Here is a 55,702-nt window from a genome sequence, read left to right as displayed (position 1 = left end):
AGAAATCGGTTGGCACCTTGGTGATTGATGACCTCAACCCGGGAAAGCATTTATATCTATTTAGCACTGGAACCGGCTTAGCTCCATTTCTGAGTATTATTCGCGATCCAGATACCTATGAGCGGTTTGAGAAAATCGTTTTAGTTCATGGCGTGCGCGTAGTGAGTGAGCTTGCCTATCAGGACTACCTTACAAACGAATTGCCCAATGATGAGTTTTTGGGAGAGTTGGTACGTAATCAACTCATTTATTACCCCACAGTAACTCGTGAAGCCTATTCCCATACTGGCCGCTTAACTACCGCAATTGAATCCGGAAAACTGTTTACTGATATTGGATTGCCACCACTCGATCCTGCAGTGGATCGCGCCATGATCTGTGGCAGCCCTGCAATGCTGAAAGAAACCAGTGAGTTATTGGATCAACGGGGCTTTAAGGTCTCTCCATCCTCCGGAGAGCTGGGCGACTACGTCTTCGAGCGGGCTTTTGTCGAGAAGTAATCTAAAAAAGAAGCCCCTTGCGGGGCTTAAATTCAAAGGAAATAAATCAGCCTTCATTTAAGAGCAAGGCTGTCAATTTCACTATACAGATTTATCAGTAATTAAAAACCCTAGGTTAGGCCCTGTGATTTTGGTGATAAACCACTAGAATTCAGTGATCATGCGTATTGAAGATACCGATCCAGCCCGTCATAACGCCATTGAGTACCCCATGGAGGTAGGCGCACCGAAATTTGCGCCGGTTCCCATTCGCGAGGAAAAAGATAAGGCTATCAATATTGCTAGGGCGCATGCCAATCAAGAATATGAGCGCATCATGGAGCAAGCAGCCGTTTTGATGCGTCAAGCAAAAGCGCTACAAGCTCGCCTAGATGCAACTGAAATGGTTCATGCCGCCAAGTTTAGTTTTAGCCCAGTCTATGGCAAAAAATATTATTTGTATCAAGATGAGAGCGTCGGCTCTTATCGTTTGGTTCAAAACGCTCCCAGTGAATGGAGTTGCGGTATTCCAGCAGGCTGGTCTTTTTGCCAGGTGGTTCGTAAGTTAGGCGACAGTACCTGGGAAGTGGTGGAAGACTAAATCAACGAGGTGAGGATATGAAAAAGTCGGATAGCCGTTGTTGTGGATCCGGTGTTTGCATCATCAATGACGCTGGTGAGTGCTGGTGTGGCCAAAAATGGGATGGTGAAAAAATGGTTCATATGCCATTAAATCTTGATGAACCCCAAGACGAGGCCATGCAAGTCAAGCATGAAAGCAAAAACGATCAGGCCTAATTAGTTCCCTTGACGCTTTTTGTGCAGATAGACAATGGCCCGAAAGTGGGCATAGGCCATCACAACAGCTAAAACAGCGACGGAGTACTTGAGGGGAATCCGAAAGAGCATCTCTAAGAGTAGGGCAAAGAAAAATGCCCATGCCATCATGCTCAGATACGAGATGGCAATAAAAAAATCCCTTAATTTTGATCGATCCAAAAAGCGTGAATACACCATGCCGATGGGTATTAACGCAATCAATAGATACAAAACCATTCGCATTGCAGGCCACTCCTTTTGGGAAGAGTGTAAACAGTTTTGTCTTATGAGGAAATTTCGACCGGGGCTAAAGTGCTTACCTGTTGATTTGTCTCCGATGAATTTGGTATCAACGGGCAGTTTTGATGAGAGGCACAACCATGCTCAGCAGCGCAAACGGCGGCCGATTGCTTGGGGTCTAAACGGGCACCGGTTTGTTCACAAAATAATATAAGTCGCATTTTTACCTCGAGTTGATCTTAGTCTAGCAAGAGGTAGATCTGATAATTTGCGCTAGATCAAAAAATCAGTTGGTTTTGCCTGCCCAAAGGCGTCTTTCCCTCCAGGAACCGTCCGATTAGACCGCTCTCCTTGAACGATCTCTCTTTATTCGTGGGTACTATTCGAATTCCTAAATCACTCTTATACTTATTTGTCAAATATTGGAGGAGCCATGTTCTTAAAAACCATACTCAGTTGCCTTGCTGTCGGAATCACCATCATTGGATTATTAATGTTCTTTGATTCGCAAGATGCAACTGTATTTACCATCGGGATCATTAGTTATTTCCTGATCGCCTTATCGTCAAGCATCAAATGCAAATGCTTGAATTCACTTCGTTCGTAATTAACCCCCTAGGAAAGAATATGAAGATTAAATTGGCTATTGGTGTGAGTGCAGTCGTTTTGGGTTTAACGGCCTGTGGTGGCGGTCCTAAGGTCATGACCGAGCGTATGCCCGAGTCTGGATTTCTGCCAAATTACAACGTGCTGCAGGTGGTAGGTAATACGCCTAAAGATATACGGGCTTGGCGCTATATCAAGCCAGGCATTCAAGCATCGAGTTATACCGCGGTCATGATTGATCCTGTTTACTTAAATCAGACCGAGTACACCAAAGAAATTACCCCTGAGGTGATTGCACAAACCAAGAAAATTTTAGAAGAGGCGATGCGCCAAGCTGTTCAAAGACGCTCTGATATTAAGTTGGTCGATAAGCCTGGCCCTGGCGTGGCACGGGTAGCCGTTGGTATCACTGGTGCTGAGTTATCGGCTGATGGTCTTAAGCCTTGGAACTTTACCCCGATTGGATTGGCTGCGAATGCGGCTGCATTTGCAACGGGCAACAATTCAAAAACGCCTGCTTTGGTCGTTGAAAATCGCGTGACCGACAGCCAAACCAAAGAATTTATTGCGGGCGGTATGGTCGCTGTGCAGGGTGAGCCCTTCCGTCTGGGTTCAAGCTCCGTTGGCGCCTTTCAGGATATGACGCGGCGTATCGTAGTGTTTGCAATGGAGTCACCCTTAAAGCCGTTACCTGGCTCTGCGATGAAATAATTGAGACCTAGTTAGGAAACCATCCATGCGTCATTTTGTGATTCAGTGTCTGATGGTTTGTACCGGATTCTTATCCGGTGCAAGCCTTGCTCAATTACCGCCCAGTAAGACGCAAGGGGATACAACCTTTATTACTGGCGGCATTGGCAGTGATGAGTCTAGTGCCATGTTTGCGGCTGCTAAAAAGTGGTCACTACTTATTGAGATGTCGGAGATTGATGGAAGTGGCCGTGGCGTTTGGATTGCGGGTATTGATATTCGTGTGCAGAACGCCAAACAACAATCCATCCTAGAGACCGTATGCGATGGACCCTTAATGCTTCTCAATGCCCCGCCAGGACAATACACTATTGAGGCAAGTTATCAGGGCAAATTACTTAAGCGCAATGTGGTCCTCAAAGAAGGCGATCCACAAAAGCTGACCTTATTCTGGCGCCCTTAAGAAGTTCCTAAAATTGGGGGGAGGAGTTTAGTGAGAGCGGCGCGCTGACTCGTTGCTGATCCCGCCAGGGCAAAGCCGATGAGTTCAGATTGATCGTTATGAAAGAGCCCCTCAATCCCGCCGTCTAAATGCTTGATTGACCATGAGCCAGAGCTTCCTATCGGTGGAGGCGAAACAATCAAGGGCAATGCGGGCGTTTTAATCATTACCGGCATCGCTGGATAGACTAAAGATGCGTTTTGTCCAGCCAAAACCATGGTCAAGGTGCGAGCAGCTTGCATGATTGGCATTACGTACGGAAGAACCTGACCCTCAACTTCTGCGCAATCACCCAAGCTATAGATATTCTGGATGCTGGTTTCTAACTGACGATTTACAACAATCCCGCGATTAGTGGCGATGCCCGCTTCTTTGGCCAACTGAACCCTGGGGGCTAGCCCCAGTGCTGATAGCACCAGATCGGCACTGATTGATTGACCATTTCTTAATGAAATTTGTAGATGATCGCCATCGTGAGAAATCGATTGAATACTGGTTCCTAAATGCCAAAGGACACCAAGACTGGATAGCTGCTGCTCAAGTGCTTGCGCAATGGGTTTTGGCAATAGGCGACTCAAGACCTGGTCTGCAAGATCAATCACTTCAACCTGATAACCACCGAGTGCCAAATCGTTTGCAAATTCACAACCAATCAAACCCGCACCAAGAATCACTACTTTTTTCTTGCCATCAAGTTGCTTACGAAAGATGGCGTAATCATGTAAATCATTGACCGATTGAATCGCATCGCTAGCGTCCCCACCGATCGAAATGCGGATTTGATCAGCGCCAAGCGCTAGAACTAATTGGCTGTATTCAATATCAATTGATTGATCATCGCTAAGGACTACAGAAATCATTTGATGCTTCGGCTCAATCCTCTTAAGAGTTGCATGGGCATGCAAAGTGAGATTGAATTGCTCAGCCATTTTGGCTCCCGAGCTGGTGACAAGTTGCTTGGCAGATTTTTGACCAGCAATCGCAGTCGACAGCATTGGCTTGGAATAAAAATCACCCGACTCTTGGGTAATTACGGTAATGGGATGCTCTGAATTGAGCTTGCGGTATTCACGAATCAGGGTATAGGCTGCGAGGCCACTTCCGATAATAACAATTGGTTTAATCATGCGATCTAAAAATTTCTAATGTTCTGTAAAAGACAGTATTGTGAACCCAATCACATGACTGTCCAAGACTAGACATGCTTTATGGTGTGATGGCAAGCAATTCCTGAAAGGAATCAATGCTTGTAATGCCTTTGATCTGGGTCAGTTGGGGTGATTTGGGATCAATCACAAATGCTTTATCCACCAGCTTTAGCATATGGAGATCATTGAGATTATCCCCAATGGCCCAAACCTCTTTAAAGCTAGGCTTAGATTTCTTGGTCAGAAAGCGATTGGCGACATGGCTTTTGCACGCCAGCAATCGATCGCTAGACCCGTCGGGCAGAAAATCAGAATTAATGCGAAGTTGGCCCGTGCAGATATCATTTTGGAAGTGGAGGACATGTGCAATCGCAAAATCTGCAAAGATCCGACGCCTCATAATTTCAGCGGCAATAAAGTAGCTATCAGAAACAATCCCAACCATGAAGCCCTGGCGTTTCATCTCATTGACTAACTCAATGACCCCTGGACGAATCGGTAATCCCATTGCCACTTTTTCAAATTGATTGCGATGGGTGAACTTAAAAATCTCCGCTATTTTTTGACTACGGGTACCCGAATCATCTTGGGGGTTGTCTAATAAAGCGTTTAAGGTTTCGTGGGTATTGGTAAATTTGGCTAAATCGACAACAAATCGGTTGGGTGTAATCGTGCCATCCATATCCAGCAGTAGGACTTTGTCACGATTTTTTTGGCGCGAGATGATGAAATCAAAGGAAGCTGATGCTTGGCGTTGCATTTCATACATTTCACTAATTTGCTCAACGTGCAGACGCCCAGCCTCTTTCGAATAGAAATGAATGACTCTGGCCACTTCATTGGCCATATACGTTAGATCATGGAGTGGCTGACTCTCATGCTCTAAGGAGCCAATATCCACTTCTGCGATACGCGCACCTTTCTGGAATGCGCCCAATAAAAGTCCAATATCAACCCCGTAGCCATTTTCAAAGTGCAGGTTTTTGAGGAGACTTGCCTTGGCAGCAATGATTCCACCGAGGGGTTGGTTAATGTGGGCAAGTTCCGGAAAGAAAACTTTCAACATGGGTTTTGCCGTTAGTTCTGTTACCCGACCCCCACCTCGGCCAAATTTGGCTTTCACAAAATCGGCCCGATCTTTTTGCAATGGCTCAAGCATGGCTGCGACTAGGTTCTCATTGAGGTCTTTTAAGTCACCATCCAAATAAAGAATGTACTCATGCTGGGCAACCATTAGGCCATCATGCATGGACGCACCTTTGCCTAGCATGGAACTCCGTATTACTCGGGCTCCTGACTGCTTGGCTAGTTCAGCAGTTCGATCAATCGAACTATCGTCAACCACAATGACTTCTTTGGTCAACTTATCTTTAAGCGCAAAGGCAATCACCGAGGATATTTGCCTCTCTTCATTGAGCGCTGGAATGATGACACTCAATGAGATTGCTTGAGGTTTACTCGACTCTTTCTTGCGATCAGGCTGGATTAGTTTTGCTGGAAACAAACGTTCACTTTGAACGCGAAGATAATGCTTGAACCGTTTCCATAGCCGCATTAGGAAAATAAACATATTTTCTCCTGCTGATTTTTGGATGGTCAGTATACCGACATCTTCTGTCAATTTTGCTTGACACCCAAGCAAAACATGAGATGCATTGCTAAGTAAATGAATTTACTTAGATTTAAATTTCTTCCAAAGTTCTTTCAGAAAAATCCAAAGCGCAGGCAAGCCAGGAATAATGATCATTGCGAGCGCAACGATTGAGAAATTACTCTTCACCCACGGATGCTCGCCGATCAAAAAACCAAGGCCTGTTAGGCTGCAGACCCAGATGATGCCGCCAATAATGTTATAGAAAACAAATACGGGGTAGCGCATCTGAGCGACGCCGGCCACAAAGGGGGCAAACGTTCTGACAAATGGCAAAAATCGACCAATCACAATGGTGATGGGGCCGTACTTTTCATAAAAGGCATGTGCTTGATCAAAGGCTTTCTTATTAAACCAGCGTGAGTTTTCCCAAGAGAAGACTTTGTTGCCCACAAAACGCCCAACCGAGTAGTTCACGGCATCACCCAAAATGGCCGCACTGGTCAGTAAGACCATGAGTACCGGAAGACTTAGATCACCCGCTGCAGTGAGTGCGCCTGCGACAAAGAGCAAGGAGTCGCCGGGCAGAAAGGGCATGATGACAAGCCCAGTTTCAACAAAAATGATCGTAAAGAGCAGAACATAGATCCAGGTGCCCCATTGATTGGCAATGAGTGCCAAGTTCTTATCAAGATTGAGAAATAAATCGATGAGGTAAGAAAAGTCCAAGATTAGCCTTTAATGTATTGCTGGCATTGTAATGATATTGGCTGATGATGAAAAAGCTCTAGAATGCAGCTATGCAATACATATTTACTTTTATCCAAATCACTTTTGGTTTGTGGGTGGTCTTTAATCTTTACCAACTCGTGGTGAGTTTCTATCGATGGCGTAATGACCCGAATCCAGATTACACCTTTTTAATCTTTTTGCAGGAGCGTTTAGGGGCTCTAGGAAATACCTTTGTGCACACCTTTGTCTACACAATACTGGCGATCGGTGCTGGCTATTTAATCTACGAATTTATTGCAATGCTCATGGAGTAGTTTTGATATTTGGTAGTAGAGCATTTAAGTTTTCTCCGCTATACCGTGGTTTAAGACCAATTTCTTCAAAAGGTAGCAAATAACGATTGACCCAAAAGGTATCAAATCCAAACCAGTTGGCACCAATAATGTCCCAGGCATTACAGGATATAAATAACACCTGATCTTTTGCTACGGAGAAGTGCTTAAGAACCAATTGATAACTGGCAGGTGTAATTTTGAACTGCCGTGCTTCGTCAACTGAGATCACTGCATCAAAATATTCCTTGAGCTGACTATGGCCAAGGGCTGTCGATAGCATTTCGGTGTTGCCGTTTGATAGTACACAGGTTTTTAAACCCATTCTTTTTACTTCCCCAAGCACCTGCTTAGATTCTGTAAATGGATCTAAATGGGCGTATTGCTGAAGTAACTGGGCCTCATTTTCCCTCGTAAGATTGAGCTTGAGTTGCTTACAACTAAAACGCAATGCTGCAATGGTGATATCCCAAAACGACTGATAGTGTTGACTACCCTCTGCATTTGGATCTGCTAGGGAGATCAGGCGTGTGTATTCGAGCTGTTTATCCCGCCAGAGCTGCGATAAGGATTTTCCATGCCCCGGAAACAATTGCTCAGCACGCGCCGCAACCGCAAACACATCCAGCAGGGTTCCATAGGCATCAAACGCAATTAGTTGGTATTTCACGGGCGGAGTAGTTGACTAGAAATCAAGGTAAATAAGCGAATAATCTTATTGTATTGATTCAAGAGTACATCGTGTTCATAATGAAATGGTACCGATACATAACGTAAGCGAGGTATTCACTCAATGGAATCCACAGATCTACAAAAAGTGACTCCCATATCGTACAGCCTTGTACAAAACCTACGTCAGCAGTTAATGCGCGTACTACCTTTTTCAAAAATGGCAGAGCAGGACGTCGATTTCTTCTTGCGCCATTCTGTTGAATCGTACTTTGCTCCCGAAGAAATTATTCTTTCTCCAGCAGACGGTGTACCAAAGATGCTGTATCTCATTCGACAAGGGAGGGTATCGGGTCGCCGTTTGATTCCTGGTTTTGAAGAGACTGGATTTGAGCTGGACCCGGGCGATCTGTTGGCAGTTAGCGCATGTTATGGAGGGCTTCCAAGCACAGTGAAGTACGTGGCAATCGATGACTGTTTTTGCTTAGCCTTACCGATAGAGCGTATGCATGAGCTCGCTAAGCGATCCAAGCCCTTCAGTGACTTTTTAAATAACCGTATCTTGAAGCTCCTTGAGGAATCCAGAACGGCTTTGCGCAATAGTTTTGCTTCTCAAGCATTAACCGAACAGTCACTTGAAAGTCCAATGCGAGATCTAGCACTCAAGAGGCCGATTTCCGTTCGTCCCGACACCCCGTTGAAGGTTGCTTTGCAATTAATTCATGATAAAAAAGTGGGCTCTGTTTTGGTGGTGGATGAGGGCGGAACTATTGTCGGTATCTTGACCCGCTACGATATCTTGAGTCGGGTAACGCTTGCCCAAGTTTCCCTCGAAATACCGATATCTCAAGTCATGTCGCGTGATGTTAAAACTATATCCATTGACGATACTGCTGAGACCGCTGGCCTTACGATGTCGCGTTATCACATTCGTCACTTACCAGTGTTGCGCGGCAAGGAACTGGTTGGCATTATTTCGGAGCGTGATTTATTTTCTTTGCAGCGTTTATCACTCAACAATATCAGCAGTTCAATCCGGTCGGCCGAAGATGTGGATAGTTTAAAAGAATGCGCTAGCAATATACGTAAATTTGCGCGCAATCTTTTAGGTCAGGGTGTGCAAGCGCGTCAATTAACCGCCTTGATTAGTCACCTCAATGATGTATTAACGGCACAACTGATTGCTAACTTTGCCAAGCAACATGATTTGAGTATGGACCGATTTGCATGGATCTCGCTTGGTTCGGAGGGTCGAAGCGAACAAACGATTGCGACTGATCAAGATAACGCACTTATTTTGATGGATTCTGAGATTTCCCACAAAGCACGCTATCTTGCCTTTGCCAAAGACGTTAATCATGCTCTTGACGCGTGTGGTTACCCTTTATGTAAGGGCAATATCATGGCAAGCAACCCTGAGCTTTGCATTAGCCAACAGGAGTGGTTGCAACGCTTTGCACGTTGGATTGAACAAGGTAATCCAGAGGATCTTCTTAATGCCAGCATCTTCTTTGACTTTAGAGCGCTTGCTGGTAATGAGTCTTTGCTTGAGCCATTACGCAATTACGTTGTGAAGCACGCAGAGGCTACCCCACGATTTATTAAATTATTGGTTGAAAATTCTTTGCAGTGGAAAGTGCCATTTAATTGGTTTGGTAGTCTAGAAACCAAAGAACTTGATGGGAAGAAAACCATCGATATTAAGTTACAGGGCACAGCGATTATGGTTGACTGCGCCCGAATCTATTCATTGGCCCATGGTATTAGTGCCGTCAATACACGTGAGCGACTCGCTGCAATTGGCCGTGCATTAAAGCTCAATGAATCAGAGAGCATTGCATGGATTGCAGCCTTTGAGTATTTACAAACCTTACGCTTAGCTGCGCAAATTGATGGCCACGCGATCGGCGGCAATCCCAATGCAGTAGATGTAGAGCAATTAAATTCGGTTGATAAGACCATTCTGCGGGAGTCATTATCTGAAGTGCGCAATCTGCAACAGCGTTTAGAGCTTGATTATGTTCGCTAGTTTATTGGCGCGTTTTGGTTTTTCATCACCAGTGCCTGAACCCAATCGCTGGGTTGTACTCGATGTTGAAACCACTGGCCTTGATCCCCATCGCGATCGACTATTAGCGATTGCGGCGATTGCTGTCGAGGTGGGGCCAGGCTTTACTCGGCCCTCGATTATTTTGGGAGATAGTTACGAAGCCGTTCTCCGCCAAGAGTTTGCATCCGATAAGGACAATATATTGGTGCATCACATTGGCGCAGGGGCTCAAAAGCAAGGTAGACCAGCCGTTGAGGTGTTAGAGGAGTTTCGTCACTGGGTTGGTGATTCTCCCTTGTTAGCATTTCATGCGCCTTTTGATCACGCCATGATTAATCGTGCATATCAGCAACTTCACTTACCACCATTGAGTAATGATTGGATTGATATTGAGCCTTTAGCTGCTTTATCAGGATTAAAGCCAAAGGCACGTGCTTTAGACGATTGGCTGTCACACTTTGGAATTGAGTGCGCAGTTCGCCATCAAGCAGCGGCCGATACTTTGGCAACCTGTGAGTTACTGCTTTGCCTATGGAGCTCAATTACACGCGAGGCGAATAGCCTTAAAGCGCTCAAAACCCTGGCCAAGCACGGGGCTTGGATTCCTAGAACGTAAGCTTAGATTGACATACCTAGGGTAAGTACTAGATCCCAAGGGATTTATTTATCACGACCTAGGGTAAGCACCGATTTGGGTGTTTTTGCACCCCAACCATAATCCCCATTGGTTTTTTCACTAAGCTCTATAAGGCTTTCCGTGCTTTTATTTCTGAACATCGCTCAATTACTTTTATATATTGGCGGCCTAGCTCTCATTGGCCAAGGGTTGTTGTATGTTTTAACTGGAGTAAAGCGGGAAACCAATCTCTTTTATCAGCTATTCCAAATCGTGAATAAGCCATGGACAAGTGTGGCGCGTTTTATCTCGCCAAAGCAAATTGCGGACCATCAAATTCCGTTTGTTGCCTTCTGTATTGTCGCGGTCTTATACATTGCTGTGACCCTGGCCAAAATTGAGCATTGCGTCACGATTGGGGTTGAGCTATGTCAGTAAGCCACAATTTACGCTGGTATCTCTTTAAGTGGCGAGCCTCTGCATTCATCCTATTTGGCTTGCAGCAGCAAGCAATGATGGTGTTTGAAGAAATGCTGCGTGAATACCCAAATGATCCCTATGTACTCTCGAGCCTTGCTTATTTAAAAACTCAAGCAGGGGATAAAGAGGGCGCAATCGCTTTTTATAAAAGGGTTGTACAGCGCTCAGATGCCCCAGCCTACTCTTGGTACAACCTTGCTTACTTACAAGAAGAATTGGGTCAAGTGGAGGATGCCGAGTTCAGTTTTCGTAAAGCGCTCAAGCTAGACGAGAAGATGGATCTAGCCTGGTACGGATTAGGGCTAACCCTAATTCAGCAGCGTCGTTTTGATGAAGCCATCAAGGCTTTGAAGAAAAATACTCAGCTTCAGCCCATGAGTCCCTATGGTTGGTACCAATTAGCAAGGGTTTATGTGGATCGCCAAGAACCCGAAGAAGCAGTAAAAATCATCAGGCATTTAAAAGAATTTGAGCCGAAATTTGCTAAGCAGTTGGAGCGGGAGACTGGTCTAACTGCTTAGCACAATGAAGTAGAAGTACGAAGTTTGATGTAGATGTTTTTAATAACCTAAGGAGAAACTGTTATGCAATTAACAGAATCGCATAAACAATATTGGTCAAAGAACCTACGCATATCAGCTCTGCTGTTGGCGATTTGGTTTATTGTGACCTTTGTTGTTGGCTATAACGCGCGGGACTTAAATTTCAATTTCTTTGGTTGGCCCTTTAGTTTTTGGGTTGGAGCCCAAGGAGCATTGGTAATTTATGTGCTGATCATTGCTTACTACGCACACTACATGAATAATCTTGATAAAGAATATGACTGTGCTGAAGTGGAGGAAGATTAATCATGGCTGGAATGACACCTGGTGATGGTAGTGTTTTTGGCGGCGGCGGCAGTAATGCCGACTTTAAAAAGAAGCTAAACAAAGTCTATGGTTTTTATACCCTCGGCTTCCTTGCATTTGTAGTTATTCTTGGAATTGCTGAAGCAATGGGAATGGCTCGCGCCACCATTGGTTACGTTTTCCTTGGCGCAACCGTGTTGCTTTATGCCGGTATCGGCGTAATGAGTCGAACAAATGATGCTGCAGAATACTATGTAGCTGGTCGACGAGTGCCCGCGGTTTACAACGGTATGGCAACAGGCTCGGACTGGATGTCGGCAGCGTCGTTTATCGGTATGGCAGGTACTTTGTACCTCACTGGTTACGGCGGCTTAGCCTTCATTATGGGTTGGACTGGTGGCTACTGCTTAGTGGCATTGTTCTTGGCACCATACCTGCGTAAGTTCGGTCAATTTACGATCCCTGACTTTTTGGGCGCTCGTTATGACGGTAACTTACCTCGTTTCATTGGTATTTTGGCCGCGATTCTGGTCTCGTTCGTATACGTGGTTGCGCAGATTTACGGTGTTGGTTTGATTACCACCCGTTTGGCTGGCGTACCATTTGAGCTTGGTATTTTCTTAGGCTTGGCTGGTATTTTGGTTTGCTCGTTCTTGGGTGGTATGCGTGCCGTGACCTGGACACAGGTTGCACAGTACATCATCTTAATCATTGCTTACATGATTCCAGTGGTCTGGTTATCCATGAAGCAAACTAGCTTCCCAATTCCACAACTGATCTATGGTCAGCAATTGGAAAAAGTGACCGCTAAAGAAGCTGAGCTCATCAAGGATCCGAAAGAGCTGGAAGTTCGTGCAATTTTCAAAGCACGTGCTGATGCACTTGCTGAGAAATTAAAGGACGTTCCTGCCGCTTTGGCTGCTGACAAGGCTGCTGCGGAGAAGAAAGTGGCTGATCTGAAAGCAGCGAATGCGCCTGCCGAAGAAATTGCTGCTGCTGAAAAAGCGTTAGCTGCCGTTCCAAAAGATGCGGAAGCTGCTAAGAAAGCTTGGACAGCGCAACGCACCAGCGCAAATAATCGTTCGAACCCATTAGCGAATATGCCACGGCATGCACAGCAGTTTGCTGGTGATCCGAATGGTGATGAGAAGGCTCGCACCGCATTTGATACATCGCGTCGTAATTTCTTAGCGTTGATCTTCTGTTTGATGTTAGGTACTGCGGCATTGCCACACATCCTGATGCGCTTTTACACCACACCATCGGTGAAAGCTGCGCGTGAGTCTGTGACCTGGTCGCTGTTCTTCATTTTCTTGCTCTACTTCACTGCACCTGCCTTGGCAGTCTTGGTGAAATACGAGGTCTTCACGGTCTTGGTGGGAACGCCGTTTGATAAGCTACCAGCCTGGATTGCAGCGTGGTCGAAAGTTGACCCATCCTTGCTCTCCGTTGCTGATATCAATAAGGACGGTATCTTCCAATTGGCTGAGATGACCATTGGTGGTGACATCATCGTGTTGGCGACCCCAGAAATTGCGGGCTTACCATACGTGATCTCCGGAATGGTGGCAGCGGGTGGTTTAGCTGCTGCGCTTTCAACCGCTGACGGCTTGTTGTTGACCATTGCAAACGCTTTGTCCCATGACTTGTACTACAAGATGATCGATCCAAATGCTCCTGCTTCACGGCGCGTAGCGATTTCGAAAGCCTTGTTGTTGATCGTGGCCTTAGCGGCTGCCTATGTGGCTGCCCAAAAACCAGCAGACATTCTGTTCTTAGTAGGTGCGGCGTTCTCCTTTGCTGCAGCCTCATTCTTCCCAGCACTTACCTTGGGTATTTTCTGGAAGCGTGCAACTAAGGCAGGTGCTTGCGTTGGTATGGTGGCTGGTCTTGCAATTACCTTCTACTACATGGCAACCACACAACCATGGATGCGCGGAATTTTTGGCGTCACTTCCCCAGTTGAACTCTGGTGGGGTATTCAGCCAATCTCTGCCGGTCTCTTTGGTGTACCGGTTGGCTTTGCAGTGATTATCTTGGTGAGCTTGGTAACCCCAGCTCCACGTAAAGATATTCAGGACTTGGTTGATCACGTACGTTACCCAACGTTGCGTGGTGATACCATGAACACCACAGCAAACTAAGCTAGTTTGTTGGTTCTCGAAACCCGCTCTTCGGAGCGGGTTTTTTTATTCCTCTTTGTGAAAAATGGGGTTTGTGCAAGGGTCACAAAACTCCTCTATGCTTGGTGGCATGAAATGGACTCTTTACCCAACCCTCTGTCTTGTGCTTGCCCTTTTGGGGCCAAGCTGGGTATTTGCGAGTGCGTCAAGTACCAAATCCCCGGTTTATCGCTACATTGAGAGCGCTAGCCTCCAGGGTCAGGGCCGACTCACATTTTGGGGTTTTGACGTCTACGACGCCCGCTACTATGTGGCTGATCCCAAAGGCCAAAATGGCTTTGCCTTGGAAATTCATTACATTCGATCCTTTAAAGGTGCTGATTTAGCCAAGCGCACGATCGATGAAATGACCCGCTTAGGTGTTTCTGAAAAGCAGCGCACGATTTGGTTGCAAAGCCTCGAGAAACTCTTTCCAGATATTGCCTCGGGTGACACCTTAGTTGGCATTCATCTTCCCGATCGTGGTACTTTATTCCTGCACAATGGCAAACCAATTGGTGATATTCCTGGCGATGCATTTGCCAAAGCCTTTTTTGGAATCTGGCTTGATGAGCGCACCAGCGTACCGAAGTTACGTTCCGCACTGATTGCGACTCGTTGCCCTCCTGCTTTAATTGCTGCAAACTGCCCGAATCCTTAATTCTTCACTTGGTGCTCATTATGTTCACTAGACTCAAGCGTCTACTAACCATTTCTTTGATTTCTGTTCTAACTCTTGGTTTGGTTTCTTGTTCAAGCCCAAGTGTGCAGATGTATAGCAAAGAGGTCCCCAAGTTGGATTTGGCAAGCTACTTTGATGGCGAGATTGATGCCTACGGAATCTTTACCAATCGCAGTGGCGAGGTTGTTAAACGCTTTAAAGTCCTCATTAAAGCCAAATGGGAAGTCAAGGATGGCAAAAAGGTTGGTGTTTTGGATGAAGATTTTGTTTACTCCGATGGTACTAAGCAAAAGCGTATTTGGACGCTTACTGAGGTGGCCCCTGGCCGTTACAGTGGAACAGCCAGTGATGTGATTGGCGAAGCGGTGGGCGAGTTAGCGGGCAATGCGCTCAATTGGCGCTATACCTTGGCCCTGCCAGTGGACGGTAAAACCTATCACGTGCAATTTAATGATTGGATGTATTTGATGGACGATAAGGTGATGCTCAATAAAGCTGAAATGAGTAAGTTCGGGATTTATTTGGGTGAGGTCACCTTAGCTTTCTATAAGCGCTAGATTGAAGATTGTGAATCTAGCAATTACTCGGGGTACTTGGCGCAAGATCTGGAACTTTGTTTTGTTCCAGCTTGGTTGGTTTGCTTGCATCTTGGGTGCTGCTCACCATCAATTGGGTTTAGCACTCGCGATCGCACTCCTTTGTATCGGGGTTTATCTGTGGTTACATCGAAATGCCCGGAGTGAACACGAGCTACTGCTCAAAGTATTCATTTATGGCCTAATTGCTGACACGATTTTGGTTCAACTGGGCTGGATTCAGTTCGAATCCGATTTTCCATTTGCGGCAATTTCACCGGTTTGGATGTGGGCGCTATGGCTGGTCTTTGCCACCACCCTAAAAGAGTCGATGTCTTGGCTACAGGGAAAAAATAGCTTAGCCGCTGTATTGGGCGCAATTGCTGGGCCTCTATGCTATGAGGCGGGGGTACGCCTTGGGGCAGCAACTTGGCCAAACTCGGAGACACAGGTTTTTGCTCTGGTCTACTTGGCCGTTGTTTGGGCGATTGCGATGCCGGTATTTCTATACTTCGCTAAAGAAAAGTAATATTTATATATAAATCAAATACTTATAAGTAAATAAGTACTTACTTAACTGAATATAAAGCCAATCGTACCAATAAATCAGAAATGCCTACTTGCAAACAATACTGTTTTTATATACAGTAAGCGTACAGTATGAATTTCAGGAATTAAGCAAGCAAAACCGAACCGATATCTAGAAAAGGATGGCCATGGACGACAAGAAAAAATCAGCCTCATCAGAGTTTGCAGGGATGAGTGGCGAGAAGCAAAAAGCACTGACGGCTGCCTTGGCCCAAATTGAAAAGCAGTTTGGTAAAGGCTCGATCATGCGTCTTGGCGATGCAGAAATTAATCAGGATATTCAGGTGGTATCGAGTGGCTCCTTGGGGCTTGATATTGCTCTGGGCGTCGGCGGCTTGGCACGTGGGCGTGTGATTGAAATCTACGGCCCAGAGTCCTCTGGCAAAACTACATTAACACTGCATGCCGTAGCTGAAATGCAAAAGCTCGGCGGCACCTGCGCATTTATTGATGCCGAGCATGCATTGGATGTGCAATATGCCGCTAAGCTGGGCGTGGATGTCAACAATCTATTAATCTCTCAACCCGATACCGGTGAGCAGGCATTGGAAATTGCCGATGCGCTAGTACGCTCAGGTTCAATTGATTTAATTGTGATCGACTCGGTCGCAGCCTTAGTTCCAAAGGCTGAGATTGAAGGCGACATGGGAGATTCATTGCCAGGCCTGCAGGCACGACTGATGAGCCAAGCCTTGCGTAAGTTAACGGGCACGATCAAGCGCACCAATTCCATGGTGATATTCATTAACCAAATTCGGATGAAGATTGGTGTGATGTTCGGCTCCCCCGAAACTACCACTGGCGGTAATGCCCTTAAGTTCTATGCCTCAATGCGTCTTGATATTCGTAGAATCGGTAGCATTAAAAAGGGTGATGATGTGATCGGTAACGAGACCCGTGTGAAGGTTGTGAAGAACAAAGTATCCCCACCATTCCGCGAAGCGATCTTTGACATCATGTATGGCTCGGGCATTTCTCGTGAAGGTGAAATCATCGATATGGGCGTTGAGGCTGAGATCGTTGAAAAATCCGGTGCCTGGTATAGCTATAACGGCGATCGTATCGGTCAGGGTAAAGATAATGTGCGCGAGTTCTTAAAAGAGAATCCTGAGATTGCGAAGGAGATCGAAGCGAAGATTCGGCAAAAGCTCGGCGTTAAGAGTGGCGGCACTCTCATTAGTGAGACCCTAGACGATGAGGAGATCGAATCCGCGAGCGCTTAATGCCAGGATCAGATCACGCTTCTAAACAAAGCCCGAGTCTCAAAGCTCGGGCTTTGCGCCTTTTATCGCGACGCGAATATAGCCGTCATGAGTTGGCGCAAAAGTTAGCGCGTTTATCCAGTCAGGCAGATGACAGTCCACCGGCTGACCTTGAAGAGCAAATTACCCAGGTCTTGAATGACTTTGAGGCCCGGGGCTGGCTATCCGATGAACGGTATGCTCAGGCCCTCGTGCGACGGCGCAGTCAGCGCTACGGTTTGCGCCGTGTGGCTGATGAGTTGCAGCGGGCCGGCATAGAGCCCGGCATGATTGCAGAGCTAAGTCATGAGCTAAGCACCTCGGAATTTGAGCGTGCCCAGGCCTTGTGGGCTCGTAAGTTTGGTGAGATTTCCTTGGACCCAAAGGAGCGTGCCAAGCAGTATCGCTTCTTGGTTTCAAAAGGCTTTAATCCAGAGCTTGTCAGCCGATTGATCAGCGGTCGCACCCCCTCCAAATAGCCAATTTGGTGCAGTGAAAATGTTAGACTTATGGGTCTTTTGAGGGCGTATTAAGCCTTTTTTGCCTTGATTTGGGTCAATGACCCAAGGGCCCCATCAAGGAAAATAGCTTTTCACGCTGGCGTTGAAATTTAATCATTCCAGGAGCTGTTATGAAAATTCATGAGTACCAAGGCAAAGAGATTCTGCGCCAATTTAATGTACCGGTACCCAATGGTATTCCAGCGTTTAGCGTTGATGAGGCAATCGAAGCCGCGAAGAAGTTAGGCGGTCCAGTTTGGGTTGTGAAAGCACAAATTCATGCAGGTGGCCGTGGCAAAGGCGGTGGCGTGAAAGTCGCCAAGAGCATGGATGAAGTGAAGCAATACGCCAGCGCAATTTTGGGCATGCAATTAAAAACCCATCAGACTGGCCCCGAAGGACAAAAAGTACGTCGTTTATTGGTTGAAGACGGCGCTGATATTAAGAAAGAGTACTACCTCGGAATTTTGACCGACCGTGCTACGCAAAAAGTAGTCGTAATGGCCTCAAGCGAGGGCGGTATGGATATCGAAGAAGTTGCTGAAAAGACTCCTGAGAAAATTATTAAAGTATTTGTTGATCCATTAGTTGGTTTAACCGATGCGCAGTGCGATCAACTCAGTAAAGGCATTGGCGTTCCTGAGGGCTCACAAGCCCAAGCTCGTGAGGTATTTAAGAATCTTTATAAAACCTATTGGGATACCGACGCATCTTTGGTGGAAATTAATCCACTCATTCTGGAGGGCAATGGAAATATCAAGGCTCTTGATGCGAAATTTAACTTTGATTCAAATGCGCTCTATCGCCATCCTGAAATCGTGGCCTACCGTGATGTGGATGAAGAGGATCCTGCTGAAATTGAAGCATCTAAATTTGATCTTGCCTACATTTCCCTTGATGGCAATATTGGTTGTTTAGTCAACGGCGCAGGCTTGGCGATGGCAACGATGGACACCATTAAATTATTTGGTGGTCAGCCAGCGAACTTTTTAGATGTAGGCGGTGGCGCAACAGCAGAGAAAGTGACTGAAGCGTTCAAGATCATGCTCAAAAACAAGAGCGTGAAAGCCATTTTGGTTAATATTTTTGGCGGCATCATGCGTTGCGATGTGATTGCCGATGGCGTAGTGACTGCGTGTAAAGCAGTCAATTTATCTGTTCCTTTGGTGGTTCGGATGAAGGGTACCAACGAAGAGTTAGGCAAAAAGATTTTGGCTGACTCGGGATTACCCATCATCAGTGCTGATTCCATGGCTGAGGCGGCAACGAAAGTTGTTGCAGCTGTGCAAGGTAAGTAAGCGACCATCTAATTTGAGGAAATCACTATGTCAATCTTGATAAATAAAAACACACGCGTTATTACCCAAGGGATTACCGGCAAGACCGGACAGTTTCATACGGAGAAGTGCCAAGAATACGCGAACGGTAAGAACTGCTTTGTGGCTGGCGTCAATCCTAAAAAAGCTGGCGAATCGATTTTTGGGATTCCGATTTTTGGAACCGTGAAAGATGCAGCCAAAGAAACCGGTGCTACGGTTTCGGTGATCTATGTTCCACCTCCAGGCGCTGCTGCAGCGATTTGGGAAGCGGTTGAGGCCGATCTCGATTTGGTTATTTGCATCACTGAAGGAATTCCGGTGCGCGACATGCTTGAAGTTCGCAACAAGATGCTACAAAAAGAAGCCAAGGGCGGTAAGAAAACTTTGTTATTAGGCCCGAATTGCCCTGGTTTGATTACTCCTGAGGAAATCAAGATCGGCATCATGCCCGGTCACATTCACCGCAAAGGTCGCATTGGGGTTGTGAGTCGCTCTGGCACCCTAACGTATGAAGCCGTGGGGCAGTTATCTGCGATTGGGCTTGGCCAGTCAACCGCGGTTGGCATTGGCGGAGATCCCATCAATGGTTTGAAGCACATCGATGTGATGAAAATGTTTAATGAAGACCCTGAGACAGATGCGGTCATTATGATCGGTGAAATTGGCGGTCCAGACGAGGTTGAGGCGGCGCGTTGGTGCAAGACCAATATGAAAAAACCCGTTGTGGGATTCATTGCAGGCGTGACAGCGCCTCCAGGCAAGCGCATGGGTCATGCGGGCGCGTTGATTTCCGGTGGTGCTGATACCGCGGATGCCAAATTAGCAGTGATGGAAGAGTGTGGCTTTAAGGTCACCAAAAACCCTTCTGAGATGGCGACTTTACTAAAAGCAATGATTTAGTTTGTGAATTCAGTTGTAATGGCAGGCGATGTTGAAATGAAATGTTTGGGTAAGTAGTTATAACAATTAGAGGAAGACATGGAACTTTTAGCAATGATTGACTGGTCGGTCGTGATTCAAATCATCATCATCGACCTTTTATTAGGTGGTGATAATGCGGTCGTGATTGCATTGGCTTGCCGTAATTTACATCCAAATCAACGTAAGAAGGGCATCATTTACGGTACCGCTGGCGCGATTATTTTGCGCGTCATCTTAGTCGCGTTTGCAGTGACCTTGCTGCAAATCCCGTTCTTAAAACTCGTTGGCGGCGCATTACTCTTGTGGATCGGTTACAAGTTGATGGTTCAGCACGATGAGGAAGAGCACAATTTAGATGCCCCAGACAAACTGTTTGCTGCAATTAAGACCATCATCGTTGCTGATATCGTGATGAGCTTGGATAACGTATTGGCGATTGCTGGCGCCGCAGGACAAGTTGATGATGCATCCCATCAAATTGGTTATGTCGTGTTCGGCTTGATCGTTTCTGTGCCGATCATCATCGCTGGTAGTAAGGTGGTTCTGTTCTTGATTGATCGCTTCCCATTGATTGTGACAGCGGGTGCCGGCCTCTTGGGCTGGATTGCTGGCGGCATGATGGTGACCGATCCTGCCATTGTCAAGCAGTTTGGCGAGGGCATGGCCGGATACTCCACCATTGCTGGTATCACAGGTGCAGTTGCTGTGATGGCTTTTGGTGAGTTGATGAAGCGTCGTGCTAAAAGTAAATCCAAAGCTGCGTAAGCACTGATATTAAAATCAAGGATTACTGACAACCAATAAACCCCTCTGCGATGGATTTCTGTCCGAAGATAGAGGTCCATCAAGGAGGGGATTTTTTATGTATACACATCAAGAAGTAAAAGACGATCAACGGGGATTCACATTAATTGAAGTCATGGTCGTTGTGGCCATTATTGGCATCTTAGTTGCCGTTGCGGTGCCACAGTATCAGGATTACATAGCTCGTGGGCGAGTTGTCGAAGGATTAAATCTGGCATCTAGCGCCAAATTGGCAGTAACCGAGGCATACGCTAGCAAAGGACCAAGCCCAATGGATCGAGTGACCCAAGAGTCTTTTTCATTTACCGCAACGCGCAGCGTGAAAGAGATTGAGATCTTGCCAAGTGGGGCGATTGCCATTGATTACCAAACATCAGTAGCGCCTGATGGTAAAAATAGTTTGATTTTGATTCCGACCAATGAGCCAGATGTAGCCTCACCCCGAGCAATTGATCTCTCACAAAGTAATTTAGTGACTTGGTCGGGTGGCTGGTCCTGCCGATCGGAACAAACCAACTTACCCGCTAAGCTCTTGCCGGCAGAGTGCCGGGTGGGTAAGTAATCGTTTCGTTGGGGCGGGCGCTTAGCTCGCCTTCCAATCCCCCGATTTGCCGCCGCTCTTTTCAAGCAACTTAATATCGCTCATCACCATACCTCGGTCCACGGCTTTGCACATGTCATAGATTGTGAGTAGGGCGATTTGGGTGGCGGTGAGTGCTTCCATTTCAACACCAGTAGGCCCCGTAGTCTCGGCTCTGGCTTGACAATAAATTGTGTGGCTGGATTGATCGGATCGGAACTCAATGCTCACATGGGTGAGTGCAATTGGGTGGCAGAGGGGGATAAGATCAGCTGTTTTCTTGGCTGCCTGTATTCCGGCGATTCGGGCAATGCCAAGTACATCCCCCTTTTTATGACCACCCGACTCGATCAGTTCATAGGTGTTAGGATTCATTTGAATACAGCCAGTGGCAATGGCCACCCGGTGGGTAGATGCTTTATCGCCAACATCGACCATATGCGCTTGGCCACTGGAATCAAAATGCGTTAGTTTGTTCATACAAGAGGTTTTACCATATAGACATGGGGAAGCAAGTAAAACGAATCGTTGCTTTGTACTTGAGCGGGGTCTTAAGTGTCTCCTCCTTCGCCCAGCAGCCAGGGGTGTCAGTTACCCAAGACAACGCAGCCAAGGAGAACCTTGGGCGGGTGATTCAGTCACCGGAAGCGCGCTCAGCCAATTTACCCTCCCGAAATACTTTGCAATCGCAACCCGTCTTGGTGTTGCCCGATATGGGTGATCCTGGTGGGGATGCTCTAAGCCCCTTAGATGAACGCAAGATTGGTGAGCAGATCATGCGTGAGATTCGTAGGGATCGGGATTTTTCCAATGATTGGCCCATCTACGATTACCTCAACTCGATGGAGCGACGCCTCATGCAAGCTGCGCGACGCTTGCAACTGGGTGGAGCAAATGCCCAAGGCAGTGCCGCATACGACTATGAGGTATTTGCGGTAAAGGACCCATCGATTAATGCGTTTGCATTGCCCGGTGGATTTATCGGTTTTCATACGGGGCTCTTAATTACTGCGGAGACCGATTCAGAGGTTGCTTCGGTAATGGGTCACGAGATTGGCCATGTATTGCAACGTCACTTGGCGCGCTCTTTAGAGCGTCAAGGTACTAATTCCATCATCGCCTTGGCCGGCATTGTGCTGGGTGCGTTGGCAGCCGCTAGTAATCCTGGCGCTGCTGCCGGCCTAATCACGGGTGGCCAAGCACTTGCGATTCAAAATCAACTCTCGTATTCACGGGATGCAGAGCGCGAGGCCGATCGAATTGGTTTTCAGATCTTGCAAGCGAGTGGTTACGATGTGAATGGGGCACCCGCATTCTTTCAACGATTGCAAAAGGCTTATGGAATCATGGATAGTGGTGTACCTGGGTATTTACGTACCCATCCCTTAACCACCGATCGAATTGCCGATATGCAAGACCGGGCAAGGACGGTTGCACAAAATCGGGTACCCAGTGCGCTCGAGTTCTATCTCATTAAAGCCCGCGCTCGCATCGAGCAGAGTGGGAGTACCAGTGGCTTATTTGATCTGCGTAATTTATTTGAGAGTTTGAGTAAGCAGACTGCGCCAGAAAAGCAAATGGAAGGTTTCTATGGTTTAGCTTTGGTTGCCCAGCGTCAGGGACGCTTTGATCAAGCTGAAGGTTTTTTACAAAAAGCTCGCGCCGTGGCACAAAATGTCCTGGCACCAGGTTCGCCTGTGCAGCGTCAGAGTTTATCCTTTGATTACACGGCATCTGAGTTAGCGCTTGCGCGAGGTAGGCCCGAGGAGGCCTTGCAGTATGCCCAAAATGCGGCCAAGGCAGATCCGTTCTCATTCTCTGCGGCCGTGGCGACGGTCAATGCAGAACTGCGTTTGGGTCGAGCTAATGAGGCTATTGCTCTATTGCGAGCGAAGACTAAAGCACAGCCGAATGAGACCATCTGGTGGGATTTATTGGCGCGTGCGTATGACCAAGATAAAAAGATTGGTTTACGGCATTACGCACTTGCTGAGAAGTTCGCCACCGAAGGAGCTTGGCCATCGGCGATTGAGCAGCTCAAAATTGCACGTTCGGCCGCCGGCAATGATTTTTATCTGGGATCCGTGATTGATGCGCGATTGCGCGTGTTTCAGAATCAATACCGCGAAGAGCAAAGAGAGCAAAAAAAGAGTTAGTGCAGCTCGTGCTGATCGCTTGGAAACTCAAAGTCATCATCGTGAGAACGACTGGCATGTAAATGGGCAATGCGCCAGCCTTTGCCGTCTTGCATGAGGACCAAGGTGATATTGATCATGAAGTCGGCTTCAATTTGGTTATTCTTAAAATAAACCGCCTCGGTTGAATCAAATACTGCAGCGCTCACAGTAATGTGTTCAATGCAAGCGATCGGTTCTAAATAGAGAGGCCTGGCGAGCATGCGTTCCAGCCCCGCACGAATCTCTGCATGACCGCTTAAGCGATTACCTTCTGGTAGCACACAAGTAATTGAGTCGTCATCGAGCCATAAGGCAAGGGCTCCTTCGACGTCCCCTTGGCGCAAGGTCTCGCGCCAGGCGTCAATCACTGCATCGGGATTTTGAAAAAGTCGTGCAAAGCGCGGCATAAGTAATTTATTGAGCCTTTAATGGTGTAAGCATACTGTAGACGCGTTGCGAATCGATCTGATTTAAACAATTGAGATGCCCAAGAGGGCAAGTGCGTTGATAGCAGGGGCTGCAGTCTAATCCGAGCCAGATGACTTGGGCTTTTGGGGATAAGGGTGGCGTGTGCTTGGGATTGCTCGAACCAAAAATAGCAATTTGTGGAATCGAGAGAGCCGCGCCAATATGCATAAGACCCGAGTCGTTACTGATGAGGGATGTGCATTGTGCGATGAGTGCCATCGATTGGTCTAAGCGAATCGCGCCGCACCAATTGTGGATGCGATCAGATCGATTGGCAGCTTGCACAATCTCTTGACCAAGTACATGATCCGCTTGGCTTCCCAAAATAATAATCTTCGCGCCGGGGTTGCCTTCCAAAATTTGGTTCGCTAACTGCGCAAAGTGACTTGTTGGCCAGCGTTTTGCAGAGCCGTATTCGGCGCCAGGAGCAAATACATAAAGAGGTACGCCGCCGATCTCTTCGATCTTATTCTTTCCCCATTGGGCAAGAGTTGGATCAATACTTAATTTTGGTAATGGCAGATTTTGAAGATTGTTCGTTTGGTCTAGCGCGCCACCTAATAACTTTGCATAGTGCTCCATCATGGGCGTACGCGCTTGGCGTGATGGATTGGGCAATGAAACATTGATCAAGCCAAAGCGAAACTCACCTTGGTAGCCAATCCGTTTTGGGATGCCCGCGAGCCACGGGATCAGTGCTGACTTCGTGCTATTTGGTAGCACAAATGCCATCTCATAACCTTGTTTTTTGAGCTCACGCGCGGTTGATTGTCGTAGGCTCCACTGCAGAGCGCCGTGCTGAAAATCACGCTCAACGATTGTTTCAACTGTAGGACAGGCGCGATAGATAGGGCCTACCCATGGAGTGCACAGAATATCAATACTGGAATTAGGAAACTTAGTTTGAATGAGCGTGATGAGCGGCAAGGACATAACCGCATCCCCAATCCAATGTGGGGCGATAACGAGGATGCGTGGCATAGCGAAGCCCCGTTTGGAGCCAATATCAGTGGCCGTGGGGTTCGGTACCAGGAATCAAGTGATATTCAGTGCCGCAATAGGGACATTTCACCTGACCGGTAGCAAGAATATCCAGAAAAACACGTGGGTGATAGTTCCAGGCTGGAGTATCTTTGGTTGGACAATGCAGCGGCAAGTCATTGCCGTGAACCATGACCGCATTCAGTTCGTTTAAATCACTCATAGCAATCTAAATTTAGACAGTGGTTAACCAAGCACGGTAGCGATCATTGCGACCGTATACCGTATCGAAAAAGACATCCTGAATTTGTTTGGTGATCGGACCGCGTTTGCCATCGCCAATGGTTCGGTCATCCAGTTCACGAATTGGGGTTACTTCTGCTGCGGTGCCGGTAAAGAAGGCTTCATCGGCCGAATACACCTCATCACGGGTGATGCGTTTTTCTCGAACCTCAAATCCTAGATCTTTGGCAATACGAATAATCGAGTCTCGGGTAATGCCATCAAGACAGGACGCGAGATCAGGGGTGAAGACGATACCATTGCGTACCATGAACATGTTTTCGCCTGAACCCTCAGAGACATAGCCTTCGGTATCTAGTAGGAGGGCCTCATCGTAGCCATTGGCAGCCACTTCTTGATGCGCCAAGATGGAATTAATGTAGTACCCAGAGGCTTTTGCGCGAACTAAGGAGGAGTTTACGAAGTGGCGGGTAAAGGATGAGGTTTTGACCCGAATCCCTTTGTTAATGCCATCTTCGCCAAGGTAAGCGCCCCATTGCCATGCTGCAATTGCCGTATGTACTTTATTGCCGGTTGGCGAAATACCTAATTTTTCTGAGCCAATGAAAATAATGGGGCGGATATAGCACGAGGCCAACTTGTTATCGCGCACCACTTGAAGAATCGCTTGCGCAATTTGCTCTTCGCTGTAATCGATTTTCATCTGGAAAATCTTTAGGCCATTAAAGAGGCGCTTGACATGCTCGGCCAAGCGAAACACTGCCGTGCCATTTTCGGTCTTGTAGGCACGAATACCCTCAAAGATGCCCATGCCGTAGTGAAGGCTATGCGTTAGCACATGAATATTGGCATCCCGCCAGGGGACCATCTTGCCATCGAACCAAATAACTCCATCGCGGTCAGACATCGACATCATTAGCACCTTTATGTTGTGGTGGGCTTGCGGATTATTTATGCAATTTAGCCCTAAAGCCTTATTGTAGAGCAGAGGAATCGCCCGGTCTGACGCCCAATGAGCAAGGCTTTCTATAATCGGTTCATCTATGGATTTCGCACGCCTGACTGCTAAATTGCCTTACTTGGGCTGGAACCAGCAACAGCAATCGGCGTGGCGTGATGGACTGAAAACCATGTCACGCTCGGCTCTTGCCATCTTTAGTTGGGGGGTGGTGACCGGCTTGGCAATGGGTAAATCGGTCCTAAGCACTGAGCAGGCACTGGCGATGACTTTATTCGTCTTTGCGGGCTCCGCTCAGCTTGCCGCCCTTCCGCTGATTGGGGCCGGTTTTTCTGTCTTTACGATTCTGATTACTGCATTCATTGTGAACTTGCGTTTTGTGATTTTTAGCATTGGCGTGCAAGCCCACTTTTCGCATTTACCCGCATGGCGCAGAGCCATCTTGGGGTATTTCACAGCGGATTTTGGGTATTTGATGTACACCAGCCGTTTTCCCGAGGTGCAAGCGGTGACCGAGCGTAAAAAAGATTCGCATTACCGCACTCACTTTATGTATGGACTTGCCACCGGCAATTGGGGTATTTGGCAAGCTGGTTCAATTCTTGGCATTTTGGGCGCAAGTCAAATCCCAGATGATTGGGGCATGGAATTTGCTGGGACCTTGGCCTTAATTGCAGTGATTGTCCCAATGCTGGATCATCGAGCAGCCCGCTGGGCGGCGATTGTTGCTGCGATTGTCGCTATCCTGACCTATAGTTTGCCGCTCAAGCTGAATTTGACGGTTGCCATTTTGGCAGCGATCGTAGTTGGCGTCTTGGCCGACCGCTCACCTAAGGCAATGCGATGAGGCCGGATTCCTTAGGTGCTTTGGAGATCGCCTTGGTGATTGGGGGGATGGCCCTCGTGACCCTTCTAACTCGGGCTTTCTTTGTATTCTTGGGCGCGCGCGTTCAAGTGCCCGAGTTGGTTCTGCGAGCGATTCGATATGCACCCTTGGCTGCGATTGTGGGGATTGTTGCGCCTGAGCTGCTTTTACCCCCAGGAGCAGTCGAAATTAGCCAAATGGACTGGAAATCCCCCAATCTTTGGGGTGGATTAGCAGGTTTTGTGGTGTACTTCTGGACTCGACAGATGCTGCCAACCCTTATTTTGGGTATGACTGTGTTTAGTTTGGTGCGCTACTGGCTCTAAAATGGAACTCACACTTCAAATACTCTAATTTCTCCAAAATTAATAGTCTATGTCCACCACCTTGCTTCATGTAAAGCGCCTTAGTGATCTCGCAGCATCTGGTCAGCTCAAAGGTAAACGGGTATTTATCCGTGCTGATTTGAACGTCCCTCAAGATGAGGCTGGCAACATTACCGAAGATACGCGGATTCGGGCATCGATCCCAGCGATTCAGATGTGCCTGGATGGCGGAGCAGCGGTGATGGTGACCTCTCATTTGGGTCGGCCTAGCGAAGGAGTGTTTAAGGCCGAAGATAGTTTGGCACCAATTGCCCATCGCATTGCGGAGATCCTCAATCGCAAAGTTCCATTAATTAGTAATTGGGTTGATGGTGGTTTTGAACTGAACCCGGGCGATCTGGTTCTTTTGGAGAACTGTCGGGTCAATCTGGGCGAGAAAAAGAATGCCGATGAATTAGCCAAAAAAATGGCTGCCTTATGCGATGTCTATGTCAATGATGCATTTGGCACGGCGCATCGTGCTGAAGCCACGACGCATGGTATTGCCCGGTTTGCCAAGGTTGCGTGTGCTGGCCCCTTAATGGCTGCTGAGCTCGATGCTTTGAGTCGGGCCTTAGCAGAACCAAGAAGGCCACTCGTTGCTATTGTGGCGGGCTCCAAGGTATCAACCAAATTAACCATTCTGAAGTCGCTCGCCGAGAAAGTTGATGAATTAATTGTTGGTGGCGGGATTGCCAACACCTTTTTGTTGGCTAAAGGTATCAATATTGGTAAGTCACTGGCTGAGCCAGATTTAGTGAATGAAGCCAAAGAAATAATTACGCTCATGGAAAAGCGCGGGGCGCGCGTCCCCATTCCTGAGGACGTAGTGGTTGCCAACGAGTTATCACCTTTAGCCAGAGCCAATCGGGTGCCAGTCGACGAAGTGGCGCCAGACGACATGATTTTGGATGTTGGTCCTAAAACAGCTGCACAACTATCGATGATGTTGGCGCATGCCGGCACGATTGTTTGGAATGGCCCTTTAGGCGTTTTTGAAATCGATCAGTTTGGAGGCGGCACCAAAATGATTGCAGCAGCCATTGCCCACTCACCCGCATTCTCGATTGCGGGCGGTGGGGATACCTTAGCAGCTATTGCGAAGTACGGTATCGAGAATCAAGTCGACTACATTTCAACCGGAGGCGGGGCGTTCTTGGAGTTTCTTGAGGGCAAAACCCTGCCTGCATTTGCTGTGCTTGCAGAGCGCGCGAAGGAGTAATCATGCAACGAGCTACCAAAATTATTGCCACGCTGGGTCCGGCATCTGAGAAGCCCGAGGTCTTGCGCGATATGATTCGTGCGGGGCTCAATGTGGTTCGTCTTAATTTTTCACACGGAACTGTCGCTGACCATCGGGCGCGTTACGACCTGGTGCGTCAGATATCCAAAGAGCTCGATCGTGAAGTGGGCATCATGGCTGATTTGCAGGGCCCGAAGATTCGGGTGGGCAAGTTTGCTAATGGAAAAGTCATTCTTCAAGAGGGCGCCCGCTTCATCCTAGATGTCAACTGCGAGCTTGGCAATGAAGAACGGGTGGGACTGGATTACAAAAACTTACCGAATGATGTTCAAGCGGGCGATCGACTCTTATTAAATGACGGTTTGATTGTCTTAGTAGTCGACCAAGTCAAGGGCGGAGAAATTTACACCCGTGTGGAGAGCGGCGGCCCTTTATCGAATAACAAAGGCATTAATCGTGCCGGCGGCGGCTTAACAGCACCGGCTCTTACCGAGAAAGACATTGCTGATTTAGATGCTGCGATTTCCATGGGGATTGATTTCTTGGCGATTAGTTTTCCCAAGGATGGGGCCGATATGGCTTACGCCCGCAAGTTAGCGGACGCAGCAAGCGCTAAGCATGGCAAAGGCAAAGCGCGCTTGATTGCTAAAGTGGAGCGAGCTGAGGCGATTGTTACCGAAGCCCTGCAAAGCATTATTGATGAGAGCGATGGCATCATGGTGGCGCGTGGTGATTTGGCAATTGAGGTTGGGAATCCGGCAGTACCCGCATTGCAAAAGCGCATGATTCGGATGGCTTTAGATGCGAATAAATTTACGATCACTGCGACCCAAATGATGGAGTCGATGATTAGCGCTCCAGTACCCACTCGCGCCGAGGTGAGCGATGTGGCGAATGCAGTATTGGATGGCACCGATGCAGTGATGCTCTCAGCAGAATCAGCCACCGGTCAGTTTCCGGTGAAAACGATTGAACAGATGGCTGCGATTTGCATTGAAGCAGAGAAGTCTGAAGTGGTCCACTTGGACACGGATTTCTTGGACCAGCGCTTTGAACGAATCGATCAAGCCATTGCACTCGGCGCACTCTTTACAGCTCACCATCTCAACGCCACGGCAATTGCAGCTTTGACTGACTCCGGCTCAACGCCGATTTGGATGAGTCGACATAATATTCGGGTACCCATATTTGCCCTAACGAGTCGTGTCGAAACCCAGCGTGCCTTAAGTACATATCGAAATGTCAGACCCTTTAGTATCGGCAAGGGAGTCGATCGAGAGGCGGCTTTACTTCAGGTTGAGGAGCGCTTAAAGAAGTTAGGGGTTGTGAAATCAGGTGACACGATTGTTTTAACGATTGGTGAGCCCATGGATCAGCCAGGCGGAACCAATACTCTGAAAATTATTAAAGTTCGTTAATCATGAATGCCTTACACACCACTTCGATTTCCTCGCTGCCATTAGTGTCGCGAGGTAAGGTTCGCGATGTCTATGCGATCGATCAGGATCATTTATTGATGATTACGAGTGATCGTATCTCCGCGTTCGATGTGGTGATGCAAGAGGCTATCCCTGAAAAGGGTGTTGTGCTCAATCAAATGAGTAATTTTTGGTTTTCTCATTTGGCCCACGTCATTCCAAATCACCTGACTGGTATTGATCCAACGACTGTAGTTGACCCATCTGAGATTGATCAAGTGCGTGGTCGGGCTGTGGTTGCGAAGCGCTTGACGCCAATCTTAGTCGAGGCTGTTGTCAGGGGGTATTTAGCGGGTAGTGGCTGGAAAGACTATCAAGAGACCGGTTCAGTTTGTGGAATTGCCTTGCCCAAGGGAATGAAAAATGCACAGGCACTACCAGAGCCCATTTTTACTCCTGCAGCGAAAGCCGAGATGGGTCACCACGATGAAAATATCTCTTATGCAGAGGTCGAGCGTCGAATTGGGGTTGAGTTAGCCAAAAAGATTAAGGACACCAGTATTCGTTTGTATACCGAGGCTGCAGACTATGCACGTCGGCGCGGAATCATTATTGCGGATACAAAATTTGAGTTTGGATTAGATACTGCAGGACAGTTAGTATTGATGGATGAGATCCTAACGGCCGACTCTTCACGATTTTGGCCCGCAGATACCTATCAAGTTGGCTCTAATCCACCCTCATTTGATAAGCAATTTTTACGCGATTGGCTTGAGTCGGTCAGGATTGAGGGCCAAGCTTGGAATAAGACTGCGCCAGCCCCTCATTTACCCGATGAGATTATTCGTAAAACGGCAGAAAAATACCGTGAGGCATGGCAGCGCCTAACCCAGTGATAGGGACCTAGACCCCTTTAAAGACTGCGATAATACAAATTTAAGATTCTTGGAGTATTCATGACGAGTCCGGTCATCGTAGGCGTGGTAATGGGATCCAATTCCGATTGGGATACGATGCAACACGCAGTCCAGATGCTTGAACATTTTGGGATTGCCTATGAAAAACAAGTTCTATCTGCCCATCGCATGCCCGATGAAATGTTCGCTTACGCTGAATCTGCGCAGGCACGGGGCTTGAGAGCCATCATTGCTGGAGCAGGCGGTGCAGCTCATTTGCCCGGAATGCTGGCATCTAAAACGATTGTGCCGGTGTGGGGCGTGCCTGTTCCCAGTAAATATTTGCGAGGAGAGGATTCCTTATATTCTATTGCGCAGATGCCTAAAGGCATTCCGGTAGCAACGTTTGCGATTGGCGAGGCTGGCGCAGCAAACGCAGCCTTACATATTGTCGGCATGCTAGCGCATTCCGATCCAGGGTTAGCAAAAAAATTGCATGCGTTTCGTGAGGAGCAAACCGAAGCTGCCCGCGCAATGAAGTTACCTTAAGTTACCCAATCTGAACGCATGATGAGTTCATCGCATAGTACTAATTTGAAGCATCAATCCGCAATTCTTCCACCGGCATGGCTTGGTATTTTGGGTGGCGGTCAATTAGGACGCATGTTTGTGCACGAGGCGCAATCGCTAGGCTATAAGGTTTGCGTCTTGGATCCCGATCCCTTGAGTCCGGGGGGCGCTGTTGCAGAAAAGCACCTTTGCGCTAATTACGATGATGCAGCTGCTTTACAAGAAATGGCAGCACTTTGCGCAACCATTAGCACTGAGTTTGAGAATGTTCCTGCGAAGACCTTAGACTATTTTGAAGAACAAGGAATCTTTGTTGCTCCCCGTGGCGCTTGTGTTTCGATTGCGCAAGACCGAATTGTGGAAAAGCAGTTTTTAGAACAATGCCAACGCCTCTCTGGGATTGGCCCAGCTCCCCATGCAGTGATTCGTTCAGAAAGTGATCTTGCACAACTGCCCGATCATTTATTTCCAGGGATCTTAAAGACCGCGCGCTTGGGTTATGACGGCAAGGGACAGGTCACTATCTATCAACGCAATGATTTAGCGAAGGCTTGGCACGATTTAGGTAGCGTGGCTTGTGTACTTGAAAAACGGATGCCGCTAGCATTTGAGGTTTCGGCATTAGTAGTGCGTGGTCACGATGGGCAATGCGTTGCGTATCCGATTTCGGAGAACGTTCATCGAAACGGGATTTTGCATACCAGTACCGTTCCATCCCCATCTCTTCTGGCGAGCTTAGTACCAAAAATCATTCATGCGAGTCAGTTAATTGCCGAAGAAATGGGCTATGTCGGCGTTTTGTGCGTGGAATACTTTGTGTTAGACGATCAAACCGTGATCGCGAACGAGATTGCGCCAAGGCCCCATAATTCGGGGCATTACACCATGGACGCTTGTGTAACCAGTCAATTTGAGCAACAAGTGCGAGCTATGGCGCGCCTGCCCTTAGGGGATGTGCGGCTGCTAACCAATGTCTCCATGCTCAATATTTTGGGGGATGCATGGTTTGTTTCTGGAACAATGCAAGAGCCTGCCTGGAATCGAGTACTCGATCATCCCAGTGCTAAATTGCATTTGTATGGCAAAGCAAGTCCCAAGCCTGGGCGCAAAATGGGTCATATTAATTGCTTAGGTCATACCATTGAGGAAGCAAAGCAAGCGTGTGCGGAAGTTGCCACTCATTTGGGGATTGATCCTTAAATTTGGTAATGACCAAGCCAAATTCGTCCTTAATCGATTGTGCTCTAGATGCAATTCGGACCGGGAAGCTCGTAGCCATTCCCACCGAGACCGTATATGGTTTAGGTGCTGATGCGAGTAATCGCGATGCAATCCAAAAAATTTACCAACTTAAGGGAAGGCCTGCCGATCATCCTTTGATTGTTCATGTTCAGGCACCACCAAGTGGCAGTAAAGATATTGAACAAGAGTGGTTGACCATCTTAAGTCCCTGGACACGGCATATTCCAGAGAGCGCACTGATTTTGATCAAGCACTTTTGGCCGGGGCCTCTGACCTTGGTTTTTGAAAAAAGTAGATCGGTTTTGGATTCTGTGACCGGAGGACAGACCACCGTGGCGATTCGTTCACCGGCTCATCCATTGACCCAAGAGCTATTACATCGTTTTGGAGGCGGCATTGCTGCACCATCAGCTAATCGTTATGGACGTATTTCACCAACCTCAGCGGCCGACGTTGAGGCTGAGTTTCCAAATAATCCAGATCTATTGATTTTGGATGGCGGCCCTTGTGAGCATGGGATAGAGTCAACCATTTTGGATGTTTCTGGCGAAGGGTCGCCTAAATTACTTCGCCCAGGATCAATTAGCCCATCCATGATTAAGGCAAGCACCGGAATTGATGTGGTGAGTTCCGGAAATACTGTAAACCAGCCCCGAGTATCGGGCACCCATCTGGCTCATTACGCGCCCCATACCCCTCTGTATTTATATTCAGCTTCTGACCTAGCATCGCAACTCGATTCCTTGATTCATGAAGCGCCTGATGCTAAATTTGCTGTGCTTGTTTGGGAGCAGGAGCATTCAGCCTATGAGGCTCTACTCAAAGCCTATTTGAATAATCTAACTTTTATAGCACTTGCGATGGATCCCGCATTAGTTGCAAAGCAACTCTATCGCCTCTTAAGAGATCTTGATCAAGGCCAATATCAGGGTATTTTGATTCCAAGCCCTCCAAAGACTGAGGCGTGGGATGCGGTACGTGATCGGCTTCAGCGCGCATCTTTTGGATCTGGCCCGTCCTCCAATAACCATGTAAGTAATTGATCGTGAACCTCTTGGCCTCGATTGGCTTTGGGGTCATTGATGAACGAGGTCACTGCATAGATCCGACCTGATTTGCTATAGACATAACCTGAGATGGTGCGTACATTGTTTAGAGAACCTGTTTTGATGCGGGCCTCTGGCTTTTTCTTGAGGTGTAAAAATTTACGCAATTGAGTAATCAAGCGGTTTCGCATGGTTCCCTCGGATCCTGCGGCTGGCAAGGTGGCAGCAAAGGTCTCGGCAATCGGTAAGTTTTGAGCCGAAATCAAGAGGCTATTCAGATTGCGTGCAGAGATTGCTTCGTTACGGGATAAGCCCGAACCATTCTCAATCACGAGTTCCGGAAAATCCAATCCGCGCTGATTCAGCCAAGCTTGGACTACACCTTTTGCTGATTCAATATCAGCAGGCTTCCCAATTTTTTCAAGGGCGAGGGTCAAAAAAACTTGTCGGGCCATTACATTGTTTGAGAACTTATTAATATCCTCAGCAGCCTCCAAAAGACTTAAGCCTTCAATACTCAATAGAGGGCGGGCATAGACAGGGACTGATCCAGCTTGACCACGAGGTGGTCGAACCCATAGCCCTCCCGCCTCTTCCCACGCTGCTGTAAATCCTAGAGTTAGGAAGGTATCGGGATCGAACTTGACCACATTGAATGTAACCCCGCGACAGTTCTGAGGTAGTTCGCCAGAAAAAATAGCTTGCCACTGAATTGCCGATTTATTCTTCACTTGAGAGTTTGCAATCTCTAATGGATTGGGAACCATCTCCAGCCGAAGATTACGCTTTGCCCCATCACATGGAGCCGAGCTCGTCATAATGTCATTTTGAATTGAGAGGCGGGCTAACTTCGGGGTATAACTAATCTGAAAGCCGTCACCATTTTTATTCGGATTAATCTGAAAGGAGAGGGTGCGAAAGGCATACAACAAAGGATCTGGGGGAACGTTATAGGCACGCAAGGTTTCACCATCAATCGTGATCTCTTCCATCACTTGTTTAGCGTACGCACTTCGATCAAAAACCAAATTTCCATCAATGCGTTGGATGCCAAGAGCTCGCAATTGTTTTGTTAGGCGATCAAGCTCTTCTGGGATCCATTTCGGATCACCGTGGCCCACAAAATAGATATTACCTTTTAAGGTCCCATTTTTGATCGCACCATCGGTGAAGAGCTCCGTTTTCCATCGGTACTTTGGCCCCAAAATATCCAGGGCAACCAAGGTGGTGAGTAATTTAATCGTGGAGGCTGGATTCATGGCAACCTCATCACGCCAACGAATAATCGAAGGTGAGTTTAGCTTTGGATTGGCTGCCGATGGAATTTCGCTAACCGCAATGCTGATCGAATCTTTCGGAATGCCACTACGTTTAATTGCCTGCTCAACGCCAGTGGGAAGGGTAGATTGGGCTGCAGCATCATGACCAAGAAAAGGGGCGAAGCAGAAAAGTGCTAGTACTAACCCTAGATTTCGAGTTAAAAAAATACAACTTAGCCCACTAAAGTTCATAAATTTCATTATTTTTTTACTTTGTCTAAAAGTATTTACAGATTTTCTGCATATCTTTGCTAGGATAAACGTGGAGATCCAGTTTAGCCAATGAATGGCAATCCGCTTCTCGATAAACAACACCCTATTAAAGGAAATTGATCATGACAAAAGCAGACTTAGTGGATGTGATTGCAGATGGAGCGGATTTAAGCAAAACCAAAGCGGAGGAGGTGCTTAATTTAGCTCTCGATGCGATCAAGGCGAGTGTTGCCAAGGGCAATACCATGCAATTAGTGGGCTTTGGAAGCTTTTCCTTGGGTTCGCGCGCAGCCCGCATGGGGCGTAACCCAAAAACTGGTGAAGCGATTAAGATTGCAGCCTCAAAAACAGTCAAATTTTCTGCTGGTAAGTCCTTTAAGGATGCAGTGAATAAACGCTAACTCTGATACAAAAAGACCTAGATGAGCAGATGAATTTATTTGGATTAGCCGGGTGCGTTGATCTGTTTGTCTAGGCGATGATTACTAGTGGTGAGGCTTTCTCGGAATGATTGCTGCAGTACCTCCAGCTCAGCATCTGATTTTTCCAAATGAACGCATTGGTCATAGAGTAATTGATCTTCGCTGAGTAGTGCGCCCCCCTTGATTTTATGAATCAAGCTCATGAGTAAGCTACGATCAACTCTCTCTTTGAGCATCTCCAGCGTTTCAAGTTGAACTTTATAAACTTCCTCCAGAATCAAATCATTCATCTGCAAAGACGCATCTGAAGGTTTGATGGCTGCTTTCGTGGGGCGCGGATGTAAGTGTTTCAGTAATTCAGACTGAAGGCATTCTAGGCGGATTGGTTTAATCAGAACACCATTCATACCCGATTGAATTAGTTTGTCTTGCGAAGTCTGGGCATAGATATCGGCTGTAATACCAATAATCACAATATCGTGATAACCCATCGAGCGAATCATGCGAGCCAAATCGGTACCATGCATTCCGGGCATTGAGTGATCCGTGAGAATCATGTCATAGACATCCTCATGAAGATATTCGAGGGCCTCCCTAGCGTTGGCACATTGGTCAACATGAACACCAAGGCTTTGTAATTGCAAATAAAGAATTTGTCGGCTAGCAGGATGATCCTCGACAATTAGCGCTCGACTATTTTTAAGCAAAGGATGGCCTGATGAATTTAGAGAGCGTTGATCATTCTCAATCGGGTGACAGGTTCTAGAAAATGCAACAACAAAATGAATACTCGTTCCTAAATTAGGTGCGCTCTCAATAATTAATTGGCTTTGCATTAACCCAATGAGATGATTGGTAATGCTGAGCCCAAGCCCGGTACTTGAGCCCGACTCGCTGCTCGTTGACAGGTGAGAGCGAATTTGTTCAAACGGCATCTGCACCCGCTCAATATCTTCTTTGGCCATGCCAATACCTTGGTCAATCACCCGAAACTCTAATAATTGGCCTGCATGGTCATTGGCCAATATCCGAACTTCAAAAAACACGAGACCTTGCTCCGTAAATTTAATAGCATTACTGAGAAGATTGTGAAGAATTTGACGAATCCGTAAGGGATCGAGCAGTAATACATCGGCAATATTTGGATCAATAAAGCTAGCAAGGTGAAGTCCTTTGTTCTTGGCATACCCAAAGAAGGTTTGATTAATTTCAGAGAGAATTTGCTTTAAATCAACTGGCTCATGCTCGACCGTAAATTTTCCCGCTTCAATTTTGGCCATGTCGAGTACTTGATTGAGCATTCCCAATAAAGAAGCCGCGGACGTGTGGGCACTTTGCAATAACTCGCGTTGATGTGGGTTCAATGAGCTATTCTTCAGTAATAGTTCCTGAGCACCAATGACCGCATTCATTGGCGTGCGAATTTCATGGCTAACGGTAGCCAAGAATGCGGATTTAGCATCGCTGGCATCTTTAGCTTCTTGAGCAATGTTTAATAGGTCGGATTCCGTTCGGAATTGCTTCTTACGTTGCCAAATATGGTGCCCAATCAAAAATGCAATTAATGCAAAGGAGCCGGCCATGCCAAACCAGAGCCAATTTGCCAGATATCCCGATCGATTTGGCGCTAAGGATGGAATCGCTAATAGCTCACCCATAAAGATGGGGTCTGCTTCGTGCAATGATTTTTGAACAATCGAGTGCAGGATGCGATCTTGGTCTGCGATCAGCCATCGATAGGCAAATGGCTTATGACCTAAAGGCCGAATTTGTATTTTTTGAAGATTGAGTTGTTCGCTAAGATGCATTGCCAAGCGTAACGGCATCACAGCAAAGTGCGCCTCTCCTGTTAATAACTCTTTAGCAATTAATTCTGGTGAATTAATAAGGCGCGCTTGATTCATTGGCCCTGTAAAGTCATAGCCACGATCAAAAAAGATGGTCTTTTCAACTGTGGGATTTAATGAAGACGTGCTATTCGATTGCGTTGCTATCATCACATCCTGTCCCCAAAAGATTGGTTCTGTAAGTCGGCCAAGAAGCGCCGATTCCAGTTTCTGATTGGGATCAATCACAAGACTTACTTCGCCATTACGAATTTGATGAATGCCAGCTTCATCAGAGCTACGCCACTTTGGTGAAAATTCGAGGCCTGAACAATCTTTTAACTTTGATAGTAGTTTGGGATAAATGCCGCCATCCCAGTAGGGGCGATACTTCTCATGAATGCTAAATTGAACGATTGGATGGGCTTTGATCCATTCTTGTTCTGCTTGGGTAAATTGGGGAAAGCCTCCTTGGGCGTGAGCGTATTGGAAGCAAAGCGCGATGCTTAGACCGAATAGCCACCCTAACAAAGAATGCATCGCGCTTCGTCCCAATCTTAGCCTTCAATAATGTGGTTATTGCGGCAAAAGAGAACCAGATCAGCGATATTGGAAATCCCTAACTTATCAAATAAACGATGCTTGTAAGTTGCAACCGTTTTGCTGCTGATATTGAGGTGGTCCGATATTTCTGCATTGGATCTTCCTTTACCCAGGTATTTCATGACTTGTAATTCTCGATCAGAAATAGACGCCATCTTCTCGCTATCGGATAGGGCTGCATGGCCGTTACGACCTGTTGAGAAGAAGGTGTAGCCTTGTGAAACGGCAACGCAGGCTGCCAGAATAATATTGGCGCTAGCTGTTTTGTTCACAAAGCCATGGGCGCCTAAGGAGCGCACTCTTCCTCCATAGACCTGCTCGTCGAGGCTCGATAGGATTAGGATACGGATATTGGGGTAAGAGATCCCAATCTTCCGGATAACATCAAAGCCATCGGTTTTGGGCATATCCAAATCCAAAATCACAATATCGGGCTGCACATTTTTTAAAACACTGAGGCATTCTTCGCCGCTTTGGGCTTGGGCCACCACTTCAAATGGCACTTGGTTTAACAGCATGGACTTCAATGCCATTAACATGGCAGGATGATCATCAATCAACATCACTTTATTACGCATTACAGGTCTCCTTGTGGTTAAAGTTATTTTGATGTTTGAATAGAAAAAAGTGCTTTACCAATACGACTATCTTGAATATGAATAATTTGATGTCGATTGACAGGTGAAAGCATGAGGCTGCCATAGCAATAATCGATACCGAGTTGATAGGCAAGTTCGTTATCACGGACAAAAGTCACGTTACTGAAGTAAGTTTTGCAGGACCACTTCTTAAATAAGTGGATTTGGTCAATTAGTTGGGCGCTAGCCGAAGAGTTCGTCTCGCGGATGTGCGACGCATCGAAATGAACAGCCTCAAACTGAAACTGGCTAATTAATTTGATCGTATTTGGGTTGCCATCAAACTGAAGAGCATGAAATAGCACGCCCAAGCGCCTTAGCTTTGTGATGGCAGCACTTAATTCGTTATCGATGGCTTGGTGATTTGTAAAGCCAATATTAATTAGGCCGATGGGTAGCCTTGAATTTAAGATCAGATCGCATAGTCCATCAACACATGATGCAATCCTTAGATCAGATACATTGATTGGAAGAATGAGAGGGATGATGCGATTGCTGCATTGCCAGTAATGAATAGCATCAATTCCTTCCATGCAAAAGCGCAAGACCTCGGATGAGCTTGCCGTCAACAGGGGTCGAAATAAAACCCCCTTTAAGGCACTTCCGGAGCGATTGAAGATGGGTTCAAAATCAATCCCCCGATAGACGAATTCATTAACGGAGTTTTTTGGGGTGGGATGAGCAAATTCTTCTTGATCTCTCGGGCTTTCCCAATATGGCTGTTCAATGTCACGCAATTCACGGAAGGGCTTGTTCTTCCATGCCATCACCAAGTTATAAAGCCGTGATTTAGGGCTCATGCTTTTCTCCAATCGAATATCAATGAGTCTATGCATGCCAACCGTTTTAAGTAAGGGCATAAAGATGATTTATGTGTAAGAAATTTCCTACGCCTGCCTAGCTATGGAAGGCATCATCCAAAACCCATATTGCGTTGAAGGAGCGGGCTCTTGAAAACAGCGAATGAACACCTATATAATCAGCACTCACTACACTAGAGTGCTAATAATGATTATAAATTATTTCATTTTATTGAAAATATTTATATAAATCATATATTTAACTCAATGTGCAGAGATAATAAGGCAGCATATTTTATTAGTTAATACTTACTAACATAGGAGAGGGAATGAATCTACGTCCTTTACACGATCGCGTGATTATTAAGCGCTTAGATCAAGAAACAAAAACCGCCTCTGGAATCGTGATTCCAGATAACGCAGCAGAAAAGCCTGATCAGGGCGAGGTATTGGCCGTTGGCCCCGGTAAGCGTGATGACAGTGGCAAATTAAATGCCCCCGATGTCAAAGTTGGCGATCGCGTTCTATTTGGAAAGTATGCGGGTCAAACCGTAAAAGTTGATGGCGACGAGCTTCTTGTCATGCGTGAAGAAGACATCATGGCCGTTGTTCAGAAGTAATTAGGCAACTAGAAAGGAATTTAATCATGGCAGCAAAAGATGTAGTGTTTGGCGATAACGCCCGCGTCAAGATGGTTGAGGGTGTGAATATCCTCGCAAATGCAGTCAAGGTAACTCTTGGACCCAAAGGCCGTAATGTAGTGATCGAGCGCTCATTTGGCGGCCCAACCATCACCAAAGACGGTGTTTCAGTGGCTAAAGAAATCGAGCTCAAAGATAAGCTCCAGAACATGGGTGCTCAGATGGTCAAGGAGGTTGCTTCGAAGACCGCTGATATCGCAGGTGACGGCACGACAACCGCTACTGTACTAGCTCAGTCAATTGTGCGTGAAGGTATGAAGTATGTAGTTGCTGGTCATAATCCCATGGATCTCAAGCGCGGTATTGATAAAGCGGTAAGCGCTGCGATTGAAGAGCTCAAAAAAATCAGCAAGCCTTGCACCACCACCAAAGAGATTGCACAAGTTGGTTCGATTTCAGCGAATAGCGATGAGAGCATTGGTAAGCGTATCGCTGAAGCAATGGAGAAGGTTGGTAAAGAGGGTGTGATTACCGTCGAAGATGGTAAGTCTCTTGAAGACGAATTAGAAGTAGTAGAGGGTATGCAGTTTGACCGTGGCTACTTGTCCCCATACTTCATTAATCAGCCTGAGAAGCAAACCGCTGTGTTGGAGAACCCTTATATTCTCTTGTTTGATAAGAAGATCAGCAATATCCGTGATCTCTTGCCAGTTCTCGAGCAAGTGGCTAAATCAGGTCGCCCATTGATGATTGTTGCTGAAGATGTTGAAGGCGAAGCCTTGGCAACCCTAGTAGTGAACAACATCCGCGGTATCCTAAAAACTTGTGCTGTGAAGGCACCTGGTTTTGGTGATCGTCGTAAAGCGATGTTGGAAGATATTGCAATCTTGACCGGTGGCCAAGTGATTGCTGAGGAAGTTGGTCTAACACTCGAGAAGACCACTCTTGAGCATCTTGGGCAAGCCAAGCGTGTTGAGATTGGCAAAGAGAACACCACCATTATTGATGGTGCAGGCGATGCGAAATCGATTGAAGCCCGCGTTAAGAACATTCGCGTTCAGATCGACGAAGCCACCAGCGACTATGACCGCGAGAAACTACAAGAGCGTGTTGCTAAGTTGGCAGGCGGCGTTGCTGTAATCCGCGTTGGTGCTGCAACCGAAGTCGAAATGAAAGAGAAAAAAGCACGTGTTGATGATGCATTACATGCGACCCGTGCAGCCGTTGAAGAGGGCATTGTTCCTGGCGGCGGCGTTGCGCTGATTCGTGCAAAGCAGGGCATTGCTGGTCTCAAGGGCGATAATCCTGATCAAAACGCTGGTATTAGCATTGTGTTGCGCGCAATGGAAGAGCCACTACGTATCATCGTTTCCAATGCAGGTGATGAGGCTAGCGTAGTAGTGAATTCAGTTGCCGCTGGTAAAGGTAATCATGGTTACAACGCTGCCACGGGCGAGTATGGTGACTTAGTTGCTCAAGGCGTGATTGACCCAACCAAGGTTACAAAGACCGCGTTAGTTAATGCCGCATCTGTTGCTGCACTATTACTGACCACCGACTGCGCAATTGCAGAATCTCCAAAAGAGGAAGCTGCTGGCGGCGGTATGCCAGGCGGTATGGGTGGTATGGGTGGCATGGGTGGTATGGACGGAATGATGTAATTAAGACTTCGGTCCAAACTAAAGGGCAGCCTTGGCTGCCCTTTTTATTTGCATCAATTTTAGTTACGATGAGCTCTTGTAGATAAAAAATTACTAAGTGAGATCGGTGAATAAAATTCTATGGATCATATGCATCTTGCTCTTATCTGGGTGTACCTCTCCTGTGAAGCAGCAAGAACCGATCGTTCTTAAAAAGGGAGATCCAATCGTTTTAGGAGACCAGTATTGGACGCTTGATTTCACTTATTTTTATAAGGGTAAGGAAGTCAAAACCGTTATCAGTCAATACGATCATCGCCGTGATTGTTTTGAGGCGATGTTTAAGATGCAAAAGGAAGCCAGCAAGAAGCCAAATAGTAGTGGTGCTGGTTTGTGTAAAAAATTATTTGTGGACGGACAAGAGCGGACCGATAAAGATCATTTGGGCTTTCGATAAAAAAAGGCAGCCTAGGCTGCCTTTTCATTACCGACTGATTTGATCAATCCACCGCTTTGACCATATCCTCAACCACCTTCTTGGCATCACCAAAGACCATCATGGTTTTGTCCATGTAGAAGAGTTCGTTGTCGAGGCCAGCGTAGCCAGCTGCCATCGAGCGCTTGTTGACGATGATGGTTTTGGCTTTGAACGCTTCCAAAATGGGCATACCGAAGATGGGGCTGCCGGGCGTGCGTGCTGCGGGATTTACTACGTCATTGGCGCCCAAAACAAGAACCACATCTGCCTGGCCAAAGTCGCTGTTAATGTCTTCCATCTCAAACACTTGATCGTAAGGAACTTCCGCCTCGGCTAATAGTACGTTCATGTGGCCTGGCATACGACCGGCAACAGGGTGGATCGCGTACTTCACAGTAACACCATGATGAATTAACTTCTCGGTGAGCTCTTTAAGGGCATGCTGAGCACGCGCTACTGCAAGACCGTAGCCAGGAACAATGATCACCGTATCAGCATTGGTCATCAAGAAGGCGGCATCCTCTGCAGAACCTGTTTTGTAGTTTTTGGGACCACCATCGTCACCACCTGCAGCAGCTTCCGCACCAAAACCACCGAGCAAAACAGCGGTAATTGAGCGGTTCATTGCCTTACACATAATGTAGGACAGAATCGCACCCGAGGATCCAACGCAAGCACCCGCAATGATTAACACTGGGTTGTTGAGGGTGAAGCCAATACCAGCTGCTGCCCAGCCAGAGTAGCTGTTGAGCATCGATACCACTACTGGCATATCAGCGCCACCAATCGGAATAATCAAGGTGATACCGAGCACTAGGGCAATTGCACACATGATCAAGAATGCGGCGTGACTATCGGTGAGGAAGTATGCAACGCCAGCAGCGACCATCAAGATCGCCATGATCAAGTTGAGCAAATGCTGTCCTGAAAAGCTCACTGGTTTACCGCTGACCTTGCCGGAGAGTTTTCCGAAGGCAATGACGGATGCGGTGAAGGTAATCGCACCAATAAAGGCGCCAATAAACAACTCAATCTTCTGAGCCCCGCTATGGGCTTGGGCGGGATTAAAGACCGCAGCAATCGCAATTAACACCGCTGATAAACCAACAAAGGAGTGCATTAATGCAACTAGCTCGGGCATCTTGGTCATTTGCACGCGTTGTGCTGCAATCGAACCAATGATGGCGCCCGCGATGATTGCTCCCCCAATTAACCAATAAACCGGCTTAAAGCTTGGAATGAGGAAGGTAGTAATAACTGCAAGTGCCATCCCAACCATGCCATAGACATTGCCTTGGCGCGAGGTGGTTGGGGATGAGAGTCCTTTGAGTGCCAAAATAAATAGCACGGACGAAACAAGATAAGAAATGGCTGTGAAGTTTGACATGATGTGCTCTCTTATTAGTTGCCAGCCGATTCGTTCTTCGGAGCTTTTTTCTTGAACATCTCAAGCATTCGCCGAGTAACCATAAAACCACCAAAGATATTGATGGATGCTAAGAAAATCGCTAGCGCTCCAATCAAGCTTGTTAGGGTGATTTCATCACCGTTGATGACTTCCGTTTGCAACATCGCGCCCACAATGATGATCCCTGAGATGGCATTCGTCACCGACATCAGCGGGGTATGCAAAGCAGGTGTTACATTCCACACCACGTGGTAGCCAACAAAAATAGCCAACACAAAAACTGTGATGTTTTGGACGGTTAATAGACTTTGAATAGCAGCAGCATCCATTTTGGTTCCCTCAATAATTAATTGGTGCGAATGGCTTGGCCATCACGGCACATCAAGCAGGCGGCAACAATATCGTCATCGGCTGCAGCTGGAATAGCAAGTTGCCCTTCCTTATTAAGGATGAGCTTCATGAAATCAAGCAAGTTTCTGGCATAGAGGGCTGAGGCGTCCGCAGCCACCATGCTTGGTAAATTGGTGTAACCAACAATCTTTACGCCATTGTGATTGATCACCTGGTCGGCTCGTGTAAGAGGACAGTTACCTGAACCGTTCTCGCCGCGCCCAGCAGCAATATCGATCACCACCGAGCCAGCTTTCATCTTCTCAACAGTATCGGTATGTAAAAGGACAGGAGGTTTGCGCCCCGGAATTAATGCAGTGGTGATCACAATATCAGCTTGAGCTGCACGCTCAGCCACCAGCGCCGCTTGACGCTTCATCCATGCCTCAGGCATAGGACGGGCATAACCACCAACCCCCTGAGCAATCTCGCGTTCCTCATCGGTTTCATAAGGTACGTCGACAAATTTGGCGCCTAGGGACTCAATTTGCTCTTTGGCGGCAGGGCGGACGTCAGAGGCCTCAATGACGGAGCCAAGGCGCTTAGCGGTTGCAATCGCCTGCAAACCGGCAACCCCAGCACCCAAGATAAGGATGCGGGCAGCTTTTACGGTTCCCGCAGCTGTCATTAGCATGGGCATAAAGCGCTGATACTCATTCGCGGCCAACATCACGGCCTTGTAACCGGCAATATTGGCTTGGGAGGAGAGCACATCCATACTCTGGGCACGGGTGGTACGCGGTGCGGCTTCGAGGGCAAAAGCGGTGATTCCCTGAGCTGCCATCGCAGAAATTCCTGCATTATCAAAGGGATCGAGCATGCCAATCAGGACGGATCCCGCTTTGATCTGCTTTATTTCATCAGCCTGGGGCGCGCGCACCTTGAGAACAATCTCACAGGCAAATGCGTCGGCTGCGGAGCCAATGCTGGCCCCAACGGCCTCATAAGCACTATCGGGAAGGCTGGCGCCAACCCCTGCACCTGATTGAATAATGACTTGATGACCCTGACTAATCAGCTTTTTAACGGTCTCAGCGGTCGCGGCAACCCGGGTCTCTCCGGGTCTGGTTTCCAGCGGCACTCCAATGCGCATGGCGTATCTCCAAAAGCAAGAATTTTTAAAAAAGGAACCATTTTAATTAATTAGCCATGCCTTGTGAGCTAGCCCGCCCAGTCTCCTGTATATCCCTTTGGCCAGAGCTTGACCGAGACTTTTACAATATGTGAGCTTGAAACAATTTCTGTATTTTCGCACTTTTTTAATGGTTTCCCCTAATAATTCTATTTTCCAGCCATGACCGCCACAGAATCCCAAAAAATTACACCTTCTGGCAGACCAAAGGTGGTGGTGGGTATGTCTGGGGGCGTTGACTCCTCGGTGGCCGCCTGGTTACTAAAAGAACAGGGCTATGAGGTGCTTGGTCTCTTCATGAAAAACTGGGAAGACGACGATCAGGATGAGTATTGTTCTGCACGGCAAGATTGGATTGATGTTGTATCTGTTGCTGATCTCTTGGGGATCGATGTTGAAGCAGTGAACTTTGCCCAAGAGTATCGTGAACGTGTCTTTGCTGATTTTTTGAGAGAGTACGCAGCAGGGCGAACACCAAATCCGGATGTGCTTTGCAATGCCGAGATTAAATTCAAAGCGTTTTTAGATCATGCGATACATTTGGGGGCTGATTTGATTGCTACTGGGCACTATGCCCGAGTTGAGCGTCATGCTGATCATGTGCAACTACTAAAAGCCCGGGATCTGACGAAAGATCAAAGCTATTTTTTGCATCGCTTAACACAAGCCCAATTGGCAAAAGTCTTGTTCCCCTTGGGTGAGATCACCAAAAAAGAGGTCCGTGAGATCGCTGCGGATTTGGGCTTACCCAACGCTCGTAAGAAAGACTCAACGGGGATTTGTTTTATTGGCGAGCGCCCTTTTCGAGAATTCTTAAACCGCTATTTGCCCAGAACCCCAGGCCCGATCCTGAGTGTGGATGGTAAGCAATTGGGGGAGCATATGGGCTTGGCATTCTTTACATTAGGGCAGCGCAAAGGAATTGGTTTGGGCGGTAGCCAAGATGGAACCGGTGATGCTTGGTATGTGGCCCGCAAAGATGTTGCTAATAACACGCTCTACGTGGCACAAGGCCACGATCATCCCTGGTTATTGAGCGAAACCTTAGCCGCGATGGATGCCTCATGGGTTTCAGGCCATGAGCCGCCACTGGGCCAATACAGCGCAAAAACCCGTTATCGCCAAGATGATGCGCTCTGTGCAATTACCGCCGAAGACGGCGACTCCTTTGAGTTGCAATTCGAGACGGCTCAGTGGGCGGTGACGCCAGGCCAGTCCGCCGTTCTCTATCAAGGGGATGTTTGCCTGGGCGGCGGAATTATCGTTCGCTAAGCATTACTGCGCTGGTGGAGTAGTCTTTTTGAATGAGGGGCGATCCGATAGTTGTGCAAAATGCGTGGCAAGGTTTGGGTATTGAGTTTTCCAGTTGAGCTCCGGAAAGCGCAATTCAAACCAGCCAAGCGCACATCCCAAGGCAATGTCAGCAAGACTAAATTGATTGCCATGGCACCATTTAGAGTTACCTAAACTCTTTGACATGGTCTCCATACCCTGATGCACTTTATGCATTTGACGCTCAAGCCACTTCTCGCTTTGCTCGCCATCATTGCGAAAGGTTTTTTCTAGGCGCGCCAAAATACCGGCATCAATTACGCCATCGGCTAAGGCCTCCCAAGTTTTAACCGCAGCACGTTCCCGACCGGTGGCAGGAATCAGCTTGCCAACTGGACTTAGAGTGTCAATGTATTCAGCAATCACTCGAGAATCAAACATGGCACCGCCATCATCCATCAGCAGGCACGGAATCTTGCTTAAGGGATTAAATTGTGCAATCGAGGTCTCTGAGTCCCAGACATTCTCAAGGACCAGCTCGGCATCAATCTTTTTTTCCGCCATGACGATGCGTACTTTACGAACAAAAGGGCTAGTTAGGGATCCAATAATTTTCATAAGGGCGCAGTATAGCAATCTATGAGGTCGGCCATAAACCCATTAAAATCAAGTTTTGATTACTTTGTAACGAGAACCCCTTGTCCACCCTATCTTCATTAACGGCACTATCACCACTCGATGGCCGGTATGCAAAAAAACTTGATGCCCTGCGTCCTTGGCTATCTGAGGCAGCATTTATGCAACAGCGGGTGGTAGTCGAAATCCAATGGCTTTTGGCGCTGAGCGAGGCTAAGTTAGCCAATATTCCAAAGATTGATGCAGCCGATGAGGCTTTTCTCTTAAAACTAGCCAGTGATTTTTCAGAGGCAGATGCACAGCGTATCAAAGAGATCGAAGCGATTACCAATCACGATGTCAAGGCGGTTGAGTATTGGTTAAAAGAAAAAGTTGCGAAACGTCCAAAGTTGCTAAAAGCAAGTGAGTTCATTCACTTTGCTTGTACGTCGGAAGACATTAACAATACCTCGCATGGCCTGATGTTGCGGGGAGCGCGTGATCATGTATTGATTCCACAACTGCGTTTAATTTTGAAGGCTTTAAATGAGCTCGCGGTTCGGCATGCCACCATTCCAATGCTATCTAGAACCCATGGTCAGCCAGCCTCACCAACCACTTTGGGTAAGGAGATTGCCAATATGGCAAAACGCCTAGAGCGAGCGATTCAAGCGATTAGCAATGTCGCGCTACTTGGCAAGATGAACGGTGCGGTTGGTAACTACAACGCTCACTTGGCAGCGTATCCAGACTTTGACTGGGAGCAATTTGCTAGAGGGGTTGTCGAACAGCGGCTTGGTTTGGAATTTAATCCCTACACGATTCAGATTGAGCCCCATGATGGCATGGCTGAGTTATTTGATGCGATTGCCCGTGCCAATACGATTTTGCTCGATATCGATCGTGATTTCTGGGCCTATATTTCTCTGGGTTACTTTAAGCAAAAAACCAAGGCAGGGGAAATTGGTTCCTCTACTATGCCGCACAAAGTCAATCCAATTGATTTTGAGAACTCTGAGGGTAATCTTGGGATTGCGAACGCACTCCTGCGTCATTTAGCTGAAAAACTGCCGATTTCAAGATGGCAGCGTGACCTTACTGACTCTACCGTTTTACGAAATTTGGGCCCTGCATTTGGTCATAGCGTATTGGCGTATGACAGCGCTCTACGCGGCCTTTCTAAATTAGAGGTCAATGTTACGGCGATTGCATCTGATCTAAATGATTGCTGGGAAGTTCTCGCTGAGCCCATTCAAACGGTCATGCGCCGTTACGGGCTTGAGAACCCTTATGAGCAATTAAAGGATTTAACTCGCGGTAAGGCCATTACACGCGATGTATTGCAGCGTTTTATTAAAACCCTTGCGATTCCTGAGCCAGAGAAGAAGCGTTTACTAAAAATGACCCCTGCTTCATACACGGGCAAGGCCGCAGAGATGGCATCGCGATTGAAGCCTAGTAAGCGTTGAGTCGATCCAATCGCCCAGCTGCGCATTACCCCTTTGGCCTCTATTTTTTGTATGAGGCAATCTGGCATCTCTTAATACCCGTTGTTATTGCTCGCCTGTTATGGCGCAGTCGTCACCATCGAGGTTATCGTCAGCATATCGCCGAGCGCTTTGGATTCAATCAAACCAAGAAATTTCAGACCCGGCCGATATGGATTCATGCGGTCTCGGTTGGTGAAACGCATGCCACCCAAGCCTTAATCGAGACACTGCTCCATGAAGGCCACCCCATTCTTTTGACACACATGACTCCGACGGGGCGTGAGGCAGGCAGAGCACTCTATTGGAAAGCGATTCAACAAGGTCGGCTTGCGCAAGTCTATTTACCCTACGATATTTGTTGGGCGATCGAGCGTTTTCTGAAGCATTTTCAGCCCCGACTGGGCCTTCTTATGGAAACCGAGGCATGGCCCGGTTTTGTATTGCGCACGCGTCAACTAGAGATTCCTCTTTTTCTGATCAACGCGCGCCTATCCGAACGTAGCTTTCAGCGTGTACAGAGTTTTGGCAGAGCGGGCCAGACACTGTTCCAGTCGTTTGCAGGTATTTTGGCCCAGTCAGCCCATGATGCGAAGCGTTATCAAGCCCTTGGTGTTGAGAATGTGCAGATCGTTGGGAATATGAAGTTCGATATCGCCAGCCAACCTGAAACACGCGCCTTGGGAGAGCATTGGAAAAAAGCGGTTCAAGTTCAGGGGCGCCTTGTGGTTTGCGCAGCCAGTACCCGAGTCGGAGAAGAGGCAATCATTCTGGATGCCTGGAAGCATATTCTGAAGACCAACACTTGGTCTCATACGCCATTGCTCATCATCGTGCCACGCCATCCGGATCGATTCTCTGAGGTTGCTGATCTTATTTATCAATCAGGATTAGCCTTTGAGCGCCGCTCTGGTTTCAGTGATCCACGCTCCAGTGAAGAAATGGATCCATCCTTGCATTGGGCAAAGATTGACGTTTTGCTTGGCGACTCCATGGGTGAGATGGCGGCTTACTATGCCACTAGTGATTTTGTGGTGATGGGTGGCAGTCTATTGCCAACCGGTGGACAAAATTTAATTGAGGCCTGTGCAAATGGTTGCCCAGTGATTTTGGGCCCGTATACCTATAATTTTCAGAAGGCTAGCGAGGATGCGATTGCTTGTGGTGCTGCCATTCGAATCACTGGGGATTCTGAAATGGTGTTAATGGATGCCTTAGCAAGGGCGATCGAAAATCTTTTACTAAATACGGTGGAGCGAAACGAGCGAAGGGACCATGCACTTGAGTTTGCAGCTGAACATCAAGGCGCAACCCAACGAATCTTAGAGCAGCTTAGACCTGCGCTCCAAAGTTAGGATCATCGGGACGATTGTTTTCATTTGGCTTGCGATCCGCCTTGATGAGGTCCTCGCGCTTAATACCTAACCACATTGCAATAGCTGCGGCGACGAATACCGAGGAATAAATTCCAAACAAGATGCCAATCGTAAGCGCAAGGGCAAAATAGAAGAGGGACGGTCCACCAAAAATTAGCATTGCAACCACCATCATCTCGGTACTGCCGTGCGTGATGACGGTACGGCTGATGGTGCTGGTAATCGCGTTATCAATAATCTCACGCGGGCTCATCTTACGCTGCCGGCGAAAACTTTCGCGGATACGGTCAAAGATCACTACTGACTCGTTCACCGAGTAGCCAAGAACCGCCAATACAGCGGCGAGTACAGAGAGCGAAAACTCCCACTGGAAGAAGGCAAAGAATCCCAGAATGATCACCACATCATGCAGGTTCGCCAAGATACCAGCTACAGCAAATTTCCATTCAAAACGAAACGCGAGGTAAATCATGATGCCAATTACCACAAAGATCAGGGCTTTGATTCCATCGATTGCTAGTTCTTTTCCAACTTGAGGACCGACGTATTCAACGCGCTGCAGCTTCGCCCCAGAATTATTGGCCTCCAGTACTTGCATAACTGCAGTACTTTGCTGCGCGGACGGAATAACTTGACCGGTTTGATCGCGTTGCAAAGGCAAACGAATCATGACATCGCGCGAGCTTCCAAAGTTTTGTACTTGGGTATCGGTGTACCCAATTTTGGCAATCTGATCACGAATGGAGTCAAGGGGGGCGGTTTGTGGATAAGTAATCTCCATTACCGTACCGCCAGTAAATTCAATCGAGAGATGTAAGCCTTTTTGCCAAATAAAAAAGACAGCCGCTAAGAATGTAATAAACGAAAATGCATTGAGTAGCAATGCATGGCGCATGAAGGGAATATCTTTGCGGATTCGGAAAAATTCCATGATTTATTTCCCTTGTGGCCGCCAGACTTGGCCAATCGAAATCGACTGCAACTTCTTTTGACGTCCGTACCAAAGATTGACGATGCCACGCGCAAAGAATACGGCGGAGAACATGGAGGTCAAGATACCAAGGCAATGCACTACTGCAAAGCCTTTAATGGGACCTGAGCCAAAGGCAAGCAGGGCTAAACCAGCAATGAGTGTCGTGATATTGGAATCCAAGATCGTAGCCCACGCCTTATCAAAGCCAATCGCAATCGCTGTATGGGGAGCCGCACCATTGCGTAGCTCTTCCCGAATCCGCTCATTAATGAGAACGTTGGAGTCAATCGCCATACCAATCGCCAATGCCATCGCCGCAATGCCAGGCAGGGTGAGTGTGGCTTGTAGCATTGATAGTAAAGAAATTAAGAGAACTAAATTAACCCCAAGCGCAATGACTGAGAATGTGCCAAATAGCATGTAATAGGCAATCATGAAAATCGCGATCGCTGCAAAGCCATAGATGAGAGACGTAAATCCTTTTTCAATATTCTCAAGACCCAAGCTTGGACCAATGGTGCGTTCTTCAATAATTTCCATGGGAGCAGCCAAGGATCCGGCGCGCAAAAGGAGCGCAAGGTCATTGGCGCTTTCAGTAGTCGGCTGCCCAGTAATCTGGAACTTCGAGCCAAACTCGCTTTGAATCGTTGCAATTGTTAATACTTCACCCTTGCCCTTTTCAAACAGAATCATGCCCATGGGCTTACCAATGTTCTCCCGCGTTACCTCTTGCATCACTCGTCCGCCCGCGGCATCCAGTGAGATGTTGACAGAGGGGCGTTGGTTCTGATCGAAGCCAGCACTTGCATCGGTAATGCGATCGCCTGTGAAGATCACCGATTTTTTGAAGACGCCTAGGCGATTCTCGCCAAATCGAAATACATCGGTACCAGGTGGCGGGGTTTCATTGAGACCAATCGTTGAGGCGACTGGATCTGCGAGGCGGGATTCAAGGGTTGCAGTACGACCAATAATATCTTTGGCGCGCGCAGTATCTTGAACGCCTGGAAGTTGCACCACAATGCGCTCCGCCCCTTGTTGTTGAATCACCGGCTCTTTGACCGCTAATTCATTGACGCGTTTATTGAGGGTGATGATGTTTTGCTTGACAGCATTCTCTTGAACTTCTTTCAGTGCACTAGCCTTAAATCGCCCAACCAGTTTGGCGCCATCGGCTGATTTCTCCAGAAGCCATTCTAGATCAGCTTGAGGGCCTGCTAGTGCCGCGCGGGCAGCATCTGCTTCTGTAGTCGATCCAAAGCGAATCGTAATGGCGTCGCCTGCGCGCTCAATGCCTTGATGACGAATCCCTTTATCACGCAGTTGTCCACGAATATCAGTCGCCAAGGAAGTCAGTTTCTTCTGGACTGCTCCTTGCATATCAACTTGCAACAAGAAATACACACCACCACGCAGGTCAAGACCCAAAGGCATAGGAAGAGCATTAATTGAGCTAAGCCAATTGGGTGTATTGGAGAGAAGATTGAGCGCCACAATATAGTTGGGCTCTTTGGGATCCACATTGAGCTTCTGATTAATTAAATCCCGTGCTTTGAGTTGTGTATCGGTATTTTCAAAGCGAATCTTGATGCTACCGACATTCCCAGTGCGCTCAAAGAAAATCCCCGTGTTTTGAATACTTGACTCGTTCAGCAGTGACTCAATCCGAGATTGGGTAGTGAGGTCGACCTTGATCGTAGGTTTGGCTGCGGAGATTTGAACTGCGGGTGCCTCACCAAAGATATTGGGTAAGGCATACAAAAAACCAATGACGAGAGCTACCCCAATAACAAGGTATTTCCAAAGGGGGTAGCGATTCATAGTGCTGGCTTAGTGAGCGCCAATAAAGCGCCCTGATTTATTAAACGGATTTAATCGTACCTTTGGGTAGAACGCTCGTTACTGCATTCTTTTGCATCTGCACTTCGGTACCTGGAACTAGCTCAAGGGTTACGTACTGATCTTTAACAGCAGTGACTTTCCCCAAAATACCACCGGCAGTAATGACCTCATCGCCAGCAGCAAGTGCCTCGAGCATCGCTTTGGTCTCTTTCTGCCGCTTCATCTGTGGACGAATCATGATGAAATAAAGCACCACGAACATAAGGATTAAGGGAATAAAACTCATTAATCCACCAGCATCACCACCTGCAGCAGGCGCGCTTTGCGCAAAAGCATTGCTAATCAACATCTTGGGGCCTCCAATTAATTACGACACATAAGCCGCAATTCTAAACCGACTGGCGCTCAGCCGGGATTTTGAGACTAACCCTAAAGCCTTAGTCTTGGTGGGGCTCAATGCCGCGTTGGCGTTGGCGATGAAACAGGGCTTTAAATTGCGAGAAAACCCCCTCTTTAAGAGCAGAGCGAATACCTTCCATGAGCTCAAGGTAGTAGTGAAGATTATGGATCGTATTTAACTGAGCCCCGAGGATTTCATTGGCTTTTTGGAGGTGATGCAGATACGAGCGGGTAAAGTGTCGGCAGGTATAGCAGGCGCATTGCATATCAATCGGTCGATCATCGTCACGGTAGCCGGCATTGCGAAGTTTGAGATCCCCAAAGCGGGTAAATAGCCAACCGTTTCGGGCGTTACGCGTTGGCATCACGCAATCAAACATATCAATCCCCATGCTGACCCCAAGCACTAAATCTTCAGGGGTTCCAACCCCCATCAGGTAATGCGGTAAGTGTTTGGGTAGGCGCGGCCCCGTATGACTCAAGATGCGCTCAAATTCAGGCTTGGGTTCGCCAACCGATAGACCCCCAATCGCAATCCCATCAAAGCCTTGAGTGGCTACACCCGCGAGTGATTCGTCTCGAAGTGTTTCATACATGCCACCCTGAACAATTCCAAATAGGGCATTACCGGTTTCGAGTTCTCGAAAGCGCTTGATCGAGCGCTCGCCCCAACGTAGTGACAGTTGCAGAGATTCACTCGCGGATTTTTCGGAAGTGGGCTGCCCTTGAGTTTCATAGGGTGTGCATTCATCAAATTGCATTGCAATATCGCTATTGAGCGTTGCCTGAATCTCCATGGATACTTCTGGCGACATAAATAATTTATCGCCATTAATCGGCGAAGAGAAGGTGACGCCATCCTCGGTAATTTTGCGAAGAGCGCCCAAGCTAAATACCTGAAAGCCTCCTGAGTCAGTTAGGATCGGTTTATCCCAGCCCATAAATCGATGCAGGCCGCCATGTTTACGAATGACATCCAAGCCAGGACGCAGCCACAAGTGAAAGGTATTGCCCAAGATAATTTGGGCTTGCATTTCGTGTAGGTCACGAGGGGTAACGGCTTTTACGGTACCGTAGGTGCCTACTGGCATAAAAATAGGAGTTTGAACCTCACCATGGGGTAGGCGCATTTTCCCAAGACGCGCGTGGCTATCGGCGTCCTCTTTAATGCATGTGAATTCGAGTGGGCTCATACCCGCATTGTCTCAGGTTCGCCGTAGGAACATCGCGTCACCATAGCTAAAGAAACGGTAGCGCTCGCGAATAGCATGTGCATAGGCGTAGCGAATCGCATCGACTCCAGCAAAGGCACTAACAAGCATGAGAAGTGTTGACTTTGGTAAATGAAAATTCGTGATGAGTGCGTCGACGATTTTGAACTCAAAGCCAGGCGTAATAAATAAATTCGTTTCACCTTCAAGTTGACCGGTGATGGCATAACTTTCCAGTGTTCGAATGCTTGTAGTGCCCACAGCAATCACCTTGCCCTGATTTTGTTTGGTACGTTCAATTGCCTCTATCGTATTTTTCGGGATTGAGTACCACTCGTAGTGCATTTGATGGAGCGCCAAGTCCTCATGCCGGACTGGGGTAAATGTCCCTGCGCCAACGTGCAAGGTAATAGCTGCTTGTTGTACCCCATGATCCCGTAGGCGCTTGAGTAGAGCCTCATCAAAATGCAAGCCCGCGGTTGGAGCGGCTACCGCTCCGGGTTTTTGAGCCATCACCGTTTGGTATCGATTGGCATCTTCCTCATCGGGTGTGTGGCTAATGTAGGGAGGTAATGGGAGTTCACCATAGCTCTCTAATACAGACATTGCATTCTCAGGAAATAAAATTTCGTAGAAATCACTATTGCCACCAATATTGACTCGACCATTCACCACGAGTTCTGGGGCGGTCTCAGGCGCGACTATGTCCGAATAGGCACGCAGCCGAATTTTTCCACCAGGTTTTGGGACCTTGGATGCACGAATTTGAGCAATCGCTTGATTGGGCCCCGTGATGCGTTCAATCAAAACCTCAACCTGTCCACCGGTTTCCTTTTGGCCAAACAGGCGGGCCGGAATAACTCGGGTGTCATTAAAAATAAGGAGATCGTTTGGACCAATTAATTGGACAATATCGGTAAATGAACGATCAATGCACTCAGGTCTCCCATCCGCAGTCTGCGCTAGCTCCAAGAGCCGGCTGGCGGATCGTTGTGGAAGAGGATGCTGAGCGATTAGCTCAGGCGGGAGGTCGTAGTTGAAGTCGGATAATTGCATGGCATTACTATCGGTGTTGGGATTCTAACCATGAGAGCCAAGTCCAACACAAAAGCACCTAAAACACCGAGCCGTGAGGGGTCTCCTAATCTACTCGAGAAAATGGGGCTGACTACGCCTGCCGCATTGGCTCTTCATTTGCCTATTCGTTACGAGGATGAAACCGAGCTGTGGACGATTGACGAGGCCTGTGCATCTTCATTCCAAGGTCCCGTTCAAACCCAAGGGCGAGTGATTCGTAGTCAAGTCGTTTATCGACCCCGTCGCCAGCTTTTAGTGACGATCGAGGACGCTACAGGTAGCTTAAACCTTCGT

General features: G+C 47.5%; 61 protein-coding genes (2 of these 61 running past the window's edge). 38 read left to right on the top strand and 23 right to left on the bottom strand.

Annotated features, from left to right (window positions below; translation table 11 throughout):
• From QUE66_RS07985 to QUE66_RS07975, 3 genes are all read left to right on the top strand, one after another.
• Positions 1–500, top strand: the 3' portion of a protein-coding gene (locus QUE66_RS07985; protein ID WP_108509052.1) for a ferredoxin--NADP reductase. The gene continues 277 nt to the left of window position 1, outside the view; the window shows 500 of its 777 coding nt (coding positions 278–777); the start codon falls outside the window, past its left edge; its stop codon occupies positions 498–500.
• A 160-nt stretch (positions 501–660) separates the two neighbouring features.
• On the top strand, positions 661–1,080 hold the full coding sequence (locus QUE66_RS07980) for a DUF2452 domain-containing protein (RefSeq protein ID WP_286223510.1): 420 nt from the start codon (positions 661–663) through the stop codon (positions 1,078–1,080).
• A 17-nt stretch (positions 1,081–1,097) separates the two neighbouring features.
• Positions 1,098–1,277 (top strand): hypothetical protein, encoded by a 180-nt coding sequence (locus QUE66_RS07975; RefSeq protein WP_286223509.1) that lies wholly within the window; start codon positions 1,098–1,100, stop codon positions 1,275–1,277.
• On the opposite strand, the gene QUE66_RS07970 is transcribed toward QUE66_RS07975, so the two are convergent.
• A complete protein-coding gene (locus QUE66_RS07970) occupies positions 1,278–1,541 on the bottom strand; it encodes a hypothetical protein (protein ID WP_286223508.1) in 264 nt (87 codons plus the stop codon).
• 624 nt (positions 1,542–2,165) lie between these two features.
• Between QUE66_RS07970 and QUE66_RS07965 the strand changes: the two genes are divergently transcribed.
• Together QUE66_RS07965 and QUE66_RS07960 are read left to right on the top strand one after the other, a co-directional pair.
• Positions 2,166–2,855, top strand: coding sequence for a DUF3313 domain-containing protein (locus QUE66_RS07965; protein ID WP_286223507.1), 690 nt, complete (start codon positions 2,166–2,168; stop codon positions 2,853–2,855).
• A 25-nt stretch (positions 2,856–2,880) separates the two neighbouring features.
• Positions 2,881–3,297: a carboxypeptidase regulatory-like domain-containing protein gene (locus tag QUE66_RS07960; RefSeq protein ID WP_286223506.1), complete on the top strand. Its 417-nt coding sequence runs from the start codon at positions 2,881–2,883 to the stop codon at positions 3,295–3,297.
• Here QUE66_RS07960 and QUE66_RS07955 read toward each other — a convergent pair.
• From QUE66_RS07955 to QUE66_RS07945, 3 genes are all read right to left on the bottom strand, one after another.
• On the bottom strand, positions 3,294–4,463 hold the full coding sequence (locus QUE66_RS07955; protein WP_286223505.1) for an FAD-dependent oxidoreductase: 1,170 nt from the start codon (positions 4,461–4,463) through the stop codon (positions 3,294–3,296). The genes QUE66_RS07960 and QUE66_RS07955 overlap by 4 nt on opposite strands.
• A gap of 79 nt (positions 4,464–4,542) precedes the next feature.
• Positions 4,543–6,054 carry an HAD-IB family phosphatase gene (locus QUE66_RS07950; RefSeq protein ID WP_286223504.1) on the bottom strand — a complete coding sequence of 504 codons (1,512 nt, stop codon included), beginning with the start codon at positions 6,052–6,054 and terminating at the stop codon, positions 4,543–4,545.
• Positions 6,055–6,156: 102 nt separating this feature from the next.
• Complete coding sequence (locus QUE66_RS07945; RefSeq protein ID WP_458574684.1) at positions 6,157–6,804, bottom strand: VTT domain-containing protein; 648 nt, start codon at positions 6,802–6,804, stop codon at positions 6,157–6,159.
• Positions 6,805–6,875: 71 nt separating this feature from the next.
• On the opposite strand from QUE66_RS07945, the gene QUE66_RS07940 reads away from it, so the two are divergent.
• The gene (locus tag QUE66_RS07940; protein ID WP_286223503.1) at positions 6,876–7,121 is read left to right on the top strand and encodes a hypothetical protein; all 246 of its coding nucleotides are present in this window, start codon (positions 6,876–6,878) and stop codon (positions 7,119–7,121) included.
• Here the strand turns inward: QUE66_RS07940 and QUE66_RS07935 are convergent.
• Positions 7,111–7,809: a haloacid dehalogenase type II gene (locus tag QUE66_RS07935; protein ID WP_286223502.1), complete on the bottom strand. Its 699-nt coding sequence runs from the start codon at positions 7,807–7,809 to the stop codon at positions 7,111–7,113. The two genes, QUE66_RS07940 and QUE66_RS07935, sit on opposite strands and share 11 nt — an antisense overlap.
• A 123-nt stretch (positions 7,810–7,932) precedes the next feature.
• Between QUE66_RS07935 and QUE66_RS07930 the strand changes: the two genes are divergently transcribed.
• The 15 genes from QUE66_RS07930 (at position 7,933) to QUE66_RS07860 (ending at position 21,156) form a co-directional block, all read left to right on the top strand.
• A complete protein-coding gene (locus QUE66_RS07930; protein ID WP_286223501.1) occupies positions 7,933–9,837 on the top strand; it encodes a DUF294 nucleotidyltransferase-like domain-containing protein in 1,905 nt (634 codons plus the stop codon).
• Positions 9,827–10,474, top strand: coding sequence for a 3'-5' exonuclease (locus QUE66_RS07925; protein ID WP_286223500.1), 648 nt, complete (start codon positions 9,827–9,829; stop codon positions 10,472–10,474). Before QUE66_RS07930 ends, QUE66_RS07925 begins: the two co-directional genes overlap by 11 nt.
• Before the next feature lie 141 nt (positions 10,475–10,615).
• Positions 10,616–10,912, top strand: coding sequence for a hypothetical protein (locus QUE66_RS07920; RefSeq protein ID WP_108509036.1), 297 nt, complete (start codon positions 10,616–10,618; stop codon positions 10,910–10,912).
• The gene (locus QUE66_RS07915) at positions 10,903–11,475 is read left to right on the top strand and encodes a tetratricopeptide repeat protein (protein ID WP_286223499.1); all 573 of its coding nucleotides are present in this window, start codon (positions 10,903–10,905) and stop codon (positions 11,473–11,475) included. The genes QUE66_RS07920 and QUE66_RS07915 overlap by 10 nt, the downstream gene beginning before the upstream one ends.
• A 63-nt stretch (positions 11,476–11,538) precedes the next feature.
• A complete protein-coding gene (locus tag QUE66_RS07910) occupies positions 11,539–11,802 on the top strand; it encodes a DUF4212 domain-containing protein (RefSeq protein WP_286223498.1) in 264 nt (87 codons plus the stop codon).
• Between the two features lie 2 nt (positions 11,803–11,804).
• Positions 11,805–13,946 carry a sodium:solute symporter family protein gene (locus tag QUE66_RS07905; RefSeq protein WP_286223497.1) on the top strand — a complete coding sequence of 714 codons (2,142 nt, stop codon included), beginning with the start codon at positions 11,805–11,807 and terminating at the stop codon, positions 13,944–13,946.
• Between the two features lie 109 nt (positions 13,947–14,055).
• Positions 14,056–14,625: a chalcone isomerase family protein gene (locus QUE66_RS07900; RefSeq protein ID WP_286223496.1), complete on the top strand. Its 570-nt coding sequence runs from the start codon at positions 14,056–14,058 to the stop codon at positions 14,623–14,625.
• Between the two features lie 20 nt (positions 14,626–14,645).
• Positions 14,646–15,203, top strand: coding sequence for a DUF3833 domain-containing protein (locus QUE66_RS07895; RefSeq protein ID WP_286225211.1), 558 nt, complete (start codon positions 14,646–14,648; stop codon positions 15,201–15,203).
• Positions 15,204–15,213: 10 nt separating this feature from the next.
• Positions 15,214–15,750, top strand: a complete 537-nt coding sequence (locus QUE66_RS07890; protein ID WP_286224765.1) for a DUF2878 domain-containing protein — start codon at positions 15,214–15,216, stop codon at positions 15,748–15,750.
• Positions 15,751–15,937: 187 nt separating this feature from the next.
• Positions 15,938–17,032 (top strand): recombinase RecA, encoded by a 1,095-nt coding sequence (gene recA, locus QUE66_RS07885; protein ID WP_234409737.1) that lies wholly within the window; start codon positions 15,938–15,940, stop codon positions 17,030–17,032.
• The gene (gene recX, locus QUE66_RS07880) at positions 17,032–17,529 is read left to right on the top strand and encodes a recombination regulator RecX (protein ID WP_286223494.1); all 498 of its coding nucleotides are present in this window, start codon (positions 17,032–17,034) and stop codon (positions 17,527–17,529) included. Before recA ends, recX begins: the two co-directional genes overlap by 1 nt.
• Before the next feature lie 152 nt (positions 17,530–17,681).
• Positions 17,682–18,848 (top strand): ADP-forming succinate--CoA ligase subunit beta, encoded by a 1,167-nt coding sequence (gene sucC, locus QUE66_RS07875; protein WP_286223493.1) that lies wholly within the window; start codon positions 17,682–17,684, stop codon positions 18,846–18,848.
• A 27-nt stretch (positions 18,849–18,875) separates the two neighbouring features.
• A complete protein-coding gene (sucD, locus tag QUE66_RS07870; protein WP_108509027.1) occupies positions 18,876–19,769 on the top strand; it encodes a succinate--CoA ligase subunit alpha in 894 nt (297 codons plus the stop codon).
• A gap of 78 nt (positions 19,770–19,847) precedes the next feature.
• On the top strand, positions 19,848–20,555 hold the full coding sequence (locus QUE66_RS07865) for a TerC family protein (protein WP_286223492.1): 708 nt from the start codon (positions 19,848–19,850) through the stop codon (positions 20,553–20,555).
• Positions 20,556–20,652: 97 nt separating this feature from the next.
• The gene (locus QUE66_RS07860; protein ID WP_286223491.1) at positions 20,653–21,156 is read left to right on the top strand and encodes a pilin; all 504 of its coding nucleotides are present in this window, start codon (positions 20,653–20,655) and stop codon (positions 21,154–21,156) included.
• 21 nt (positions 21,157–21,177) lie between these two features.
• Here the strand turns inward: QUE66_RS07860 and moaC are convergent, their stop codons facing one another.
• On the bottom strand, positions 21,178–21,654 hold the full coding sequence (gene moaC / locus QUE66_RS07855) for a cyclic pyranopterin monophosphate synthase MoaC (protein ID WP_286223490.1): 477 nt from the start codon (positions 21,652–21,654) through the stop codon (positions 21,178–21,180).
• Positions 21,655–21,677: 23 nt separating this feature from the next.
• Here moaC and QUE66_RS07850 point away from each other — a divergent pair, with 23 nt between their 5' ends.
• Complete coding sequence (locus QUE66_RS07850; RefSeq protein ID WP_286223489.1) at positions 21,678–23,330, top strand: M48 family metalloprotease; 1,653 nt, start codon at positions 21,678–21,680, stop codon at positions 23,328–23,330.
• Here the strand turns inward: QUE66_RS07850 and QUE66_RS07845 are convergent.
• Genes QUE66_RS07845 through QUE66_RS07830 form a run of 4 tightly spaced genes read right to left on the bottom strand, consistent with a single transcriptional unit; the run spans position 23,327 to position 25,956 of the window.
• Entirely contained in the window at positions 23,327–23,758 is a 432-nt protein-coding gene (locus QUE66_RS07845; RefSeq protein WP_286223488.1) for a nuclear transport factor 2 family protein, read from the bottom strand. The two genes, QUE66_RS07850 and QUE66_RS07845, sit on opposite strands and share 4 nt — an antisense overlap.
• A gap of 7 nt (positions 23,759–23,765) precedes the next feature.
• Positions 23,766–24,800, bottom strand: a complete 1,035-nt coding sequence (gene waaF / locus QUE66_RS07840) for a lipopolysaccharide heptosyltransferase II (RefSeq protein WP_286223487.1) — start codon at positions 24,798–24,800, stop codon at positions 23,766–23,768.
• A 25-nt stretch (positions 24,801–24,825) separates the two neighbouring features.
• On the bottom strand, positions 24,826–25,023 hold the full coding sequence (locus QUE66_RS07835) for a zinc-finger domain-containing protein (RefSeq protein WP_286223486.1): 198 nt from the start codon (positions 25,021–25,023) through the stop codon (positions 24,826–24,828).
• Between the two features lie 12 nt (positions 25,024–25,035).
• A complete protein-coding gene (locus QUE66_RS07830) occupies positions 25,036–25,956 on the bottom strand; it encodes a branched-chain amino acid transaminase (protein ID WP_286224764.1) in 921 nt (306 codons plus the stop codon).
• Positions 25,957–26,086: 130 nt separating this feature from the next.
• On the opposite strand from QUE66_RS07830, the gene QUE66_RS07825 reads away from it, so the two are divergent.
• The 8 genes from QUE66_RS07825 (at position 26,087) to QUE66_RS07790 (ending at position 33,643) form a co-directional block, all read left to right on the top strand.
• A complete protein-coding gene (locus QUE66_RS07825; protein WP_286223485.1) occupies positions 26,087–26,848 on the top strand; it encodes an AzlC family ABC transporter permease in 762 nt (253 codons plus the stop codon).
• The gene (locus QUE66_RS07820) at positions 26,845–27,192 is read left to right on the top strand and encodes an AzlD domain-containing protein (protein WP_286223484.1); all 348 of its coding nucleotides are present in this window, start codon (positions 26,845–26,847) and stop codon (positions 27,190–27,192) included. The genes QUE66_RS07825 and QUE66_RS07820 overlap by 4 nt, the downstream gene beginning before the upstream one ends.
• Positions 27,193–27,253: 61 nt before the next feature.
• The gene (locus tag QUE66_RS07815) at positions 27,254–28,453 is read left to right on the top strand and encodes a phosphoglycerate kinase (protein ID WP_286224763.1); all 1,200 of its coding nucleotides are present in this window, start codon (positions 27,254–27,256) and stop codon (positions 28,451–28,453) included.
• A gap of 2 nt (positions 28,454–28,455) precedes the next feature.
• A complete protein-coding gene (gene pyk / locus QUE66_RS07810; RefSeq protein WP_286223483.1) occupies positions 28,456–29,892 on the top strand; it encodes a pyruvate kinase in 1,437 nt (478 codons plus the stop codon).
• A gap of 2 nt (positions 29,893–29,894) precedes the next feature.
• Entirely contained in the window at positions 29,895–30,788 is an 894-nt protein-coding gene (locus QUE66_RS07805; protein WP_458574874.1) for a phosphoribosylaminoimidazolesuccinocarboxamide synthase, read from the top strand.
• 60 nt (positions 30,789–30,848) lie between these two features.
• Positions 30,849–31,337: a 5-(carboxyamino)imidazole ribonucleotide mutase gene (gene purE, locus QUE66_RS07800; protein ID WP_286223482.1), complete on the top strand. Its 489-nt coding sequence runs from the start codon at positions 30,849–30,851 to the stop codon at positions 31,335–31,337.
• 18 nt (positions 31,338–31,355) lie between these two features.
• Complete coding sequence (locus QUE66_RS07795; RefSeq protein WP_286223481.1) at positions 31,356–32,558, top strand: 5-(carboxyamino)imidazole ribonucleotide synthase; 1,203 nt, start codon at positions 31,356–31,358, stop codon at positions 32,556–32,558.
• Positions 32,559–32,566: 8 nt separating this feature from the next.
• The gene (locus QUE66_RS07790; RefSeq protein ID WP_286223480.1) at positions 32,567–33,643 is read left to right on the top strand and encodes an L-threonylcarbamoyladenylate synthase; all 1,077 of its coding nucleotides are present in this window, start codon (positions 32,567–32,569) and stop codon (positions 33,641–33,643) included.
• On the opposite strand, the gene dacB is transcribed toward QUE66_RS07790, so the two are convergent.
• A complete protein-coding gene (gene dacB / locus QUE66_RS07785) occupies positions 33,589–35,157 on the bottom strand; it encodes a D-alanyl-D-alanine carboxypeptidase/D-alanyl-D-alanine endopeptidase (RefSeq protein ID WP_286223479.1) in 1,569 nt (522 codons plus the stop codon). The genes QUE66_RS07790 and dacB overlap by 55 nt on opposite strands.
• 143 nt (positions 35,158–35,300) lie before the next feature.
• Here dacB and QUE66_RS07780 point away from each other — a divergent pair, with 143 nt between their 5' ends.
• Positions 35,301–35,579 carry an HU family DNA-binding protein gene (locus QUE66_RS07780; protein ID WP_108509010.1) on the top strand — a complete coding sequence of 93 codons (279 nt, stop codon included), beginning with the start codon at positions 35,301–35,303 and terminating at the stop codon, positions 35,577–35,579.
• Positions 35,580–35,623: 44 nt separating this feature from the next.
• On the opposite strand, the gene QUE66_RS07775 is transcribed toward QUE66_RS07780, so the two are convergent.
• The 3 genes from QUE66_RS07775 to QUE66_RS07765 are packed head-to-tail and all read right to left on the bottom strand — an operon-like array spanning position 35,624 to position 39,467.
• Positions 35,624–37,966 carry a response regulator gene (locus tag QUE66_RS07775; RefSeq protein WP_286223478.1) on the bottom strand — a complete coding sequence of 781 codons (2,343 nt, stop codon included), beginning with the start codon at positions 37,964–37,966 and terminating at the stop codon, positions 35,624–35,626.
• A 17-nt stretch (positions 37,967–37,983) separates the two neighbouring features.
• Positions 37,984–38,607, bottom strand: coding sequence for a response regulator transcription factor (locus QUE66_RS07770; RefSeq protein WP_286223477.1), 624 nt, complete (start codon positions 38,605–38,607; stop codon positions 37,984–37,986).
• Positions 38,608–38,630: 23 nt separating this feature from the next.
• Positions 38,631–39,467, bottom strand: a complete 837-nt coding sequence (locus tag QUE66_RS07765) for a diguanylate phosphodiesterase (RefSeq protein ID WP_286223476.1) — start codon at positions 39,465–39,467, stop codon at positions 38,631–38,633.
• Between the two features lie 329 nt (positions 39,468–39,796).
• Here QUE66_RS07765 and groES point away from each other — a divergent pair, with 329 nt between their 5' ends.
• From groES to QUE66_RS07750, 3 genes are all read left to right on the top strand, one after another.
• On the top strand, positions 39,797–40,087 hold the full coding sequence (groES, locus tag QUE66_RS07760) for a co-chaperone GroES (RefSeq protein ID WP_108509006.1): 291 nt from the start codon (positions 39,797–39,799) through the stop codon (positions 40,085–40,087).
• A gap of 26 nt (positions 40,088–40,113) precedes the next feature.
• Entirely contained in the window at positions 40,114–41,769 is a 1,656-nt protein-coding gene (gene groL, locus QUE66_RS07755; protein WP_286223475.1) for a chaperonin GroEL, read from the top strand.
• 106 nt (positions 41,770–41,875) lie between these two features.
• Entirely contained in the window at positions 41,876–42,205 is a 330-nt protein-coding gene (locus QUE66_RS07750) for a hypothetical protein (protein WP_286223474.1), read from the top strand.
• A 43-nt stretch (positions 42,206–42,248) separates the two neighbouring features.
• Here QUE66_RS07750 and QUE66_RS07745 read toward each other — a convergent pair whose 3' ends face one another.
• From QUE66_RS07745 to QUE66_RS07735, 3 genes are read right to left on the bottom strand one after another with little or no spacing between them, the layout of a single operon-like run.
• Entirely contained in the window at positions 42,249–43,613 is a 1,365-nt protein-coding gene (locus QUE66_RS07745; RefSeq protein WP_286223473.1) for an NAD(P)(+) transhydrogenase (Re/Si-specific) subunit beta, read from the bottom strand.
• Between the two features lie 14 nt (positions 43,614–43,627).
• Positions 43,628–43,963 (bottom strand): proton-translocating transhydrogenase family protein, encoded by a 336-nt coding sequence (locus tag QUE66_RS07740; protein WP_286223472.1) that lies wholly within the window; start codon positions 43,961–43,963, stop codon positions 43,628–43,630.
• A 17-nt stretch (positions 43,964–43,980) separates the two neighbouring features.
• Positions 43,981–45,117 carry a Re/Si-specific NAD(P)(+) transhydrogenase subunit alpha gene (locus tag QUE66_RS07735; RefSeq protein ID WP_286223471.1) on the bottom strand — a complete coding sequence of 379 codons (1,137 nt, stop codon included), beginning with the start codon at positions 45,115–45,117 and terminating at the stop codon, positions 43,981–43,983.
• Between the two features lie 201 nt (positions 45,118–45,318).
• Between QUE66_RS07735 and mnmA the strand changes: the two genes are divergently transcribed.
• Positions 45,319–46,428: a tRNA 2-thiouridine(34) synthase MnmA gene (gene mnmA / locus QUE66_RS07730; RefSeq protein ID WP_286223470.1), complete on the top strand. Its 1,110-nt coding sequence runs from the start codon at positions 45,319–45,321 to the stop codon at positions 46,426–46,428.
• A gap of 3 nt (positions 46,429–46,431) precedes the next feature.
• Here the strand turns inward: mnmA and QUE66_RS07725 are convergent, their stop codons facing one another.
• Complete coding sequence (locus QUE66_RS07725; RefSeq protein ID WP_286223469.1) at positions 46,432–47,046, bottom strand: glutathione S-transferase family protein; 615 nt, start codon at positions 47,044–47,046, stop codon at positions 46,432–46,434.
• Between the two features lie 80 nt (positions 47,047–47,126).
• Here QUE66_RS07725 and purB point away from each other — a divergent pair, with 80 nt between their 5' ends.
• Together purB and waaA are read left to right on the top strand one after the other, a co-directional pair.
• Entirely contained in the window at positions 47,127–48,512 is a 1,386-nt protein-coding gene (purB, locus tag QUE66_RS07720) for an adenylosuccinate lyase (RefSeq protein WP_286223468.1), read from the top strand.
• A complete protein-coding gene (gene waaA / locus QUE66_RS07715; RefSeq protein ID WP_286223467.1) occupies positions 48,509–49,885 on the top strand; it encodes a lipid IV(A) 3-deoxy-D-manno-octulosonic acid transferase in 1,377 nt (458 codons plus the stop codon). Before purB ends, waaA begins: the two co-directional genes overlap by 4 nt.
• Here waaA and secF read toward each other — a convergent pair.
• From secF to queA, 5 genes are all read right to left on the bottom strand, one after another.
• Positions 49,863–50,837: a protein translocase subunit SecF gene (gene secF / locus QUE66_RS07710; protein WP_286223466.1), complete on the bottom strand. Its 975-nt coding sequence runs from the start codon at positions 50,835–50,837 to the stop codon at positions 49,863–49,865. The two genes, waaA and secF, sit on opposite strands and share 23 nt — an antisense overlap.
• Before the next feature lie 3 nt (positions 50,838–50,840).
• The gene (gene secD / locus QUE66_RS07705) at positions 50,841–52,700 is read right to left on the bottom strand and encodes a protein translocase subunit SecD (protein ID WP_286223465.1); all 1,860 of its coding nucleotides are present in this window, start codon (positions 52,698–52,700) and stop codon (positions 50,841–50,843) included.
• A 40-nt stretch (positions 52,701–52,740) separates the two neighbouring features.
• Complete coding sequence (yajC, locus tag QUE66_RS07700) at positions 52,741–53,070, bottom strand: preprotein translocase subunit YajC (protein ID WP_108508995.1); 330 nt, start codon at positions 53,068–53,070, stop codon at positions 52,741–52,743.
• An 88-nt stretch (positions 53,071–53,158) separates the two neighbouring features.
• On the bottom strand, positions 53,159–54,313 hold the full coding sequence (gene tgt, locus QUE66_RS07695; protein ID WP_286223464.1) for a tRNA guanosine(34) transglycosylase Tgt: 1,155 nt from the start codon (positions 54,311–54,313) through the stop codon (positions 53,159–53,161).
• A 12-nt stretch (positions 54,314–54,325) separates the two neighbouring features.
• Positions 54,326–55,387 (bottom strand): tRNA preQ1(34) S-adenosylmethionine ribosyltransferase-isomerase QueA, encoded by a 1,062-nt coding sequence (gene queA / locus QUE66_RS07690; protein WP_286223463.1) that lies wholly within the window; start codon positions 55,385–55,387, stop codon positions 54,326–54,328.
• 30 nt (positions 55,388–55,417) lie between these two features.
• On the opposite strand from queA, the gene recG reads away from it, so the two are divergent.
• Positions 55,418–55,702, top strand: partial view of an ATP-dependent DNA helicase RecG gene (gene recG, locus QUE66_RS07685; protein WP_286223462.1) — the start only. Its footprint extends 1,824 nt past the window's final position; the window shows 285 of its 2,109 coding nt (coding positions 1–285); its start codon is at positions 55,418–55,420; its stop codon lies beyond the right edge, outside the window.

This window comes from Polynucleobacter sp. HIN6 (assembly GCF_030297575.1).
Taxonomy (GTDB): Bacteria; Pseudomonadota; Gammaproteobacteria; order Burkholderiales; family Burkholderiaceae; genus Polynucleobacter.
Note: the sequence above shows the minus strand (reverse complement) of the source record. Positions and strands in the feature narration are given on the sequence as shown.

Bases quoted from the DNA above. Each gene is read 5' to 3' on its own strand.
- QUE66_RS07925 (WP_286223500.1), top strand. From the start codon at position 9,827: ATGTTCGCTAGTTTATTGGCGCGTTTTGGTTTTTCATCACCAGTGCCT.
- QUE66_RS07795 (WP_286223481.1), top strand. From the start codon at position 31,356: ATGATGAGTTCATCGCATAGTACTAATTTGAAGCATCAATCCGCAATT.
- QUE66_RS07900 (WP_286223496.1), top strand. From the start codon at position 14,056: ATGAAATGGACTCTTTACCCAACCCTCTGTCTTGTGCTTGCCCTTTTG.
- QUE66_RS07905 (WP_286223497.1), top strand. From the start codon at position 11,805: ATGGCTGGAATGACACCTGGTGATGGTAGTGTTTTTGGCGGCGGCGGC.
- QUE66_RS07975 (WP_286223509.1), top strand. From the start codon at position 1,098: ATGAAAAAGTCGGATAGCCGTTGTTGTGGATCCGGTGTTTGCATCATC.
- QUE66_RS07820 (WP_286223484.1), top strand. From the start codon at position 26,845: ATGAGGCCGGATTCCTTAGGTGCTTTGGAGATCGCCTTGGTGATTGGG.
- QUE66_RS07725 (WP_286223469.1), bottom strand. From the start codon at position 47,046: ATGAAAATTATTGGATCCCTAACTAGCCCTTTTGTTCGTAAAGTACGC.
- moaC (WP_286223490.1), bottom strand. From the start codon at position 21,654: ATGAACAAACTAACGCATTTTGATTCCAGTGGCCAAGCGCATATGGTC.
- QUE66_RS07970 (WP_286223508.1), bottom strand. From the start codon at position 1,541: ATGCGAATGGTTTTGTATCTATTGATTGCGTTAATACCCATCGGCATG.
- QUE66_RS07775 (WP_286223478.1), bottom strand. From the start codon at position 37,966: ATGCATTCTTTGTTAGGGTGGCTATTCGGTCTAAGCATCGCGCTTTGC.
- waaF (WP_286223487.1), bottom strand. From the start codon at position 24,800: ATGCCACGCATCCTCGTTATCGCCCCACATTGGATTGGGGATGCGGTT.
- QUE66_RS07860 (WP_286223491.1), top strand. From the start codon at position 20,653: ATGTATACACATCAAGAAGTAAAAGACGATCAACGGGGATTCACATTA.
- QUE66_RS07910 (WP_286223498.1), top strand. From the start codon at position 11,539: ATGCAATTAACAGAATCGCATAAACAATATTGGTCAAAGAACCTACGC.
- groL (WP_286223475.1), top strand. From the start codon at position 40,114: ATGGCAGCAAAAGATGTAGTGTTTGGCGATAACGCCCGCGTCAAGATG.
- QUE66_RS07825 (WP_286223485.1), top strand. From the start codon at position 26,087: ATGGATTTCGCACGCCTGACTGCTAAATTGCCTTACTTGGGCTGGAAC.
- QUE66_RS07770 (WP_286223477.1), bottom strand. From the start codon at position 38,607: ATGCGTAATAAAGTGATGTTGATTGATGATCATCCTGCCATGTTAATG.
- recX (WP_286223494.1), top strand. From the start codon at position 17,032: ATGCCAGGATCAGATCACGCTTCTAAACAAAGCCCGAGTCTCAAAGCT.
- QUE66_RS07830 (WP_286224764.1), bottom strand. From the start codon at position 25,956: ATGTCGATGTCTGACCGCGATGGAGTTATTTGGTTCGATGGCAAGATG.
- queA (WP_286223463.1), bottom strand. From the start codon at position 55,387: ATGCAATTATCCGACTTCAACTACGACCTCCCGCCTGAGCTAATCGCT.
- QUE66_RS07745 (WP_286223473.1), bottom strand. From the start codon at position 43,613: ATGTCAAACTTCACAGCCATTTCTTATCTTGTTTCGTCCGTGCTATTT.
- groES (WP_108509006.1), top strand. From the start codon at position 39,797: ATGAATCTACGTCCTTTACACGATCGCGTGATTATTAAGCGCTTAGAT.
- QUE66_RS07965 (WP_286223507.1), top strand. From the start codon at position 2,166: ATGAAGATTAAATTGGCTATTGGTGTGAGTGCAGTCGTTTTGGGTTTA.
- tgt (WP_286223464.1), bottom strand. From the start codon at position 54,313: ATGAGCCCACTCGAATTCACATGCATTAAAGAGGACGCCGATAGCCAC.
- dacB (WP_286223479.1), bottom strand. From the start codon at position 35,157: ATGAACTTTAGTGGGCTAAGTTGTATTTTTTTAACTCGAAATCTAGGG.
- QUE66_RS07980 (WP_286223510.1), top strand. From the start codon at position 661: ATGCGTATTGAAGATACCGATCCAGCCCGTCATAACGCCATTGAGTAC.
- QUE66_RS07780 (WP_108509010.1), top strand. From the start codon at position 35,301: ATGACAAAAGCAGACTTAGTGGATGTGATTGCAGATGGAGCGGATTTA.
- yajC (WP_108508995.1), bottom strand. From the start codon at position 53,070: ATGTTGATTAGCAATGCTTTTGCGCAAAGCGCGCCTGCTGCAGGTGGT.
- QUE66_RS07940 (WP_286223503.1), top strand. From the start codon at position 6,876: ATGCAATACATATTTACTTTTATCCAAATCACTTTTGGTTTGTGGGTG.
- QUE66_RS07740 (WP_286223472.1), bottom strand. From the start codon at position 43,963: ATGGATGCTGCTGCTATTCAAAGTCTATTAACCGTCCAAAACATCACA.
- QUE66_RS07930 (WP_286223501.1), top strand. From the start codon at position 7,933: ATGGAATCCACAGATCTACAAAAAGTGACTCCCATATCGTACAGCCTT.
- mnmA (WP_286223470.1), top strand. From the start codon at position 45,319: ATGACCGCCACAGAATCCCAAAAAATTACACCTTCTGGCAGACCAAAG.
- pyk (WP_286223483.1), top strand. From the start codon at position 28,456: ATGCAACGAGCTACCAAAATTATTGCCACGCTGGGTCCGGCATCTGAG.
- QUE66_RS07765 (WP_286223476.1), bottom strand. From the start codon at position 39,467: ATGAGCCCTAAATCACGGCTTTATAACTTGGTGATGGCATGGAAGAAC.
- QUE66_RS07845 (WP_286223488.1), bottom strand. From the start codon at position 23,758: ATGCCGCGCTTTGCACGACTTTTTCAAAATCCCGATGCAGTGATTGAC.
- QUE66_RS07790 (WP_286223480.1), top strand. From the start codon at position 32,567: ATGACCAAGCCAAATTCGTCCTTAATCGATTGTGCTCTAGATGCAATT.
- sucD (WP_108509027.1), top strand. From the start codon at position 18,876: ATGTCAATCTTGATAAATAAAAACACACGCGTTATTACCCAAGGGATT.
- purE (WP_286223482.1), top strand. From the start codon at position 30,849: ATGACGAGTCCGGTCATCGTAGGCGTGGTAATGGGATCCAATTCCGAT.
- QUE66_RS07915 (WP_286223499.1), top strand. From the start codon at position 10,903: ATGTCAGTAAGCCACAATTTACGCTGGTATCTCTTTAAGTGGCGAGCC.
- sucC (WP_286223493.1), top strand. From the start codon at position 17,682: ATGAAAATTCATGAGTACCAAGGCAAAGAGATTCTGCGCCAATTTAAT.
- recA (WP_234409737.1), top strand. From the start codon at position 15,938: ATGGACGACAAGAAAAAATCAGCCTCATCAGAGTTTGCAGGGATGAGT.
- secD (WP_286223465.1), bottom strand. From the start codon at position 52,700: ATGAATCGCTACCCCCTTTGGAAATACCTTGTTATTGGGGTAGCTCTC.
- QUE66_RS07955 (WP_286223505.1), bottom strand. From the start codon at position 4,463: ATGATTAAACCAATTGTTATTATCGGAAGTGGCCTCGCAGCCTATACC.
- QUE66_RS07895 (WP_286225211.1), top strand. From the start codon at position 14,646: ATGTTCACTAGACTCAAGCGTCTACTAACCATTTCTTTGATTTCTGTT.
- QUE66_RS07865 (WP_286223492.1), top strand. From the start codon at position 19,848: ATGGAACTTTTAGCAATGATTGACTGGTCGGTCGTGATTCAAATCATC.
- QUE66_RS07835 (WP_286223486.1), bottom strand. From the start codon at position 25,023: ATGAGTGATTTAAACGAACTGAATGCGGTCATGGTTCACGGCAATGAC.
- QUE66_RS07805 (WP_458574874.1), top strand. From the start codon at position 29,895: ATGAATGCCTTACACACCACTTCGATTTCCTCGCTGCCATTAGTGTCG.
- QUE66_RS07850 (WP_286223489.1), top strand. From the start codon at position 21,678: ATGGGGAAGCAAGTAAAACGAATCGTTGCTTTGTACTTGAGCGGGGTC.
- QUE66_RS07735 (WP_286223471.1), bottom strand. From the start codon at position 45,117: ATGCGCATTGGAGTGCCGCTGGAAACCAGACCCGGAGAGACCCGGGTT.
- secF (WP_286223466.1), bottom strand. From the start codon at position 50,837: ATGGAATTTTTCCGAATCCGCAAAGATATTCCCTTCATGCGCCATGCA.
- QUE66_RS07950 (WP_286223504.1), bottom strand. From the start codon at position 6,054: ATGTTTATTTTCCTAATGCGGCTATGGAAACGGTTCAAGCATTATCTT.
- QUE66_RS07960 (WP_286223506.1), top strand. From the start codon at position 2,881: ATGCGTCATTTTGTGATTCAGTGTCTGATGGTTTGTACCGGATTCTTA.